The following is a 57017-nucleotide window of genomic DNA, read 5'->3' as shown; positions in this document are numbered from 1 at the left end:
CCGCGGATGTTCGAGAAGATGTACAACCGGGCCCGGCAGGAAGCCGACGACGCGCGCAAGGGATGGCTGTTCACCTTCGCCGAGCGGGTGGCGGTGGGGTACAGCCGCGCCATGGACACCCCGCGAGGCCCGGGCGCACTGCGGCGGATTGTGCACGGCGTGTGCGACGTCGTTGCGTACCGGAAGATCCGCGCCGCCCTCGGCGGACGGTGCGCGATGGCGATCGTCGGTGGCGCGCCGCTGGGGGAGCGGCTGGGGCACTTCTTCCGCGGCGCCGGGATCACGGTGCTGGAAGGGTACGGGCTGACCGAGACATCTCCGGCGGTGACGGCGAACCGGCCCTCGGCGATGCGGATCGGCACCGTCGGCCGCCCGCTGCCCGGGGTGGAGCTCCGCATCGCCGATGATGGAGAAGTCCTCGTCCGTGGAGAGGTCGTGTTCGCCGGGTACTGGAACAACCCCGACGCCACCCGCGACACGTTCGACGATGGCCGGTGGCTGCGCACCGGTGACCTGGGCAGCCTCGACGAGGACGGTTTCTTGCGCATCACCGGCCGCACGAAAGACATCATCGTGACCGCGGCGGGCACAAACCTTGCACCCGCGCCGATGGAGGAGAGGATCCGCGCGTACCCCCTGATCAGCCAATGCATGCTCCTCGGCGACGGCCGTCCCTACGTGGCGGCGCTGGTCACCATCGACCCGCAGGCGTGGCAGCGATGGCGGGCCAACCACGGCCACCCTGCGAGCGCGAAGGTCGCCGACCTGCGGGACAACCCGCAGCTGCGCGAGGAGATCCAGACCGCCATCGACCGCGCCAACCAGACGGTGTCCAAGGCAGAACAGGTCAAGACCTTTCGCATCCTGCCCCGGGACTTCACCGAACCCGACGGAGAACTCACCCCCACGCTGAAGATCAAACGCAAGGTAGTGCAGGAGCACTACGGCGCCGACATCGACGCCCTCTACCGCGGCCACTGACCGGACCAGCGCACATGCCGGCAACGAAGGGGCCACTCTCCCGGTGCCTGGTCGTTACAGCCGGCCGGGCGTCGGCGGGCCGTGACGCCGCCGCCGACGACGCGTCAGCAGCGCACCCGCCGCGACCGCGCCGGCAACCACCACCGCAGCGACGGCCGGCACCCGCATCGACCGTCCGGACGGCGGGACGTCGCTCGCCACGCCCGGCGATTCCAGCGGCGGATCGGTGGGCGTGGGCGTCGCCCCCGGGAGCAGATACGCGTTGCTGGCGATCTGGGCGCCCGTCGCGGTGGACTCCACCGAGGTGACATTGACCCGGTTGCGGACCAGCGTGCCCGGCGGCGCACCCGGGCGGAACCGGCCGGTGATCGTGATCCGCGGCACCGCTTCGGCAGTGCCCAGGCGGAGGTCACCGAGGTCGCAGACGACGGTACGAGGGGACGCAGCACACTGACCCGGCTCGGCCCGGGCGGTGACACCGTCGAGATCAGCCGTCGTGGTGAACGTGACCCGCGTCGCCGTGAGGGTGCCGCTACCGGCGATCGTGACGGTGTGAGTCACCTGCTGCCCGGGCAGCGCGCCGAACGGTGTCGACGTCAGCACCGGCGCGGCGTCCACCGGGGCGGACGGTGGCGGCGTCGGGGCAGCCGCGGCCACGGCGGCCATCAGGCCCACCACCGGCGCGGCAACAGAATCCCACATTCCCAGACTGTAAGCCGACCGGCGCACGTCCGCCCCGGTGTTGTCCTTCCTATACCTCCTGCCGGCTTCATCGACGCCGGCTTCTGCGCCCCGGGGCTCGTGAGCGATGACATCAGGATCGGCGTGCCCTGGTTGCGGCCGAGGAAGGCAGGGAGTCTCGTCGCCGATTTCCTCGGTACTGGAAGATCCTGCGCGACTAACGCCGTGCCGCCCGGACATTGACCGACACCGCTTCCGCCATCGCCCACCTCCACAACATCGCCCTCACCGGGTGAGCACCAGCGCGGCCATGGCCAACGCCTTCACCGCGTTACGAGACGTCCTTTAGGGTGGGCACGTGCGGGAGGACGAGTTGCGTGGACTGGTCCAGAAGAGCCCGTGGCTGATGCGGGCGCTCGGCGTCGTCCGAGACTCCGGACTGCCGGACGCCTGGGTCGGTGCGGGCACCCTCCGCGACCTGGTGTGGGGCGAGCGGTACGGCGACGGCTTCGACCCGTCGTCGGTGCGGGACGTCGACGTCGTTTTCGTCGACCCCGCGGACCTGAGCCGGGAGTACGACGACCAGGCCACCGGGCGGTTGGTGGCAATCTGGCCGGAACCCCCTTGGGAGGCGAAGAATCAGGCCGCCGTGCACACCTGGTATCCCGCCAAGTTCGGCGGTGGCCCGGTCCCGCCGTTGCGTACCATCGCCGAGGCGGTCGCCACCTGGCCCGAGTACGCCACCGCCGTGGCGGTGCGGCTCGACGCCAACGACCGGGTCGCTGTCTGTGCGCCGCACGGCCTCGATGACCTGCTCGACGGTGTTTGGCGGCGTAACCCCACCCGGGTCAGTCCCGAGTTCTCCCGACAACGGTTGGCCCGGCACCGCCCCGCCGAGCGCTGGCCGGGCGTCCGGGTCGTGGTCTGAGATCAAAGCGAGCACGACGGTGCGGATTCCGAGCAGCGAGCGGCCGAACGGCACGCCCTCAAGTAGGCCGCCGGGCACCGGCCGCGCTGAGGGCGACCAGCGGCTTGAACCTGGGGTCAGCAAGCAACTGCCGGTCCGCGGAGGACGTGAGAACCTCGTCAGGAAGCTCACTGTCCGGCCTTCCTGAACCAGCAGGACACCCCTACAGCCTTGGGTCCTGATCAAGGGACTTCCCTTGCTCGATGCCGTTGGTACTGTGCTGCCGTGCCTCCCCCTCTCACCGTCAGCGCGCCACCGGGCGACCGCTCGCCGACCGCCGAGTCCATGCGCTCCACCCCCCGACGAGTGCGGCTCGCACGGTTCGGCGAACCCGGTCTCGGGTGGCTGCTGCTGTTGCCTTCAGTGGCGATTTTCGCCCTGTTCGTGTTCTGGCCGCTCGGGCGGACCCTCTATCTGTCCGTGCACGGAAACGACATCTTCGGTGCCCCGTCCGCGTACGTCGGCGGGGAGCACTACCGGGAGATGCTGTCCGGGGAGTTCGGCAAGGTTCTGGCCACGACGGCGATGTTCACGCTGTTCTCGGTGGTGCCGGCCGTCCTGGGCGCGCTCTTCGTGGTGCTGCTGCTGGAGGCGCGCATACGCGGGGTGCGGGCGCTGCGCACCGCGTTCGCGCTGCCGTTCGCGTTCTCGGTGGCGACCGCGTCGGTCGTCTTCGCCGTCATCTACAACCCGGCGATCGGAGTGGCGAACGGCGTGCTCGGATCCCTCGGGATCGACCGGGTCAACTGGCTCACCGACCCGTCGATCGCGCTGCTCGCCGTCTGCGCCGCAACGGTGTGGATGAACTTCGGTTACAACATCCTCGTGCTCTCCGCCGGAATCGCGGCCATCTCGCCCGAGGTGGTCGAGGCGGCGCGGCTCGACGGTGCGACCGGCTGGCGGCTGGCGTCGCGGATAACCGTGCCGCTGCTCTCCCCGCAACTGTTCTTCCTCGTCGTGGTGTCCACGATCCACGCGCTGCAGAGCTTCGGGCAGATCCACATCCTGACCAAGGGCGGACCGGACCAGGCCACGACGACGCTGGTCTACTCGATCTACGAGAAGGCGTTCGCCTTCGGATCCTCCGACTTCGGTGCAGCCAGCGCCCAGGCCGTCGTGCTGCTGGTCATCATGCTCGGCTGTACGGCCGTCCAATTCGGCATCCTCGAACGGCGGGTCCACTACCGATGAAAAAGTTCAGCCTCGGTCAGGTCACTGTTTACGTCGTGCTCGGCCTGGCCGCGATCCCCGTTCTGTTCCCGGTCTACTACGGCTTCGTCGGCGCCGTCATGGGCCCCGGTGACCTGGCGACCTACCCGCCCGCGCTGGTGCCGCACGACCTGCACTGGCAGAACATCACCGACGTGTTCCGCTCGGTGCCGCTCGGCCGCTTCTACGTCAACTCCGCCGTCCAGGCCGGGGTCATCACGGTGGCCCAGATCATCACCAGCATCTTCGCCGCGTACGCCTTCGCGTTTCTTCGCCTGCCCGCGAAGGCGGCGACATTCAGCCTGTTCCTCGGCACCCTCATGGTGCCGTGGGAAGCGATCATCATCCCCAACTACCTGGCCATCTCCGGCTGGGGCCTGACGCGGGGTGGGCTGACCTACCTCGGCCTCGTGCTGCCCTTCCTCGCCTCGGCGTTCGGCACGTTCCTGCTGCGTCAGGCATTTCTGCAGTTCCCGACCGAGTTGCGGGACGCCGCAGTGATCGACGGGTGCGGTCACTGGCGCCTGCTGTGGCGGGTCATCGTGCCCCTGTCCAAGCCCTCGATCGCGGCGGTCGGGGTCTATGTCTTTCTCTCGGCGTGGAACCAGTATTTCTGGCCGCTGATCCTGATCCGCGACACCGAATTCCAGACGCTTCAGATCGGCATCTCCCAGCTCAACGATGCCGAGGCTGCGCAGCCGGGTCTCATCCTCGCCGGCGTCGCGCTCTCCCTGCTCCCCACGCTGGCCGTCGTGATCTTCGGTCAGCGCTACATCGTCCGCGGGCTCACCGCTGGCGCGCTGCGTTGACCCTCTGAGAAGGAGAACCAATGAGAAAACCCCGGCTCCGCCGGACTATGACGGCGTTCGTCGCCCTCGTAGCCGCCGCCGCGCTGACGGCGTGCGGCGACTCCGGGTCCGGCACCGACAGCGGCAAGGACGCCCTCGACGCGCCCGGCGCCGAGGTGCTGGAAAAGGCCACCGACAAGACCACTATCGAGTTCTGGCATGCGATGAAGGGGGGCAACGCCACCGCCGTCGACCAGCTCGTCGCCGACTTCAACGCCCAGAGCGGGGGCAAAGTCGAGGTCAAGGCGGTCTTCCAGGGAAGCTATGACGAGACGATCGCGAAGTACAAGGCCTCGGTCCAGCAGAAGAGCACGCCGGCCCTGGTCCAGATCTACGACATCGGCAGCCGCTTCATGGTCGACTCCAAGCAGGTCGTGCCGATGCACAAGTTCATCGAAAAAGACGGGTTCAACGCGGCCGACATCGAGCCGAACATCGCCAACTACTACTCGGTCGACGGCAAGATGTGGTCGATGCCGTTCAACTCCTCGACGCCCCTGCTGTACCTCAACAAGGAGGCGTTCGAGCGTGCCGGCCTCGACCCGACGAAGCCGCCGAAGGACCTCACCGAGATCGGCGAGCTGGCGAAGAAGCTGACGGTCAAGGACGCCAGCGGCAAGACGACCCAGTACGGCTTCGGCGCCGCGATCTACGGCTGGCTGCTGGAGCAGTTGCTCGCCACCGATGGCAAGGAGTACTGCGACAACAGCAACGGACGCAAGGGCCTGGCCTCGAAGGTGCAGTTCGACCAGGAGACGGCCGTACGCGTCGCGCAGTGGTGGACGGACCTGGTGAAGGGCGGCTACGCGACGAACACCGGCCGCAAGACCGACGACGCCCAGGCGGCCTTCAAAGCGGGTACGGTCGCTATGCACCTGGAGTCCACCAGCGTGCTGCGCGGGTACGTCGACGCCGCGAAGGGCAAGTTCACCGTCCTCACCGCCCCGTACCCGAAGGTGAGCAGCTCGTCCGCGGGCGGACCGATCATCGGTGGTGCTTCCTTGTGGATCGACGGCGTCGGCCACAGCGCGAAAGAGAAGCGGGCCGCGTGGGAGTTCGTGAAGTTCGCTGCCAACCCGGTCGCCCAGGCCAAGTGGCACACCGGCACCGGGTATGTGCCGATCAACAGCAAGGCGCTCGACGAGCAGATCGACAAGGACTGGATGGCGAAGTTCCCCCAGTTCCGCACCGCCGTCGACCAGCTGCACGCGCTGCCGCCGTCGGTCGCGTCGGCGGGCTGCCTGCTGGGCGTGATGCCGCAGGCACGCAAGGCGTCCGAGGACGGCTTGGAGGCGGCGATCGTCGGTAGCAAGCCGGCCGACCAGGCCATGAAGGACGCTGCGGCGAGCGTGCAGGGCGCCATCGACAGTTACAACAAGTCGGTCAGCTGACCGCTGCGTCACCACCGATCAACCGGTCACCGGGAAGGGCCAGCTCCGGCGGAGCTGGCCCTTCCCGTTGCCGGTCGCCGGCGGGATCATGGCGAGTCCCGCCGGCGCTCGCGGAGGCCTGGATTGTCGGGGTTGCCGCGGTAGCCACCGGCGGCCACGACCGTCCTCCCGGCCAGCTTCTGGTCGATGCCGCAGGTGCGGTGACGAGGGTGTTGGGCTGCGTCGCGGCTGCCACCACGAGTTGTCGGAAAAAGAGAACGGCCAGCCAGCTGTCGCTGGCGGCCGTTCACAGGCTTGCTGAAACCAGACGTCTGCAGATTGCGCGGACCGCCTCAGTGCAGCGTCGAGGTGTCGATAACGAACCTGTACCGCATGTCGGAGGCGAGGACTCGCTCGTAGGCTTCGTTGATCTTGTTGGTCGGATGATCTCGATCTCGGCACTATCGTCCGCACCGGTCGGCGGGCGAGGCGCGGGTGGGCAAGCTTGCGGAACGCGAAGGCGGCCCGCAGGTCGACCTATCCGCGGATCTGCCTGGCGGTCGCGGCGTACTGCGCCCGACGTGAGGCGGGCAGTGTGAGCGAGGCCTGACCGGAGTGTGAGCGGAGTGTGAGCGAGCCGCGTCAACCTTGGCCCTAGTCGGCAACCGTGAGTCTCCAGCTGAGAGGTCTCGGACCATGATGCGGTGGATCGCAGGGTCGAGCGTCAGGTACCAACGGCTGGTCCTTGCGATCGCCGTGACCCTGATGGCGGTCGGATTCGTTCAGCTTCGCAACACGTCGGTCGAGGCCCTGCCGGAGTTCGGGCCGGTGCGGGTGGACGTGCAGGTCGAGGCGCTCGGGCTCTCCGCCGAAGAGGTCGAGAACCTGATCACGAACCCGATGGAGAACGAGTTCTTCAACGGGATCCCGTGGCTGGCCAAGCTCGAGTCCCGCACCATCCCGGGACTGTCGTCCATGGAGATGACCTTCGAGCCGGGCACCGACCCGATCCGGGCCAGGCAGGTCGTGCAGGAGCGGCTGACCATGGTCGCGATGCTGCCCGCGGCCTCGTCGAAGCCGCCGCTGGTGGTGCAGCCCCTCTCGTCGACCGGTCGACTCATGATGATCGGCCTCTCGTCGGAGGACCGCTCACTGATCGACATGTCGCTGCTGTCCCGCTGGACGATCGTGCCCCGCCTGCTGAGCGTCCCCGGCGTCGCCAACGTGGCCATCTGGGGGTTCCGCGACCGGCAACTGCAGGTGCAGGTCGATCCGCCCAAGCTCGTGCAGCACGGTGTCACGCTCGACCAGGTGCTGCGTACGTCGGCGAACGCGTTGTGGACCTCGCCACTGACCTTTGTGGAGGCGTCGACCCCCGGACTGGGCGGCTTCATCGACACCGCCAACCAGCGGATCGAGATCCAGCACAACCAGCCGATCAAGACCGCCGACGATCTGGCCAAGGTCACCGTCCAGGGCGCGGAGGACCGGGGGGTCCTCCTCGGTGACGTCGCCCAGATCGTCGAAGATCACCAGATCCTCACCGGAGACGCCCTCGTCGAGGACACCCCGAGCCTCATGCTCGTGGTGGAGCGGTTCCCGGGCGCCAAGGTCGCGGACGTGACCCGGGACGTGGAGGCCGCACTCGACGAGATGCGATCCGCCATGCCAGGCGTGCAGATTGACACGACGGTGTACCGCCCGGCCACCTTCGTCGAGAAGATGGTCGACAACCTGGCCACCACGCTGATCCTCGGCGCCATCCTGCTGGTGCTGGTGCTCGGCGCGCTCCTGTTCAACTGGCGCGCCGCGCTGGTCAGTCTCGTGACGATCGCGGCGTCGGTAGCCGTGACGGTGCTCGTCCTGTCGTGGTTCGGCGTCGGCCTCAACATGATGTCCCTGGCGGGGCTGGTGATGGCCCTCGCCATCGTCGTGGACGACGCTGTGGTCGGCGTCGACAACGTCCGGCAGCGGCTGCGCCAGCGCCGCGACGAGTCCTCCGACGAGTCGGTGGCCGACACCATTCGTGCTGCCATCCTCGAGGTGCGCGGCCCGCTCTTCGTCGCCGCGGTGATCGTCGCGGTCTCGGTGGTGCCGCTCTTCATCCTGGACGGGGTACGCGGCGCGTTCTTCACGCCGGTCGCACAGGGCTTCCTGGTGGCCACGACGGTCTCGCTGGTGGTCGCGCTGACCATCGCGCCGGTGCTGGCGACGCTGCTGCTCTCCCGCACGTCCCTGCAGCACCGCGAGTCGCCGCTGGCCGGGCGGCTGGAACGGGCGTACGCCGGGTTGCTGCCCAACGTGCTGCGACGGCCTGTCTGGTCGTACGCGATGGTCGGCCTGCTCGTGGTGGCGGGGCTGGTCGCCCTGCCGTTCCTGGGCGGACGGCCGCTGTCGCCAACGCTGCAGGAGCGGGACCTGCTGATCAGCTGGGAGGCGGCGCCCGGTACGTCCCGGCCGGAGATGAACCGGGTCACGTCCGCGCTCACCGCCGAGTTGCGGGCCGTTCCAGGGGTGCGCAACGTCGGAGCCCACACCGGGCGGGCGATGGCGTCGGACCAGATCGTCAGCATCAACTCCGGTGAGGTGTGGCTCAGCATCGACCCAGGGGCCGACTACGGCACGACCCTGGCCGCCGTGCAGCGGGTGGTCGGTGGCTATCCCGGCGTGCAGAGCGACGTGATCACCTACTCGGACAAGCGGATCCGCGAGGTGGTGACCCGGGGTGTGGCGGAGGACCTCGTCGTACGCATCTACGGCAACGACTACAACGTCCTCAATGAAAAGGCGCAGGAGGTGCTCGGAATCATCTCCGGCATCAACGGCGTCGCCGAGCCACGGGTCCGGACGCATCAGGTCCAGCCCACGGTGGAGATCGAGGTCTCGATCACCAAGGCGGCGAAGTACGGCCTGAAGCCGGGCGATGTGCGCCGGGCGGCGGCCACCCTCGTGGCCGCGACGGTCGCGGGCAACCTCTTCGACGATCAGAAGGTGTTCGAGGTCGTCGTGTGGGGCGTCCCCGCGGTGCGGCAGAACCTGTCCACCATCCAGGATCTTCGGATCGACGCGCCGGTCGGCGGCCCGGGTGGCGGCCCGACGCAGGTGCGCCTGGGCGATGTCGCCGACGTCAGAGTCGCGGCGAAGCCCGTGGTCATCACGCACGACCAGGTCTCCCGCAGCATCGATGTCGTCGCGAACGTCCGCGGGCGTGGTCTGGGCGCGGTCACCAGCGAGGTCAAGAACCGCCTCCAACAGGTGACGTTCCCCCGTGAGCACCACCTTGAGGTGCTCGGAGAGGGTCAGGCACAGGCCAGTTCCGACTTCCGGGTGTGGACGTTCGTGGTCGGCGCCGTGATCCTGATCTTCTTCCTGCTGCAGGCCGGCTTCGGCAGCTGGCGGTTGGCGTTGCTGTACTTCCTGCTCCTGCCGACGGCGCTGGCAGGCGGGCTGCTGCTGGCGGTCGTCGCCCGGGGCGCCGTCTCGGCGGTGTCGCTGCTGGGGTTGCTCACCGTGCTGGCAATGGCCATTCGCGGCGGCGTACTGCAGATCCGGCAGTATCAGCGGCTTGAAGAGGAAGGCCACAAGCCTGGTGCCGACCTGGTCGCGCTCGGCTCACGGCAGCGGTTCATCCCCACGGTGGTGGGCCTCCTGGCGGCCGGGCTGGCCCTGGTGCCGCTGGTGTTCTACGGCAGTGTCTCCGGTCTCGAGATCGTGAGCCCGCTCGCATTGATCGTCGTCGGCGGCCTGGTCACCACGGCGCTGCTCAATCTGCTCGTCCTTCCCGGCCTCTACCTGCGCTTCGCGACGCCGACTCAACGGCCGGCCGGGGCTCAACCCCCGTCCGGGTCGCTGCCCGCGCCGCGGCCACAACCGGATCCGACGGGCCAACAAACAGGTACGAACCCAGCGTCAGCCTGACCGGGAAGCAGGAAGCTCCATGCACACACGAGGAGGCGACCACATGCGAACCAGTGGTCGATGGGCGGTGGCGATACTGATCACCTCAGGCCTGGTCCTTTCGGGATGTCAGTCGGCCCCGGGGAGCAGTCCCGACCTGGAGGCTCCCGCCGTGATCGGTGAAGCCGATGACAACGGCGTCAAGAGCGTGAAACTGACCCGGCAGGCGTCCGATCGACTCGGCATCGAGACGGTCGAGGTCCGCGAGTCGTCCATGACGCCGCCGTCTCCGGGCAACGCGCCCACGGCGGGCAGCTCCGCCACGCCGAGCAACTCGCCCACGGCGGGCAACTCGCCTACGCCGGGCAGCCAGACGGCCAACGTGATGACCGTGGTGCCGTACTCCGCGGTGCTGTACACCCCGGACGGCACGACCTGGGTCTACACGGTTCCGAAGGCCCTGACCCAGATCCGGCAGAAGGTCGTGGTCGCGACGGTGGGCGGCGCCGACGGGACCGAGGCGTTCCTGTCCGAGGGGCCGCCGGTGGGAACGACGGTCGTGACGGTGGGCGTGATGGAGCTATACGGCGCCGAACTCGGAGTCGGCAAGTAATCCGTCGGTCGGTACGAGAGCAGGGACCCTGGCCATGATGCGTTGGATCATTGGAACGAGCCTGAAGCTCCGATTCCTCGTGGTCGTCGGGGCCTCGATGATGATGTTCTTCGGCGTTGTGCAGATTCGCGACATGCCGATCGACGCCTTCCCGGAGTTCGCGCCACCCCGGGTGGAGATACAGACGGTGTGCATCGGGCTCTCCGCGAAGGATGTCGAGGAGCTCGTCTCGGTCCCGCTTGAGCAGGGGCTCAACGGGATCGAGGGCTTGGATGTGATGCGCTCCAAGTCGGTCTCCCAGCTCTCGTCAATCCTCATGATCTTCAAGCCGGGAACCGACATCATGAAGGCGCGCCTGCTGGTACAGGAGCGGATCACCGCCGTCACGCCGCGGCTTCCCCGCTGGGCCAATGCTCCCTTCATGATCCAACCGCTGTCGTCGACCAGCCGGGTCATGAAGATCGGGATTTCGCAGGCGGACAAGTCCGACGCCGCCCACGTCGAGATGGCGCTGCAGGCCTATTGGACGTTGCGCCCCCGCATCATGCGGGTCCCCGGCGTGGCGAACGTGGGCATCTGGGGCGACCGCTGGCACGTCAAGCAAGCCCTTGTCGACCCCGAGCTGATGAAGAAGCACAACGTGACGCTGGCCCAGGTCATGGAGGCCGCCGGCGACGCGGTGGACGTGGGCCAGCTGAAGTTCCGCGGCGGGTTCGAGATCGGCACCGGCGGATTCGTCGACACCCCCAATCACCGGTTCCAGGTGCAGCACCAGCTGCCCGCCCTGACCGGGCAGCAGCTAGCCGAGATTCCCATCGAGGTGCCGAAGGGCGCCAAGCCGGTCTACCTCAAGGACGTCGCCTACATCACGGACGACATCATGCCGCCGTCACTGCTCATCGGCGACGCGGTCATCAACGACGGCCTGGGCCTCATGCTCATCGTCGAGAAGCTGCCCTGGGGAAACACCCTCGAGGTGACCCGCGGGGTCGAGGCGGCACTGAAGGACTTCGCTCCGGGTATGCAGGGCCTGCAGGTCGACACCGAGATCTTCCGGCCGGCCACCTTCATCGAGACCTCAGTCGACAACCTCGGCCGCGCCATGGTCATCGGCTTTATCCTGGTGGTCCTGATTCTCGTGCTCTTCCTCTTCGAGTGGCGCGTGGCACTGATCAGCGCCATTTCGATCCCACTCTCGCTCGTCGCGGCGGGACTCGTGCTCCATTGGACCGGGGCCACCATAAATACGATGATCCTGGCCGGGCTCGTGATCGCGCTCGGCGTGCTCGTCGACGACGCCATCATCGACGTCGAGAACATCGTGCGCCGCATCCGACAGCGTCGACGGGAGGGCAGCACAGAGTCGACCGCCGCCATCGTCCTCGAGGCGTCGCTGGAGGTGCGGGGTCCGATCGTCCAGGCCACGATGATCATCCTGGTGTCCACGGTCCCGATCTTCATGCTCACGGGGCTCACCGGCTCGTTCTTCCGGCCCATGGCGTTCGCCTACGGGCTGGCGATCCTGGCCTCACTGCTGGTCGCGCTGACGGTCGTCCCGGCGCTCGCCCTGATGCTGCTGGCCAGGTCGTCGATCGAGCGACGCGAGTCACCATTGGTGCGCTGGCTCCAGCGGGGTTACACGGCGCTGCTGGCGCGCATCATCCCCCGTTCCGTCCTGGCCTACGCGACCGTCGTCCTCGTCGTAGCGGGCGGCGCCCTGGTGGTGCCGCAACTCGGGCAGAACCTGTTCCCCGCGTTCAAGGAGCGCGACTTCCTTATGCACTGGGTGCTTCAGCCCGGTGCGTCCCGGGAGGAGAGTGTCCGCATCGCCATTCAGGCCAGCAAGGAGCTCAGGGCGATCCCGGGGGTCCGCAACTTCGGCGCCCACATCGGACAGGGCACCCTCTCGGACGAGGTTGTCGGTATGAACTTCGGCGAGAACTGGATCAGCATCGACCCGAACGTTGACTACGACAAGACGGTCGCCGAGGTCCAGAAGGTGGTTGACGGCTACCCCGGGCTGCAGCGCGACGTGCAGACCTACCTGAAGGAGCGCACCAAGGAGGTGCTCACCGGCTCCAGCGACGCCATCATCATCCGTATCGCCGGCGACGACCTCGACGTCCTCCGCGAGAAGGCCAACGAAGTCAAGGACCTCATCGCCGGGGTCGACGGCATCATAGAGGAGCACGTGACGCTGCAGACCAGCATCCCTCAGGTGCACGTCGAGGTCGACCTGGCCAAGGCGGCACGGTACGGAATCAAGCCGGGCGACGTGCGCCGTACGGCCGCCACGTTCATCGCCAGCGAGGAGGCGGGCGACATCTGGCGCAACGGCAAGAACACCGAGGTGCACGTGTGGAGTGTGCCGCAGGCGCGACACAGCATCGAGAGCGTCCGCAACCTGCTCATGGACGCAGCGGACGGGCGCAAGATCCCCATCGGTGAGCTCGCCGAGGTCAAGGTGGTCCCCACGCCGAACCAGATCCTTCGGGAGAACGGTTCGCGGTACATCAACGTGGGCGCCAACGTGGCCGCGGGCAAGGCGCTGGGCGACGTCGCGGCCGAGGTCGAGCGCCGCCTGGCCACAGTGGACTTCCCGCCCGGCTACCACCCGCAACTGCTCGGTGAGTACAAGGAGGCCACGTCGGCCCAGGACCGGCTGCTGCTCTTCGCCGGCGTCGCGGTGATCGGGATCCTCTTCCTGCTGACCACCGCCTTCAACAGCTGGCGGCTGGCGTTCCTCGTCCTCCTCACGCTGCCCATGGCTCTGGTGGGCGGGATCCTCGCGGCATACCTCGGTGGCGGCATCCTTTCGCTCGGGTCGCTCGTGGGATTCTTCACCGTGCTGGGCATCGCCGCCCGCAACGGGATCCTGATGATCAATCACTTCCAGCATCTCGAAAGGGAGGAGTCTGAGCAATTCGGCCGAGGTCTCGTCCTCCGCGGCGCGAAGGAGCGGCTTTCGCCGATCCTCATGACCTCATTGGCGACCGGACTTGCCCTGGTTCCCCTGGTGATCGCCGGCAGCCGTCCCGGTCACGAGATAGAACACCCGATGGCGGTCGTGATTCTGGGTGGCCTGGTCACCTCGACGCTGCTGAACCTGTTCGTCCTCCCGTCCCTCTATCTGCGCTTCGGCCGACACGAGGATTCGTCCACCCGCCGGCGACCTCCTCTAGCAACGCTCGGTTGGCCCACGGCCTGGCGGCCCAGAAGGTCCCACGCCTGACATGACTGACGGACTCCCATCCCAGCTACGACGAATCGCCGGCGGCGACATCACCTCGCCAATATCTGCCTCGCCCCCTCCGGCGGGTGGTAGTGGTCGCCGGCGGGTCCGGCGGGATGCTGGGTCACGGCAGGTCAAGCCCAGGATCGCCGCGAAGGATCGCCCTCTCCAGCTTCTGCAGCTGCGGCGATGTGTCGAGTCCGAGCTCGTCGACCAGCCGACTCCGCGCGAGCCGGTACGCGACCAGCGCGTCGGCGGCGCGGCCGGCGCGGTACAGGGCGAGCATGAGCTGCGCGAGCAGTCGTTGCCGGTACGGATACTGCCCGGCGTACTCGGCGAGCTCGTCGAGGACGGCCTCGTGCCCGCCGAGCCGCAACTGCGCGTCCAACCATTCCTCCACAGCCGTCAACCGCGCTTCCTCCAGTCCCCGGCACAGATCTTCGACTCGCGGGGTCGCCACGTCGGCCAGCGGGGGTCCGTGCCACAGATCGAGCGCGCGCCGCAACATCGCCGCCTTCTCCAGGTCGTCCATCTCAAGACGAGCCCCGGCGAGGAGGGCGCGGAAGCGGTGGGCGTCCACGCTCATGGGGTCGGCCCGCAGGACATAGGTCCGGCCGCGCGTGGTGATCTTTATGCCTTCACCGTCCGCACCGGCCATGGCCAGGACGGTGCGCAGTTGCGAGACGCGGACGTGGATGGCATGACGTGCGGTCGGGGGCGGCGATTCAGGCCATGTCAGGTCAACGAGGCGGTCGAGCGGCACAAGCTGATTCACGTTCAGCGCGAGGATCGCCAGCATAAGCCGCTGTTGGCGGGGCCCGAGATCGACTTGTCGATCACCCGCCCATGCCTCCACTGCACCCAAGAGCCGGAACTCCACAACCCCCTCCCCCCGTGGTGCGTCTACACCTCCTCCGCCTCGCTGCGCAGGGTCTCGGATCCAGGCCGTCGATGCTTGTGATGAAACGGTTGATCGGTCGATTGGCCACGTTCTCTGTATTCGTCGACACCAACTCACAAGTGGTATGCACTCGCCAAGCCAGTCGAACGCACCTAAACCAGGATGTAACAGAATGTGCATATGAATGTCAAGGTTTAAGTGTAATTTGTGACACTAGAGGCCGATTCAGTCTGTCTTCGCGGGTAAAAGCGAGTAATCATCAGAAATTCGGGGCCACCAGCACAATTTCATTGCCTAACAAGACGCGCATTTCCGCAACAGGCAAGTGCACGTGCCCCGCCTTGCCCTCCTCACAAAGTGCGTTTGCCATAAAGGGGGATTCGCCGGGTCTTTCCCAGCAAGGCGGTCAATTAGCGCGCAGGTAGGCGGATGACGAACCGTGCACCGCGAGGCGCGTCCTCGACGTCTATCGAGCCTCCGTGTGCGTCGATGATCTCTCTCGCGATGGCCAGACCGAGACCGGTGCCGCCCGTGCGACGGCTCCGGTCGTCGTCGAGGCGCGTGAATCGCTCGAAGACGCGCTTCCGGTCCGCGGGCGGAATCCCCGGCCCGTCGTCGTGGACGATCAACGTGACCCGGCGGTCGTCGCTGCCGAGCTCGACCCTGATCAGGGACGAGGCATAGTGCTCGGCGTTGTCGAACAGATTGCGTACGGCCCGGGTCAGGTCGTCGCGACGGCCGTCGACGGCAGCCGCCGAGACCGCGCCGGTGTCGACCCGCAGGTGGCCGCTGCCACGGATCCGGGCCGCCTCGGCCAGGACGATGTCGTCGAGGTCGACGGGACGGGCTGGGGGGCGGGGAACGCCGGCGTCCGCCCGTGCGAGGAACAGCAGGTCCCGGACCAGCCGCTCCATGCGACGGTTCGCGGCGAGCAGGTCGGCCGCGGTCTCCGTCCACCTGGTGCTGTCGGGGTGGGCGAGTGCGACCTCCAGATCGGTGCGCGCCGCGGCCAGCGGGGTCTGCAACTCGTGCGAGGCGTCCGCGACGAAGCGACGTTGACGCTCGGCGGCGGCATCCAACCGGTCGAGCATCATGTTCATCGTGCCCGCGAGCCGACTGATCTCGTCGTCCGTGGCCGGCACGGACACGCGCCGGTCGAGGGAGCGTTCGGAGATGTCGGCGACCTCGGCCCGGATAGCGTCCACCGGCCGCAGGGTGCGACCCGCGACCGTCCAGGTCGTGACGGCGACGAGTGCCAGCAGCAGTGGAGCACCGGTGGCAAGGGCGCCCTGGAGAACGTCGACGACGTCATCGACCGGGGAGAGACTCGCCGCAACGTAGACGGTCACCGGTCCTTCGGGCGTAGCCGTGGGCAGCGCGATGACCCGGTAGCTGCCGGCCTCGCCGAACGGAAGGCCGTCCACTGTGCGAACCTCGGACCCCGCCCCGGGAGGGCGGAACCGGGCGAGAGACTGATCGCGCCGAAGTCCGGCGGTGGCGGCCACCACCCGGCCGGCGCCGTCCACGACCTGGGCGATGCTTCCGTCGTCACTCTCGACGGCCAGCTCCGTGGGGAGCGTGCCCTGGCGGGCCAGGGTCGCGACGTCGTGCGCACGTACCCTCGCAATGTCGTCGACGCGTTCGACCAGCGAACGACGCAGAAACACCACCAGGCTCACGGCGGTGACCACGAGGGCGACACCGACGACGATCGTGGCGGCCACGGTGGTGCGGGCGCGCACCGTCGTGAGGCGTGCCCGAGGCCGGGGGTTTTCAGCCGCCATCGGGGTCCAGTCGGTAACCGACGAGACGGACGGTCCGGATCGCGGATCGACCGAACGGCTCGTCGATCTTCCTGCGTAGGTGCCGGACGTAGACCTCGACGATGTTCGGGTCGCCGTCGAACGCGAAGTCCCAGACGTGGTCGAGGATGGTGCCCTTGGAAAGCACTTCGCCCGGACGCCGCATGAGGAACTCGAGGAGGGCGAACTGGCGCGGAGTGAGTGAGACCTCCGTTTCCCCACGCCAGACCCGGTGGGCGGCGGGGTCGAGCCGCAGGTCGCCGACATTCAGCGTGGCCGGGCGCTCCCGCGAACCCCGGCGCAGCAGCGCCCGAATTCTGGCGACCAGGACGACATAGGAGAACGGCTTGGACAGGTAGTCATCGGCTCCGGTATCGAGAGCTTCCGCCTCGTCCAGCTCGCCGTCCTTGGCCGTGAGCATGAGAATCGGGGTCCAGTTGCCGGCCTCACGCAACTCGGCGCACACCTGGAAGCCGTTCTTGCCGGGAAGCATGATGTCGAGAACGATGACGTCGAAGTCGCCGTCCGTGGCCCGCCAGAGGCCGTCGATGCCGTCGAGTGCGACCTCAGCAGCGAACCCCTCGGCCTCCAGTCCACGCTTGACTGACCGGGCGAGGTGCTTGTCGTCCTCGACCACGAGGATGCGCACTCCCCAAGTGTGCCACTCGCCGGCTTACTGCCCGCTGAAGCCGCCGACGCAGACCTCCGGCTTCGTCCGCGTTCAGCCGGTCTTCAGCCAACCCGCCGTACAGTCGCCATGACGTCCTGGTCGAACGGACCGCGGGTGGCGCGCCGCCACCTCGCACACGGCGAGAGAGGGGACGCTCATGGCCAGCGTGCAGCTCGAGGCGGTGCGGCTCACCAAGCGGTTCGGGGACCGTACGGCGGTTGACGGGTTGAGCTTGACGGCACGACAGGGCGAGGTCGTGGGACTGCTCGGGCCGAACGGATCGGGCAAGACGACCACCATCCGATTGCTCACCACGGTGCTCGCGCCGACGAGCGGGGAGTTCTCGGTGGCTGGTGTTCCCTGCACCCGGCCGGGCGAGATTCGACGGCGGATAGGGGTGCTGCCGGAAAGCAGCGGCTATCCCGGACACCAGACGGGCAAGGAGTACCTGCGCTACCACGCGCGGCTGTTCGGCCACGCCCGTCCGGACGCCGCGCGGGTCGCCGAGCGGCTACTGGCGGAGGTAGGCCTGGCCGAGCGTGGCTCGTCGCGGATCTCCACGTACAGCCGTGGCATGCGGCAGCGGCTGGGTATCGCACGGGCGCTGGTCAACGATCCCGCTGTCGTGTTCCTCGACGAGCCGACGCTCGGGCTCGACCCGGCCGGGCAACGTCAGATGCTGTCGATCGTCCGCGAGATCGCGGCGGTCAGAGGAGCGACGGTCATCCTCAGCACCCATACCCTTCCGGACGTCGAGGAGATCTGCACGAGCGTGCTGATCCTTCACAAAGGAAAGGTCCTCGTCTCCGGCACTTTCGGCGAGGTCACCCGCGCTGTCCCCACTCAGCGGTACGCGCAGATGCGCGTACCGATCGAGCTGATCGGTCGGGCCCGGGACGCCCTCGCGGGGGTTGCCGGCCTGACGATGGAGCCGGCCGATGAACGTCCCGACATCCTCAAGTTCTCCGTGAACGAACGGTCGGTCGTCACGCAGGCCGGCGCGGATCCGGGGATGAATGGACCGCTGCGGGCGGTGCTGAGCGCCGACGTGCCGGTCCTGTCCTTCGATGTCGAAGGCGCGCGGCTCAGCGACGCGTTCCTAGCTATGACCGGGGAGGGTGTCCGATGACGACGGGTCTGCGGGGGCGGGTCCGGAACGCCGAACCCAGCGCGGGCGGGGTTCGCGGCGATGGCCCGGGTTGGCGGGTCGTCGCCGAACAGGAGTGCCGCGATCTGTGGGTGAGCGGGCGCGGCCCGGCGCTGGTCTTCGCGTTCAGCGTCGTCCTGAGCGTCATGACCTACCTTGCCGGTACCAGTCAGGTGCTCAACTTCCTCGAGCAGCGGGAGGCGGTGAACCTCACCCTGCAGGTTGCGGTGGCGATCGGCGTCCTCGTCACGCTGGTGGTCAGCGCCGACGCGATCAGCGGGGAGCGGGAGCGGGGCACGCTGGAGAGCCTGCTGCTCGCACCCGTCTCCCGCCGGGCGATCGTGCTGGGGAAGATGGCCGCCGCCTTGTCGCTCTGGCTCGCGACCTTCGTCGTGAGCGTGCCGTACCTGTGGGTGCTCGGACGCGGAGTGTCCATCGTGGGGCAGGCGCTGCTGCTCGGCCTGCTCGTCGGCACGCTGCTGGCGGTCGCGCTCGCCGCGCTCGGTCTGCTGATCAGCGCCGTGTCGAGCTCCAACAAGGTCAGCCTCGCGGTGAGCCTGTTCCTGCTGCTGGCGCTCTTCGCGCCGACCCAGTTGCCCGGCGGCGCGCCAAAGGGGTGGTTCGGAGATCTCCTCGTCCGGCTCAACCCGGTCGGCGCGGCGCTGCACTACCTGACGGCTGTGCTCGTCAACGGGCACACCTGGACGCGGGATCTGTCCTACCTGACATCCCCGCTTCTCACCGCGGTGCTGGCCGGTGGCGTCCTGGTTGCCGCCGCCAGCCGGATCGTCCGCCTGGAAAGAGGGTGACCGGACAATGAACACAGGTTTCGCGCTCACCGGGCTGCTGCTGGCGCTGACGGTTCCCGTCGGCCTGTCCGCTCCGGCGGCAGCCGCTCCGCCGCCGTTGCCGGGCGCCGTCGAGGTCGTGTTGGACCAGAACCGGCTCGACACCGTCGTGGGCCAGAGGTTGACTGTCGAGTCCCGCGTGGTCAACTCGGGTGAGGAACCGACCGACCGGCTGGTGGCGCACCTCAACGTCGCGAGTCTGGACGGCGTCTACGTCGACCTGGAGGACTGGTCGGCGGACGTGACCCGCGAGGTGGTGCCGGTGGCACCAGGCGACAGTACGTCGCTGTCCTGGCAGGTCCAGGCCGTCAACACCGGCAGCTTCGACATCTACGTCGTGCTCATGCCCAACGGCGACTCCACGGCGGGCGCCGGCCCGCTGCTGGCGAGTCAACCGCTGCACGTCACGGTGGCCGGGAAGCCGACCCTGACCGCTGGGGGCTCGCTGCCGGTCGCCATCGTCGTGCCGGTCCTGCTCGGTCTGCTGGCCGCAGCCGCCCGGTACAGCGTCCGACGTACGGGCTGACGGGGGCAGGGCGCTGACGACGACCCTGACACTGACCGGCTGCTGGGCCGCGCCACCCCCGCCGCCCACCGCTCCACCGGAGCGTGGGCGTCCCCGTCGCGGTCCGCCGAGATCACCCTGGCCTTCGCGGCTGACGCGCACTTCGCCGACCGTGCGGCCAGCCTGCTGGGCGACCCGGCGACCGCCTCCGGGTCGATCTCGTCGGCGCTGTCCACCGCCGACCTCGCTCGGGGCGACAACCCTCCACCGCCGACTCATGCACGCCTGGCATCCGAGCCGACGCTGTCCTGCGCCCAACAGGACACGCGCGGACGCGGGGTCTGGGCTCCCTACCGTTGGCTGGCTCCTCGCCGCGCACCTCTGCGTCGCCACGGTGCCGCCAGGATCAGGACTGCCACGAGGGCAGCGCCGAGGCCGAGCGCGGTGGGCAACCAGAACGATGACGATTCCCCGGCCCGACCATGGAGCTCGCCTTTGACGGGGACCACGGGCTGGTCATACTTCTTTTCTTCGCCGGGTGTGACCAGGCGGCCGACGGACGCGTCGGGAGGAAGAGCGAAGCCCCAGTTGAGCAGCGCTGCCGCCTCTCCGAAACTCCCCAGCGGCGCGGTCTCCGCTCCGAGCAGGGTCACCGCGAGCCGTCGGCCGTCGCGTTCGGCCACGCCGACGTACGTCTGCCGAGCCAGGTCGGTGAAGCCCGTCTTCCCTCCGAGCGTTCCGGGGTATATGCCCAGCAGCGTGTTGTCGTGGGTGATCTCGAACCCCGGCGTTCCCGGCCGTGCCGGTATCTGTGCCACCGTGGTCGCGATGTACCGCCGAAAGTCTTCCCGGGCGAAGGTGGCCCGAGCGATCAGCGCGAGGTCGTATGCGCTGGTGTATTGACCGGGGCCGTCCAGGCCCGAGGGGGTTGCCGCGTGCGTCTGGTTCGCGCGCAGCCGGCGCGCTTCGTCGTTCATCGCCTGCACTCCACCCTGCCTACCGGCGTTGCCACCGCCGACGCGAGCCAGCACGTTCGCCGCGTCGTTCCCCGATCTAAGGAGGAGCCCCAGCCACAGGCTCTCGATCGAGTACCGGCCACCCTCGGCCACCCCCATCAGCGAACTGGCCGGATCGAGATCGTGCAGATCCGCCCTGGTCACCTCGACGACCTGGGCCGGATCGAGGCGGGGCATCAGGGCCGCCGCCAGCAGCAGCTTCTGCACGCTGGCCGGCGTTCGGTGCTCGTGAGGGCCGCACCCGCCGAGGACCTCACCACTGTTGAGGTCCGCCACGAGCCACGAGGTGGCGGTCACTGCCGGCGCCATCGGCGCACCCGCAGGAGTGGCCAATCCTGACGTCGCCAGCGCCTGCCCCCCGACTGCCCCCTCGGCGGGGTCAACCGGTGGTGTAGACGGTGCGGCGGGTGGGGGCGCCGGCGGCTTCACCGCCGGGCACGGGATGTACGGCGCGGCTGCCGCCCGCGTTGGTGGCACGACCGCGACAGCGGGCAGAACCAGGAGGGCGCTGAGCGTTACGGCGGTAACACGAAAGGTGGTCACGTTAACGTACGGTAATCCCCAGCAAGGCTGGCGCGGTCCTATTGGAGAAAGCACGCTGCGGTGCCGCGCCTGCGGACGGGCTGGCGGCGCCGAGGGGGTGGGGCCCCGGCATGAACCGAGCTTGTTTCGGCCCCGCGTGCGGGGGAAGGCGGCACGATCCGGTTCGAGAGGGGATCCGAAGGTGAACTACACGGAGTTCATCCAGTCGGTGGCGACGCGACCGAGGGTGTCACCGACGCAGGCCGAGCCCATCACCCGGGCCACGCTCCAGACGCTGGCAGAACGGATCAGTGGCGGCCAGGCACGGGACCTCGTCCCGCAGCTTCCTGAGGAGCTGCGGGCATGCGTGCGTAAGCCCAACGAGAATCCCGAGCCGTTCGGACTCGCTGAATTCTTCGAGCGGGTTCAGTCACGGGCGGCGGTGAATCTTCAGACGGCGACCGACGGCGCGCGCGCCGTGCTGGACACGTTGCGTGAGGCGGTCAGCGCGAAGGAGTACGGGGACTTCGTCTCCCAGATGCCGCAGGAGTTCTGGCAGCTGACCGGGCCGGCGGCGACCCGGCTCGAACCACGCCGGGTTGGTACGTAGGCCCCGGCCCCACTGCGCCCCTGTTGCCGGTCGCCAGCAGGCTGTGCGGTCAGTGCCACCGAGGCCCGCGGACCGTCCTGCCGATCTTGCGCGACGAGGGTTCACGACGGGGCATCCGGCGTTGATCCCTGCGCGCGGGTGTGCCGGACTACTGTTGTAGCCGGATTTCGGCTGGGTCGCGGTCGCTACGTAGCCCCTTCCAGGAGGGGTGACGCAGTCGACGGTCGGGGGTCCAGGACCGGAAGGCGACGTCCCCGACCAGGGCCGGGTCGACCCAGACGGCGTGGCGGGCGTGTTCGCGCGGCACGGGGGAGTCGAACGGCGAGTCCGGTCGGTGTAGCGGCTTCAGGCGTTGCTGCAGGTCGCGCAGCACGGTTTGGGTAAAGCCGGTGCCGACGTGCCCGATGTAGGTCAGCTTGTCTTTGCGGTCGTACATGCCGAGCAGCAGGGAGCCGATCGTGCCGGCCCGCCGGCCGGCGCCGGGTTTGTAGCCGCCCACGATGACTTCGATGGTGTCGTTGAGTGGCACCTTGACCCACGCCGACGAGCGGCGGCCAGGTTCGTACGGCGAGCGGAGCTGCTTGGCCACGACCCCTTCGAGGCCGAGGTCGGCCGCTGCCGTGGCCAGATCCCGGCCGGCGTCGCCGGTCCAGTAGGGCGGTGTGTCGGTGCTCTGCCCGCTGAGCTCCAACTTCTCCAGCGCCGTGCGGCGCTCGGTGTACGGCAGGGAGGTGATGTCCCGCCCGTCAAGGCGTAGGAGATCGAACAGGTACAGCCGTACCGGAGTGGTGCTGACCAACGCGGCGGTCGGCGCCCGAACGTGCATCCGGTGCTGCAGCGCCGAGAAGCTGGGCCGGCCTTCGGCGTCGAGTGCCACGATCTCTCCGTCGAGCACCGCCCGCCGCTCTGCCAGCAGCTGCGCCAGCTCGCCCAACTCGGGATACGCGCGGGTGACGTCGCGATCGTTGCGGCTGAACAGCCGTAACTCGTCGTCGACGTATGCGATCGCGCGGACGCCGTCCCACTTGAACTCGTATCCCCAGCCGGCCCCGCTGGGCAACGCACCACTGGAGGCGAGCATCGGCGGCACAAGCCTCGGCATCCTGGCACTCACGCCTCGATCATGACCAACTCCGCCAACGGAAATACCATTTTTCGGTCATCCCGGCCTTTTTTAGGTGACTCGGCCGCGGGATCGCGTGAGGGCCTGCATGTCGACCTGCGCCATCTCACGAGCAGGAGTACGAACGCCGTTCGTTTGTAGCCGGCGGCTGCGGGTAGCCACGCGTTCTCCGGTACGGGAAGGACGAGCATGGCTGAGCTGGAGTTCTACGAAAAGGTGTCCGCGCGGGCGGGCGTCCCGCCGGAGACGGCGCAATCCCTCACCGAGGCCACCCTGCGCACCCTCGCCGAGCGGATCAGCGGCGGCCAGGCGGCGGACCTGGCCGACCACGTGGCGCACCAGCTACGCCCGTTCGTGGCCAAGGCCCGCACGGAGGAGCCGGAGGTGTTCGCGTACGACGAGTTCCTGCGGCGAGTGGCGGAGCGCGCAGGGGTGGACGACGGCCTCGCCGCACGAGGCGTGCAGGCCGTCCTGCAGACCTTGCACCGGGTGGTCGGGCACAGGGAGTTCGAGAACGCGATGTCGGAACTGCCGAAGGAAGTCTGTTCGCTGGCCCAGCCCGTGCCTCGCGGACGCTGACTGGGCCGGCTGGCCCGCGGGGAGATCAGTCACGGCCCAGGCCGAACCGGTCGCTCGCGTCCTGACGACCGCCCGGCGCCGACCCATCGCCCGGACCAGAGCATGCCAGAAGCTCGAAGAGTTGATCAGCGACACCGAGGAGCCGGCGATCAGCCCGCAGAGCGCCACGTCGCCGAGGTCAGCGAATGGCTCACCGCCTGGACAGCAGCGGGAGTAACACGTCGACAAGGATCGTCGCTCCATCAGATGGATCGTCCGTGTCCGGGCATCGTGTCGAAGAGCGGGCCCGCGGCCGGAAGGCCAGGGTCCCGGGACGACATGAGCCGGGGGAGCGCGTACCAGGGGGAGACCATGAAGAACACCGCCTCCGGTGGGGTGGACGAGGTGCCACCGCCGGCGCCTGAGCAGCGAAGTGCTGCGACGTGCCAGCACTGTGGACAGCCACTGTTCCACGAGTCGTTGTGGGGATGGATGCACGAGGGTGATCGCTACCTGTGCCAGGATCCGGTCACAGGTGAGTTGCTGTGCCAACCGGCTACGGCCGCCTGATCCTGTCTGCGGGGCTCGCAGGGGTCTGGTCCAGTCGACCGCCCTGGTTGTCGACAGCACTGCATAGGCATAGATCTATGTAACGGCGGCCGGCGTCGTAACGCCTGCGTTAGTGGCACGGATGGCCACCCGTAGGACGACGGGTGGTCGGCCATCCGGCCGACAACACCTGGATCGCAGAGACCACTGCCGGTGTTCACGGGGGCTGCTGCCGGGCCAGTTCGGGCTGGAGGGCCTTATGGTGTTTGAGCTGTCCGCGATCTCACGCGAGCGTGTGGTGCTGGCGACCGTTGCTGACGTCATCGTGGCGGCGGCGGTCGGCAAGGGCCTACGGGTGGCCGTAGCCTGCCCCGACTCGCACCTGACCGTCGTTGGCCACCTGGCCCGCGCGCTGCATGCCCGTGGCCGGGCCTGCCGCTGCCTGGTCCCCACACCGACCCTCCCAAGCGTCGCCCGCCTGCCTCTAGCTGATCCCGAAGCGAGCGACCTGACGGTCACGGTCATCACTGGGGAGACCCGCGCGCCGAGCAACGACGAGAGTTGCCGCATCACCATTCACGTGACGACGCATGCCCCGACCGCACCCACAACGGGCGCCCTCCACCAACAGGCGAGCGACGGGCGCCCCGACATTGACCCTCACCCGGACATCGTTCTCGACTATCACGACCAAAGCGGCCCGACGATCCGGCATATCGTGGCCCAGCTGTCGCCGCCCCCCGCCCCGCAGTAGCCGCCATCGCAGCCGTGCTGGCTCGGGCGGGGGCGTTTGTCAGCGAGAAGCAATGACCGAGGTTCAACCGCGAGGCCGACGGGCCGGCCGCGGGGACACAAGCCGGTGGCAACGGAGGTGCACCGCGTAACGCGGGTGGTCGAATGGCGGGCAGCGCCGACAGACGTGGGCCGGAGCTTCCCAGCGCTCCGGCCCACGTCCGCGGCCGCAGGGTTCCGGCTACGGGATCGGGTACTCCTCGATGTAGACGGGTGCGCCGATCCGGGTGGTGTCGGCCGGCTCGCCCACGCCGTTGACCACGTGGTCGATCGTGCCGGCGCTGAGGTTCACGGTCATGATGTGGTGCAGCCTGACGCCCGGCGTCACCGGTACTTCGAAGCCGTTCTCGGTGTGGATCGACGGGTTGTTCTGATTGAAGACGTACACACCGCCGCCGTAGAGGGTGTGGTGCTTCACCCGGTCGCCGACCTTGTAGCCGGCCCAGCCCTCGACGCCGCCGTTCATCCAGGCGGCCTGCGTCGGCGGGTCGTACGGCAGTTCGTTCTGGTACAGAATCGTCGTGCCGTGCTCACCGTTCCACACCGTGTTGTACCGCTGGAAGTGCTCGACGAACAGGCCGGTCGCCGTCACGTGGTCGCCGTTGATGACGGCGCCGTAACGACCGGTGTTGGTGTTCCAGCGGTCGGTGTCGCCGTTGACGCCTTCGGCGAATCCCTCGACGCCGTGGTCACCGCGCCACACCCAGGTGTGGTCGATCAGGACGTGGTCGCTGTTGACCTCAAGCGCGATGTTCGTCCTGCCGACGTGTGGCCCGCCGACACGGAAGTACACGTCGGACAGGGTAGTCGGGTTGTGCGGGGTGCTGAAGTTCCGGCCGTGCTTGCTGCCCACGCGCAGCAGGACTGGCGACTCCGTGAGGCCGGCGTCGATCGTGACGCCGGCCACCACCACGCCGGGGACGCCGGCGACGTCCAGCGGGATGGAGCCGTTCACGGCGGTGAGCGTGGCGTGCCCGATGCCGAGGACCACCGTGTCCGGGCGCCTGACCTCGATGCTGCGCGCGACGTCGTACATGCCGGGCGTGAGCAGCAGGTGCTTGCCGCGCGCGAGCTGGCTGTTGATGACGTGCACCGGGTCGGACGGCTTGGCGATGAAGAAGTCGTGGATCGGGATGGTCCGGCCCGGCGTCATGCCCTCGCCCCAGGAGATGCCCCGGCTGTCGCTCTGCACGGCAGGCACGCGGATGTTGTACTCACCCTTCGCGTCGACGAACAGGTACGGCTTCTCCCGGCTGAGGGGGGTGCTGCCGAGCGTGGTGTACGGCGGGTTGGGGAAGGCGGCGTCGTCCGGAGCGCCTACGACGCCCGCGAAGACCTGGTTCCACACGCCGTTGGACCAGCCGTCGACCTCGCTGTTGCGGGTCAACCACTGCTGCTGGGAGCCGTTGATGGTGGAGGGCAGCCGCGAGTCGGCGATGAAGCCGCCGCTGGCGTACTGCGGACCCGCGGTGCAGTAGTCCATCAGCGACAGCCCGCCGCCGCTGATGTCGAGGCGGCGCATCGACACCGCCTGGGACACACCCCAGAAGTTCGCCGAGGACCGGCAGCCGTCCTGGCCCGCTGCGTTGATGTTGATCGACAGGTTGGACAGGGTGCGCCAGAAGTTGACCAGCGCGAGGCAGTTGCTCGTGCCGCCGCCGGCGAGGCAACGGTTGTAGACCTCGACCTTGCCGTTGATGGTGACGTCGGTGGGCGCGGCGCCCAGCCCGGTGATTTCGGTGTAGTAGCCGACCTTGATCTGCAGCGGCTGCGCGGTGGTGCCGTAGGTGCCCGGCTTGAAGAGGTAGGCGTACCGCTCGGTGCCCATTTCGTTGTCGACCTGCTTGGCGTGCGTCGCGTCGAGCGTCGCCTGGATCTCGCTCACCGGCATGCTCGGGTCGAAGATCGTGACGTTAGGCCCGAAATCCGGCGTGCCGTGCTGCGGGCGGCCCGCGTTGGCGGCCGTGCTCGTCGCGGTGGCGGCGATCGTCAGCACGAGACCGAGTACGAGCGCCGGGCCGAGCCGCCGCCGTGCGCCGGGGGACTGGTTCGTCATACGGATCGTCCTCTCCGCTGGCCGGAACGTGCTCCGAACGCAGCGACGTGGGGGTGTCGGAAGGTGCTTCGACGGCGTACGAGCGTGTATGCCGGGGTGGCTCACGATCGTCATCGACCTGCCTCTTGGGACGGTGGTGTAATCCACAGTGAGAGCGCTCTCCCACCTGTCGGACTTCTATCACGCCGTGTAAGAAGGGGATGTGAATGTTTCTACCCTGTAAATCGGCCGCACGCTATGGCCGCGCCCCTCGACTTTTCGTACGACCGCGAGCGCTTGATGGCGGCGGTGGAGGCCGGACCAGGATTGCGCTCCGGCTCGGCGCTTTTCGGCTCGCCCTGCACGCTCTGCCTGGGTGGGCGATCTCTCCGGTGGCCACCACCGGGCCGGCCGGCCGCGCAGCCCGGGACCGCCGGGAACGTGCCGATGAGCGGATCAGCGGGGGGTCATGCTGAGCCGTGCCGTCTGGTCTTCCTGTACCTCACGAGCGGTCTGCAGGAAGTCGAGACGCTGCCCAAGCGACGCCTGTCCCGGCAGACACTGGTCGCGGTACGCACCGATCGCGGCTGGCGGTTCACCGCACTGCACAACGGACGGGTGCGTCCGGTGCAGATTCCGGCCCCGGATTCGCTGCCCTCTCGCATGGCTCAGACCATGGGCCGCGCTGCACGCCGCCTCGGTGTGGGCCGGGCTACTGCCAGAACCTGACCGCCCCAGCAGAAGCCCGCGTCTACCGCAACGCCCTCACGCGCTGCTCGGCGGAGCCGTCCGGAAGGCAATCACATACCGCTGTCCGGCAAGAGGAGATGTCGACCTGTGGGAGTCCCTCCCTAACTCAGCGAGTTGGCGGTCTCGATCGCCTCGAGCTTGGTGAGGTCGCCTTCAAGCCGGTAGCTCACGCCAGCCTCCTCCCAGATCAGGGTCGAAGCGGCGAGCCGCGCGGTCTCCACGCGGACCGCGCCCGTGCGATCCACATAGGCCAGTGAGTGCGGGCCACCGACCCAGACGGCGAAGCCCCCGTTGACCTGAACCCACTCCGCTCCAGGCCCGCTGGCCTCCTTCTGGAAGACCGGGTCGAGACGACCGTCGAACGCATCGATGCGCAGCGCGCCCCCGCGATAGAGCAGCGTCGCCACTCGATAGGTGCCCGTGCCATCGGGGTCGGCGACCAGCACCTGCTCGGGCGGGCCCAGCTTCGCCGGTAGGCGGATCGGGAAGAGCACCTCCCGCTGTGCCTCATCCAGGGTGGCGGGCCGCTGCGACGGCAACGGCGACGGAGTGCTGGTGGGCAGTGCCGGGGCGGGCGACGTAGCGATGGTGATTCCGGCGAAGCGCAGCAGCCCCGACACGGCGTCGGCGAGGGCGGCCCGCCCCGGCGGCAGCATCGCGACGAGCAGGGCGACGAGCGCGGCGGCGAGGTAGTAGCGCCACCGGCGTCGCCTGGGCACGGGCGCGGTGAGCTGTGCGCGTACGCGGGCGGTCACGTCGGGCGCGTCGGGTGTCTCCAGCCAGGCGGAGAGGTCGCGCAGCTCCCTTTCGAGGTCATCCATGGCGGACCCCCTCGAGGTCGAGCAGGCCGCGGAGCTTCGCCAGCGCCCGGGACGTCCGCGACTTCACCGTGCCTCGGGGCCATCCCAGCATCGTCACGGTCTCGTCCTCGCTGAGATCGAGGAGGAATCGGCAGACGATCACCTCACGGTCCTTCACCGGCAGCAGGCGCAGGGCCTGTACCAGCGTGGCGCGGCGCTCCCCGGCGAGGACGGCACCGACCGCGACATCCTCGGCGATCTCCGACTCCGGGTTCGCCGCCGCGGCCCGCAGGACGAGTCCGTCCCGCCGGTTGCGCGACCTGTGCAGGTTGCGGGTCTCGTTGGCGACGATCGCGAGGAGCCATGAACGGAAGGACGACTCTCCCCGATAGCGGGAGAGCTTGCGGTATCCCTTCACAAACGCCTCCTGGATCACGTCCTCCGCATCCGAGCCCGCGCCGAGCAGCACCGCCGTCCGGTACGCGGACGCGGTGTGCCGGGCGACCAGGAGTTCATACGCCTCCAGCTCACCTGCCCGAGCGCGGGTGACGAGTTCTTCGTCGTCCAGTGGAAACCTCCGGTTGGCTCACACTCATGACACCGCCCGCGCCGTGCGGGTTCCATGCGCCGAAAATGGAACCCCCGGTGGGTCTGGCGGTGTCAACCGGACATGATGCCAACGGCAATGATCTCGCGTCGCACCATTCTGACCGTGCTCGCCGGTACCGGCGCCGCCGCGCTGGTGGGCTGCGATCCAACTCGGAACCCGAACTCCGCCCCCGGCGTCACGATCCCCGACGCACTGCTCGTCGAGGTCGACGATGGGCTCGGCGTACTGCGTGGTGCCGACCGGCAGACGATCCCGCACTCCGTCGCCACCGCCGACGGACTGGCCATCTACGCGACCGCATCCGAGGGCGCCGACACCGCATTCTGGCGGATCGACACCGCCACGGGCCGCCCCTCCACTCGGGTCAAGCTGCCCGGACACTGGATGCCGCAGGCCGTCTCGGCCAGTGGCACGAAGGTGGCGCTCACGTCGAACGAGGTGAATGTCACCAAGGGGCGCCCGGACGGGCGGGACGTGACCCCAGTGCTGATCGCCGACGTCACCGGGGCCCAGCACCGGCTGGAGCTGCGGGGCAACTTCGTACCCGAAACGTTCACCGAGGATCTCACCGGACTCTTCGTCCTCGAGTGGCTCCCAGCGAGGACACCGGACCGCTACCGGGTCCGCGTCGTTGATCTCGCCACCAAGACACCCGGCTCGCTCCACACCCGCACCAAGGCGCCGATCCCGCCCGGCACCGAAGAGGAGATGCGCGGTGACGGACGCCAGGCCGTGCTCGCGCCGAATCGCACGACCCTCTTCACGCTCTACACCCATCAGCCCGACCACCAGCACACCCGCAACCTGATCAGCGGACGGCCGGGCAACATGCACGCGTTCGTGCACACACTGGACCTCACCGCGCGATGGGCGTACTGCATCGACCTTCCGCACCCGTTCGGGGAGGCGGCCGCGAGCGGTCACGCCATGGCGATCAGCCCCGACGGAGGCCGGCTCTTCGTCACCGACGTCACGTCGGGCACTGTCGCGGAGATATCCACCGAGGAACTGACGGTACGCCAGACGGCCACGCTGGCCACGGGCACCGGCACCGGACACGCCGCCGCCGACCGCGACCGACTCTTCATCGGCGCCGGCACGATGGTGCGCACGGTGGACCTCGCGCGCCTCGGCCTCGCCACCGAATGGCCGGTCCGCGAGCCCGTCACCGGCCTCGTGCTGAGTCTCGACGGTAAACGCCTCTACGTGGGCCAGACCGATGCCGTGAGCTGGCACGATTCCGCCACTGGTACCGAACTCGGCCGCGCCGCTGTACCCGGCCTGGTAGTCCTACATGGTCTGGCCGGACGGGTCTGATTCTCCTCCCCAACCAGTGTTCTGTTCCGGATGCCGCAGCGGGGCCGTTACCTGGATTGCCGCCAGCGCTATGACGGGCGTTGCCGCGTCACGGTTCCCGCTGTGCCACCGTCACATGGACCGTTGTCGCCCGTCGTTTTCCGACATCGAGGATCGCCACTTCGGGTGACTGCGCCACCCGCAGTGGCGATGAGAACCGCGGCGGGGCTGTTCAGGCGGGCAGCCAGGGCTGGCGATTATCGCCGCGCCTCAGAGTTGCTTCGCAGCGCGTTCGCCCAGTGCGTAGCACCGACCCCGGCCGGCTGCGGTCCGGCGTCGTTCTCCGTGGTCGAGTTGGGCTGCGGGGTCCGGCCTGCCGTCGTAAGGCCGAGCCCTTCGGCACCGAGCGGGCCATCATGTGCCCGAGCGGCAGGCGAAGAAAAGCTCTCCAGAGCCTCCATTTCGGGTGCCTCGGCGGCTGGTCGTGGCCAGCGCCGCCAGCGCTGAACGCTGAGCACGGCGACCAGCAACGCTGCACCGATCAGCAGCGTGGTGCCGGTCCGCACCGGGGTGGCCAGGTCGGCGTGCTGGCCGGCCACGGTCACCTTGTGGCCGAGCAGGCGCAGCAGCCATGTCGGGCGGGCCAGCATGGCGAGATAACTGGCCGCGTACACGACCCCGGTCAACACGGCGCCGAGCGGGGAGAATCGTAGTGTGGCGATGAGCCCGAGCAGGATTCCAGCCGCTGCCAATAGCAGCGCGGTCCGAACGAAGTCACCCGTGTTGAAGGCACCGCTGCTCTGCGCCGTGGCGAAGGCCTGGACCGAGCGGCCCTGTCCGATGGCGAGAAGGACCCAGGCCAACGGACCGATGATGATCGCGGCGATCATGGTTCCGAGATGTCGCATCCGGGCACCGTACCGGTGTGACACAACGATGAAAACCCCCGGCACAGACCGTCGTCTCTCGGTCACGGAAGGGGTCAAGCAGCCGGAATCCTGTCCGCGCTCGATGCGACAGCGACCGCCCGCGTGCCCGCAACCCGTACGCCTGCATGCAGGCAACGCTGAAGCCTGGCTGACCGAGGGGAGCAGATTGGGAGCAGCCGGGTGTGCTGAACAGCTTTCAACTGCGCCCACCTGGCGTTGAACTACGGTGAACGGCACTGGCCCGGCCCGCGGCTCTGCTGTCTCCGCTGTCCAGAGGTGTTCGCCGGTCAGAGCCATGAACTCGGTCGGCCGTACGCGCGCCGACACCGTGCAGGAGAGCCTCGATGGAGCCACTGCGGTCTGACGATCGGACTCGGCACCGGACAGGTCGATGCGGCCGGCCGCAAGGAAACAAGGCCCGCGACGCCGAAGCGCCGCGGGCCTTGTTGTCGACTAGACCGGAAATCAGATCTTCGCGGCCTCGCTGCCCGGGGCAACCGGAGACGGACCGGCAGCCGGCTCCGTCTCGGCCAGGTTGGCGAGCACGCCTTCCCGGACCTTCTTGCCCAGCTCGGCGTCGACGTTGGTCCAGTAGTCGAAGACCCGGGACCGGACGGGCTCGACCACGCCGTTGGAGACATGTCCGATGATGTTGGCCGCCAGCCGCTCCTTGGCGTCTTCGGTCATCACCTCGCGGTAGAGGATGCCGGCCTGGACGAAGTCGCCGTCCTCGGCGTGCTTGACGTAGGCCGACCGGATCTGGTCACCCGAGGTATCCCAGCCGGCCGGGTTGCCGTAGCGCTCCTCGTCGGCGTGCGGGCCGCCGAATGAGTTGGGAGCGTAGACCGGGGTGTCCGGGGAGTTGTAGTGGTGCCGCATCGCCCCCTCCTTGGAGTAGGAGCTCAGCTGGCTCTTCGGGGCGTTCACCGGCAGCTCGGCGTAGTTGGTGCCGATCCGGTACCGGTGGGCGTCGGCGTAGCTGAAGACCCGGCCCAGCAGCATCTTGTCCGGCGAGGCTTCGATGCCGGGAACCAGGTTCGACGGCGCGAACGCGGCGAGCTCGATCTCGGAGTGGAAGTTGCGCGGGTTGCGGTTCAGCGTCATGGTGCCGACCTTGATCCGCGGGTAGTCCTTCTGCGACCAGACCTTGGTCAGATCGAACGGGTTGAACCGGTAATTTTCGGCGTCCGCGTAGGGCATGATCTGGACCTCGAGCGACCAGGACGGGAAGTCGCCATTTGCGATGGCGCCGAACAGGTCCTGCCGGTGGTGGTCCGGCGCCGAACCGGCCAGCTCGTCGGCCTCGGCCTGGGTCAGGAACTCGATGCCCTGGTTGGTCTTGAAGTGGTACTTGACCCAGAAGCGCTCACCCTCGGCGTTGACCCACAGGTAGGTGTGCGAGCCGAATCCGTCCATGTGCCGGAACGACTTGGGGATGCCGCGGTCGCCCATCAGCCAGGTGACCTGGTGCGCGGTCTCCGGCCGCAGGGTCCAGAAGTCCCACTGCATGTTGTGGTCGCGCAGGCCCGAATCCGGCAGCCGCTTCTGCGACCGGATGAAGTCGGGGAACTTGATCGGGTCCTGGATGAAGAAGACGGGGGTGTTGTTGCCGACGAGGTCGTAGTTGCCGTCCTCGGTGTAGAACTTCAGCGCGAAGCCACGCGGGTCACGCCACGTGTCCGGGCTGCCCTGCTCGCCGGCGACGGTCGAGAAGCGGGCGAGGACCTCGGTCTTCTTGCCCTTCTGCAGGAACTCGGCGTGGGTGTAGCGGCTGATGTCCTCGGTGATCTCCAGCACGCCGAACGCGCCCGAGCCCTTGGCGTGCACCACCCGCTCCGGCACCCGCTCACGGTTGAACTGCGCCAGCTTCTCGATGAGGTAGTGGTCGTGCAGCAGGACGGGACCCTGCGGCCCCTGGGTCAGCGATTGGTTGTCGCTGCCGGCCGGGATGCCGTGGTTGTTCGTGGTGATCGGGCCTGGGTTCAACTCAGCCATGCTTGCGCTCCAGAGTTGCGTCGTTGGTTTCTCGAGTGATGCGGCAGGTGGGGCATAGTCCCCAGAAAATGATCTCGGCCTCGTCGACGACGAAGCCGAGGTGATCGGGGGGGCTCAAACAGGGCGCGGCTTGCACCGCGCAGTCGATGTCGGCGATGACCCCGCACGAGCGGCAGACCAGGTGATGGTGGTTGTCTCCGGCGCGGGTCTCGAACACGGCGGGTGAACCGGCCGGTTCGATCCGCCGGACCAGGCCTGCGGCGTCCAACGCCCACAGCACGTCGTAGACGGCCTGCTTCGAGACCGAGCCGAGCGCAGCGCGCACCCGAGCGGCGACGGCATCGGCGGTCGAGTGCGGGTGGGCCGCCAGTTCCTCCAGGACGGCGACCCGCTGGCTCGTCACGCGCAGCCCCGCGGAGCGCAGCAACGCTCGCGGGTCCCTGTGCTGCATCGCCTCGGCCATGGCCCCAGCTTCGTGCCCAATCTGGAAGGAGTCCAGTTTTAGGAGTGTGACAAATCAGACCACCCGGCCGGAGGCCACTTGTGGCCTTTTGTCCGTTTGATCATCGTACGAGAGGCTGCCGCAGCCGTCGCCGGCCGAGCCGGGAAGGTCGCCGGGTCAGGCGCTGCAGAGGGAAACGTCCGATACCACCTCAATGGCGCTGGAGCCGATGCCGCCGGGTACGAGGTTCCTCATAATCCTGAGGCCGCAGGTTCGAGTCCCTAGCGGCGCCTCGCCGCCGTCGGACAGTTCGAGGAGTTTCGAGATGAACTCGTCGTACTCGAAGTCTTCCCGGGTTTCGACGCCCTCGTGGTAGGCCCTACGTCCTGATGTGAGTCGCACAAGGATCGTCCTGATCTTGACGCGACGGGCGCCCAGCGCGGCCAGGTACTCGCCCGCGCTCGATTTTCCCGCCTCGCTGGTGCCGCGAGGAGCAGCATCGGAGGTGAGCTTGGCTGTCGCATCAGCTTGCGCCCGCTATCCGGCGGATCACCGAAGTGACGCTCGTGGTCAGATCGTGTGGCTTGCCGATGCCGACGCGGATGATCGGAACAGCGGCCTACGCGTCGAGCATCCTCTCGCCCCGGCTGGCTCCGGGGAGATTCCTGCTGATGCTGACATCGTCGGCCGAGGAGAAGATCGAGACGTGGTCCAGCGTCGGGTTGCGTAGCTTTGCTTCGTGGTCGTTCACGGCGGCGCGCAGCAGGTCTCGGCCTGCGAGATCTGCTCCGGGGGAAGTCACCGACATCTCCCACCACGCTGTCGCCGACAGACACGGCCCGGCATCTGGCCTGACGAAGACGAGAGGCCGGTGGGCCGGCGTCTTGCGGCGAAGGCTCCGGGAGGGGCAGACATCGGCTTGCCCCTGCAAGAACAGCCAAGTGCAGGCGCGCAGGCGGTGCAAAGTCGCAAGCCTCCGCGGACGCGGTCCTACAACTGGGTCACGAGATCGCATGCGGACCGGTCGTGCCCGTCACCCGCCATCCGGTGCCACGTTGGTTCTGCACAACATAGGTCAGCCAGGTGGCGCCGAGGCAGGCGACAAAGCCGTTGATGGCGACCTGCACCTCATGGTCGTCGCCCATCGCCGTGCCGAGGGTGATCAAGATGCCGCCGTCCCTGACTTGCGGGCAGCCGTCCTTCTTCTCGATCGCGGTTTCCCGGTCGGCGATGAACGCCACGCGTCCCACCCCCGCCAGTGCGGCCGTGATGTGGTGTTGGGTGTTCGACGCTATGGGAGTGCCTCGCTCCTGGCTTCCGAGAGGTTTTCCAGCGTCCAGATAGGCCTGGTCGAGCACGTAGATCGTCTTAAAGGTTTGGCCGGGGAAGGAGTTGTCGGCGGGCGTGCTGAGGTATCTGCGCAGTACCTGTACGTAGACTTCGGCCTCCTTCACCCCGGTCGACCAATCTCCAGCCGGCGCTGCTCCGACCGGCGCTCCTCCGGCCAGCGTGGGGCTGGCTAGGGTGTTGCGGGCGCAGCCCGCGGTGCTCGCCGCAGTGCCCGCGAGCAATCCGGCGACAATCGCGATGACAAGCATGCGTCGCACCGAGCACCCTCCCGAGCCGTCACCTGGGTTGCCGTCAGCGCTATGACGGGCGTTGCCGCATCACGGTTCCCGCTATGCCACCGCCACGTGGACCGTTGTCGCCCGTCGTTCTCCGACACCGAGGACCGCCACTTCGGGTGGGTGCGCCACCCGCAGTGGCGATGAGAACCGCGGCGGGGCTGTTCATATGGGAAGCCGGCGTGGCTGCGCGATTATCGCCGATTTCAGCGACGGCTGAAATCGGATCCCTTGGCCTCAACGTAACGGGTCAAGGCCATCCATGGTCTGTGCCGGCGTGCACGCCGGCAAGCGGTCAGACTTGGGGTCCAAGTCAGGCTTCACCGGCGCCGGGCGCGGCGCCAGAGGGCAGAGCGGTTGCGGCCGCGACAGAGACGAGCCCGGGCCATCGCAAACTGGCCCGGGCTCGCCGCTGCCCGCTTAGAGGAGGGCGTTGCCGTGGGCGTCCTCGCTCTTGCCGGCGCCGTGCGACTTACCGGGCGAGCGCGGCACGCCGTTCACGGCCTCCGTGTCGTACGCGAACGTGATCACCGCGGTGGCGACGGCGTCGGCGTTGACGTCGAGCGCGAATGTGTTGACGTTGCCGTAGAGGTCGTACTGCGCGTCGAGTTGGGCGTAGAGGGCGGCGTTGCCGCCGTCTGCGACCGGGTTCAGGCTGTCGCACGGATCGTGGTAGCAGGGGTCGTACTGGGCACCTTGCACCCCGCCGTACTTGGCGACGTCCTCGGCGGTCTTGAGCCCCTCGGCGCCGGTGAACAGCCCACCGGCCGGGATGCCGACGCCGATGAACGGGCCGTAGTCGGAGCGGCCGGTGAAGTCGGCCGCGTTGGTGGGCAGCCCGCGGCTGGCGAAGAACTCCTCGAACACGTCCTCGACCTGCGCGGAGCCGGCGGGGCCGGGGCCGGAGCCGTCCTGTGCGGAATCGTCGCCGTCGTAGACGCCGAACACGTAGTTAGGCGAGCCGACCATGTCGAAGTTGAGGTAGAGCCCGATGTCCGTGAGCTGCTCCTCGCTGAGGCTGTTGACGTAGAACGTCGACCCGACCAGGTTGGACTCCTCGGCGCCCCACCACGCGAACCGGACCTGGTTGTTGGGCTTGACCTCTGCCATCTGCAGGGCGACCTCGAGGAGCGCGGCGCTGCCGCTGCCGTTGTCGTTGATGCCCGCGGTGTCCGGCTCAGAGTCCAGGTGCGCTCCGGCCATCACCACGTTGTCGCCGCGGCCGTGGTTGGTCTCCGCGATGATGTTCTCCGTCGACCGAACCTCGGAGGTCGTGTCGGCGGTGATCCGCACAGTGAGGCCCGGCGTGTTGGCGAACTGCTCCCCGAGGTAGTAGGAGACCGACACCGCGGGGATGCCCACCGGCGCGCCGAGCGTGCCGCCGAACAGCTCGTAGCGGTCGGCGTTGGCGACCGGGTCGCCATTGCCCTGGTTCATGACGATCGCGCCGATCGCGCCGGCGGCCTCGGCGTTGGCCACCTTCTGCCCAAACGGGCAGGTGCCGCGCTGCAGGAGTGCGATCTTGCCGGCCACGGCCGCAGCGAAGTCCGATGCCTCGCATCCCGACGTGGACGCGCGCGGCGGGGTGAGGTTGAGGTCGACCGGTACGACAAGACCCGTCACGTCGCCGGCGCCGGAGTAGTCCATCAGGTCGTAGTGGGTGCCGTCCACGAAATTGGTCACCGGCGGCGGGGCCACCCGGGTGAAGGTCGACCCGAACTCCTCGAAGAAGTTGAAATCGAACGGCTGGCGGGTCACCTTGTAGCCGGCGTCCTCCACCAGCCCTGCGACGTAGTCGGCGCTCGCGTCGTACCCCGGCAGGCCGGAACCGCGGTTGCCGCCGTTGGCGTCGGCGATCGACTGGAACGCGTCGAGGTGGCGGAGCACCCCCTGCAGGGTCACCGCCTTCGTGAGCTTCTTGACGGAATTGTTGTTGGGATCGGCTTGAGCCGGGTTGGCCAGCGTCAGCGATCCCACCAGGGTTGCCGCCGCCGTTGCGGCCAGCGCCCGTCTGACTGTTCGAGACACCACGGTGTGCCACTCTCCTCACCGCTGGATCGTCCAGCCCCCGCGCCCCCGCGCTGGACGGACCTCGACCGTCGCATAGACGGCAGATGATCGCGACGGTCGTTCGGCCCGAGCCTCACGCCAACCGGAAGCCGGCGCAGCCCAAGGCGGAGACGAAGAGCCACCAACGGGCCGACGGGCAGCCCGCACCCACCTGACCTCGCCGGCGACGTGCTTGTTCCCAGCGCCAGGCCGAGCGGCGTCGAGCGTACTGGCGGGTACGACAGGATCGGGCGGACGACCGGCCGGCCCGCGATCTGGCGGGCATCGCGATCATGCGGACAATGGCGACAACGGCCGGCTCGCTGCCGACGGCGTCCGACAGCTCCGACTGTCCCCACAGGCGTCCCTTTCAGACGAGCGACCGGGCGCCAGGTCGAGGCGGACGCTCCGATAGGCCCAGCCGTCCCGATTCGAAGACGGCGATCGCATTGGAATGTCCGGGGGAGCAGGGTGGGAGCAGCGGGGGTGCGCTCAACGGCGCTCAACCGCATTGAACTGTACTCAACAGCATCGGCCCCTACCTGCGGTCTTCCGCAACGATGCGACGATCTCATGGCCCTTGACCTCCCAGCGAAGACCGAAGTGGTCACTCTGCTGCGGCGCCGCGATCGACCCGCGTCCTCCGTGGCCATCCAGTCGGGAGCGCGGTCCATGCGCTCGGCCATGTTGGGGATTCCTTCAGCGGCGCGCTGTTCGTAGGGCAGCCTGACAGCAGCCGGTCGATTACCAGGCGCCGAGCGAGGGCGAGATCCTCACAATCGCTGACTGTGAGGATGGGATGACGTGGAACGGCCCAGGGCGGCGGGGTGCGCGCCCTGGGCCGTTGGGTGCGGTCGGTGGTTCGGGTGCGACAGGGCGTCCGTCGGGTTCGGCGATGCCGGTGCCCTTGCGAGGACGTGTAGCGAAGTCGCCCGGCGGTGCGCTCGCAGAACGCGAAGTACTCGACCGGGTCGCTGCGGTGGCATGGGCGTCGAAGAGCCCCGGCGAGGCGCGCCCTTCGGGGCGGAGCCAGACGCCGCACCCAGTCAGCCGATGAAGGACTCGGGGCCGAAGCGGCCCCACGCCACGAAGCCGGCCAGGGCGAGATAGACCAGGTCCACCACCATGAACGTGAACTCGTGACGCCGTATGCGGGTGATCGCCGCACCAACCATGATGATCACCAGACCGAGGGCAGCCAGCGGCACCAGAACCGGCGCGATGTCGAGCGCGGCGGGCAGAATCAGACCCACTGCGGCCAGGACCTCGAGGGCTCCGATGGCCTTCACGGTGCCGGGACTGAAGTCTTCGACCCATTTCGCACTAGGCCCAAAGGTGGCCATCTTCTCCTTCGGCATGATCAGCTTGCCGCCACCGCTGAACAGGTAGGCGGCGGCGAGCAGTCCGGCAACGATCCATAAAGTGAGGTTCATGCGGGTTTCTCCCTGAAGTTTTAGGCGACTCTCGTCTTGAAGCGCGAGTGGCGCTGGGGTCCCAAACCGCTTCGGGCTTACCGTTCGGCCATGAGATGCCGACGACGCGACGCTTGTGACAGCAGAGCCGCGTGACGTGCGCCACGAACCGGCGCTGTCGCAAATCGGTGGGGCCCGGCGTCTTGTGGTTGGGACAGGCCACCCAACGAGACAGGAGCCACACGTGAGCGAGGACGACGGGCCGGGCCCTGCCACTGAGGTGTTCGTCGCCCACCGCAACCTGCTCTTCACGGTCGCCTACGAGATGCTCGGCTCGGCGGCGGACGCGGAGGACGTCCTCCAGGAGACCTGGCTGCGGTGGGCGGACGTCGAATTCGACGCGGTGCGGGATCCGCGTGCGTACCTGGTCAGGATCACCACTCGGCAGGCGCTCACCCGGCTGCGTACACTCAGCCGGCGCAAGGAGTCCTACCTCGGCCCCTGGCTGCCCGAGCCGCTGCTGACCGCGCCCGACGTGGCCGAGGATGTCGAGCTCGCCGACAGCGTTTCGATGGCGATGCTGCTGGTACTGGAGACGCTCGGGCCGACCGAGCGGGCGGTGTTCGTGCTGCGCGAGGTGTTCGATCTGGGGTACGACGAGATCGCGGAAGCCGTCGACAAGAGCCCGGCCGCGGTCCGCCAGATCGCCCACCGTGCGCGGGCACACGTCGCCGCACGTCGACCGCGCGACGTCGTCTCCCCGGCCGAGACCCGAGCTGCGCTCGAGGCCTTCCAACGGGCGGTCGAAACGGGCGACATGCAGGGCCTGCTCGACCTCCTCGCCCCGGACGTCGTCGCCTTGAGCGACGGTGGCGGACTCAAGAAGGCCGTGCCGCGGCCCATCGTGGGGGCTGACAAGGTCGCTCGCTTGCTGGCCGCCCGCTGGAACATCGTCGGCGCCCAGACGTCGCTCGAGCCAGTGCAGGTCAATGGCTGCCCGGCTCTGATCATGCGGCTCAACGCAGAGATCGACGCTGTCGTGGCGGCGCGGGTCGAGGGCGGCTTCGTCACCGGGCTCTACTTCGTGCGCAATCCCGAGAAGCTGTCGCGTGTGGAGCGGGAGACCACCTTGAGCCGCTGAGTCCCGGAAGAGCTCCGTCGGCCGCCGATCTGCCCGGACGGGTCGCGGCGCGGCGGATCGGCCGTGGACAGGCCGTCGGCGTCTGACGATGCACGTCCCACGGCGGCCGCGTCCTCGACACGCTAGCCGGCGAGGTCGCCTCCGCCCTCTGCCTCGCCGGCCTGTCCCGGCTGATCGACGGCCTCGCACCTATTCCCGGTTTGCGCAGTTTATGTAGTGCGTAGTCCGTGTATCTCGCGTGATGATCGAGTGTCGCCTGGATGAGGCCGTCGCGGACATCGCCTACCGGTCCGGCCTCGCCACATCGTTCCGTCGAATCGCGGTGCGCCCACGGCACCTCTGAACTGAGTTCAGGCCAAGATCACGCGTACTCCTTTGCCGCGATGCGCTCGCTCAGCCCCGCTCCCGCAACGTCCGACTTTGCCGAATAGCGGATAGGGGCCTTGACTATGCGCTTGCTGATCACCTGGTTGACCGTGCTTCCTCGTAGGCTGAATCTCACACGTGATGGGCAGGAGGCTGAGGTGGCCGAGACGGCGGTGGCCGAGGTGATGGCCGAGCTGGCCGCGATCGAGGACCCGAAGACACGCGAGGTGAACGAGAAACACGGTGACGATCACGGTGTGAACCTCAGCAAACTGCGCGCGATCGCGAAGCGGCTGAAGACGCAGCAGGAACTCGCGCGCCAGCTCTGGGAGACGGATGACACTGCGGCGAGACTGCTGGCGATCTTGATCTGCCGCCCGAAAGCGTTCGAGCGTGACGAGTTGGACGTCATGTTGCGCGAGGCGCGCACCCCCAAGGTGCACGACTGGCTCGTGAACTACGTGGTCAAGAAGAACCCGCACTCCGAAGAGCTGCGCATGACCTGGTCCGCCGATCCGGATCCAGTGGTCGCGAGTGCCGGCTGGGCGCTGACCACCGAACGCGTGGCGAAGAAGCCCGAGGGCCTCGACCTCGCAGGACTGCTCGACGTCATCGAGGCGGCGATGAGAGATGCCCCGGATCGCCTGCAGTGGGCGATGAACCACTGCCTGGCTCAGATCGGGATCGAGCACGCCGAGCACCGCGCCCGCGCAGTCGACATCGGTGAGCGCCTGGAGGTGCTCAAGGACTACCCGACTCCCCCGAACTGCACGTCTCCGTTCGCGCCCATCTGGATCACCGAGATGGTGCGCAGACAGCACGATAAATAGAAGGGTTCGCGCTCACGCTCGCGCCGCTACCCCTAGAACGCGGCAACACGATCGACAGAAGTTGGCTACGTATCGAGGCGAAGCGCAACGCACACGGAGACGTACCCATGCAAACATCGCGCGGGTCGGCCTCGCCGGGCGAAAGAACGACCGGCCGGGCCAGCTCTCTCGCGGCCGACGCCAGCGGGTCGCGCTGGCGCGGGTCCTCGCGGCCGCTCGGAAGTGATCTTCGCGGACGAACCCACCGGCCCGCTCGGCCTGTCCAGCGGGCGCGAGGTGCTCGACCTGCCTGCGCGATCGCAACCACTACCGTCGACTGTGTCGCGCATCACATGGACGTCATGTCACGGGCGGTCGGGCAGCTTGCATCTCGTGGTCGTCAGCAACGTGTGGAGGAAGGCGAAACGATGAGTGCACAGCATGAAGCCGGTGTGGCGGCCACACACCGCGTGGTGATCCTGGGTGCGGGTTACGCGGGTATGTCCGCCGCGATGCAGCTCGCGGCTCGGGTCAAGGGGCGCAAAGATGTGCAGGTGACCCTGGTGAATGCGCAGGAGCGGTTCACCGAGCGGCTGCGGCTGCACATGACGGCTACCGGGCAGCAGGTCGCCGAGCTGAGCGTCCCGCAGCTGCTGGAGGGTACGGGTGCGCGGTTCGTGCGCGGCTGGGTGACGGCGGTGGACGCGGACGCGAAGATCGTGCGGATCGACGACAACCGGGTCCTGCACTACGACACGCTGGTGTATGGGCTGGGCAGCCTGGCCGACACGGCGGCGGTGCCGGGTGTCGAGGACTACGCGTACACCCTGAACAGCGCCCAGGACGCCAAGTTCCTGGCCGATCGGCTGGCGCGGCGGGATGGCGGCACGGTGGTGGTCGGTGGCAGCGGGTTGACCGGTATCGAGTCGGCCGCGGAGATCGCCGAGCGGCACCCCGAGCTGAACGTCGTGTTGCTCGGCCGGGGTGAACCCGGTGCGGCCATGAACCCGAAAGCCAAGGCGTACCTGCAGTCCGCGCTGGAGCGCTTGGGCGTCCAGGTGCGCAGCGGGGTCGAGGTGGTGAAGGTGCTGCCCGATGCGGTCGAGCTGGCGGGCGGGGAGAGCATCGCCGCCGACGTGTTCTTGTGGACGAGCGGCACGCGGGTGTCGCCGCTGGCGGCTGCCGCCGGATTCACTGTCGACGAGCGCGGCCGCATCGTCACCGACGCCGCGCTGCGGTCGGTGTCGCATCCGCAGGTGTACGCCGTGGGCGACGCGGCCGCGATCCGCCAGGGCTACGGCGTCATGCACGGCACCTGCCAGAGTGGTATGCCGACCGGTGTGCACGCCGCGGTGTCGATCGTACGTGCGTTGAAGGGCAAGCAGCCCAAGCCGTTCCGCTTCGGCTACTACCACACGGTCGTGAGCCTCGGCCGGCACGACGCGGTGGTGCAATTCACCCACCCGGACGACAGTCCTCGGCGGATGTGTCTGACCGGCCGCCTGGCGGTCCGGTACAAGGAGACGGTGACTGCTTCGCCCTGGCCGACGTACGGCCGCATGAAGAAGATGCCCGCCTCGGGCGTGTTCTGGCCCCGCGGCGGTCGCTTCACCAGGGTCCGGGAGGCGCGGTGACCCACCCGCCTCCCGACCTCGACCAGCAGGTGTTCAACCAGCATCGCAATCTGCTGTTCTCGGTGGCGTACCGCATCCTCGGCACCGCGGCCGATGCCGAGGATGCGGTCCAGGACGCCTGGATCAAGTGGTCGGCCTCCGACCGGGCGCAGGTGGCCGACCCCAAGGCGTACCTGGCGCGGATCGTGTCAAATCTGGCGCTGGAACGCCTGCGCTCGACCCGGCACAAGCGTGAAATGTATGTGGGGCCGTGGCTTCCGGAGCCCATTCTTACCAGCGGCGACGCCGCCGAGGCGGTCATGGACGCTGAGTCGGTGTCGATGGCGATGCTTATGGTGCTGGAGACGCTGAGCCCGCTGGAGCGTGCGGTGTTCGTGCTGAAGGAGGTGTTCGGCTTCAGCCATGCCGAAATCGCGGAGGCGGTAGAGCGTTCAGAAGCCGCGGTGCGGCAGGCCGCGCATCGTGCCCGTGAGCATGTGCGGGCCCGGCGGCCGCGCTTCACCGCGGACCGGTCGCGGCACCGCGAGGTCACCGAGCGGTTCTTCGCCGCTGCGATCGGTGGCGACATCAACGCCCTGATGGAGTTGCTCTCCCCGGACGTCACGCTCTGGACGGACGGCGGCGGCAAGGTCCGCCAGGCCATACGTCCGGTCGTGGGTGCGCCCACCGTGGCCGCCTGGTTCGCAGCCATCGGCACCGTCACCTACCAGGGCGTCGAGCCCGCCGACATGAACGCCGAACTCGTCGAGATCAACGGCGGGCTCGGGATGGTGTTCAGCGCAGTGGGCCGCGTGATCGCCACGGTCACCTTCGATTTCGACACCGACGGCCGCATTACCGCCATCCACAACGTGGCCAACCCCGAAAAACTCCGGGCCATCGCCGATGGCACCGCATACGACGTCGGGACGCAATGAGCCCTGTGCGATCGGCGCCGGCGCTCCGGCCACCACCGACGCGGCAGTCCGCCATGGGTTTGGGCCACCATAACCGGGCGGCCACACGCCGCCATGGGTGGCGATCATCGTTGGCAGCACCCGCCCGGGCCGCAAGGGCGACTACAGTCGCCCGGGTCCTCGACATCGCCGTTCGACGTGATGACGCGACCTTCGAAGTCGTGGACATCGCCGACCATGCACTGTCCCACCTCGACGAACCCATCCCGATCCAGCTAGTGCGGTGTCCACTAACGTTCGCCGGGTTGTCGCCCCTGGGAATTGTCGTACGGGTGGTGTTGGCTTGGGTTCGTGCCTCGTCGTCGGGATCCGTCCGCGCCGCAGGTGGTGCATCGCACCGCGCGTGTCGGTCTGCGGGTGACACCGGGGCAGCGGCGGCGGTGCATGGGACTGCTGCGCTCCGCTGGTGACGCGTGGGCGTGCTGGAGGTCAACGCGTGGCGGCGCCGCCGTGGGGACGCGCCTTTGGTCGGTTATCAGCGGTTGTGCGGGGAGTTGGCGGCGTCGGGGCCGGGTACGTTCGCCGAGTTGGGCTCCACGGGTGCGCGGTCGGTGTTGCGCCGGTTTTCGGAGGCGTGGTTCGCGGCGGCGAAGCGCCGCAAAGCAGGTGACCTGTCGGCGCGGTTCCCGCGTCGCCGGCGTGGGTTGGTGCCTGCGCTGGTATCACGGCACGTTCACCCTCGACGGGCGCCGGGTGCGGATCCCCACCGCCAGAGGCACCTCACCCTTGGCGTTGCGCGACGCGGGCGGCGACGCCTTCGATGCTGCGGTCGCCGTGTAGCTCGAGGTCAAGTTGGCCCTTGAGCGTGTCATTGACCGATTCGATGAGTTGCCGGATCGGTTTGAGCAGATGCTCGTCGGGGCGTGGGGTGCGGTTGCGGTAGGAGGGTCGCGGCAGCCGCACCCCACGCTCGGCCAGCCAGCGGTCCAGCTCACCGGACACGTAGCCCTTGTCCGCGATGATCAACAGGCCTGGGCGTCCGGCCAAAGGTCCGGGTCGTGTTCGAGGACTGCGGTCAACACCTGCCGTTCGTCGATCTTGGGGTTGGCCAGGGCCCAGGCGACCGGCAGGCCGGCCGGGGTGCAGATCAGGTATAGCCGCAGGCCCCAGAACCAGCGCGAGTGGGACGGGCAGTAGCCGTAGCTGGCCCACCACGCTAACCGTGAGCGGCGCGCGGTGGGCCGGGACCGGCCGCACTCGACCGGGGTGGAGTCGACCACCCAGGCCGAGTCGGTCCACAGGTCGGTGTCCTCCGCCACCGCTCGGATCGCCCGCTTCAGTAGCGGCAAGGCGGCTCGTAGGCGCTTGTTGTAGCCCGACTGGCCCGACAGATAGGGAAACGCTCCGGGCAGATGCGCGGGGACGAACCGCAGCCAGCGGGCCTCGGACCGGATCCCGAGCAGCACCTGGGCCACCGCGAGGGTCAGCAGCTCGGCATCTGACAGCTTCGGTGGCCGACCGGACCTGCGGGACCGCCCCAGCCAGTCGTCGATCTTCACGTACAGTGCGGTGAGAAGGGTGTCGATGTCTGTCGTCACAAACGGATCATCAACACCCTTCGCTGCGTTCGCAGCCCCGGACCGACTTAGGAATTACTCGCTAGGGGCGGCAGGTTGGCCGCTGCGAAACGTCCTGTCATGCCGAAGAGCGTGCGGTTCCCCTGGGTGACGAAGCCGTGATCCGCGGAGGCGTGGGACCCGCCCGCCCTCGGCGTGCCGCCCTTCGGCACCGAGCAGTCCCGTCGGTGGCTCGTGGTCTAGTACGGGGTACGCCGCTCCCGTCACCTCAGCGAGGTAGGAGCGGGAACGCCAGTCGATGGATCCGTGGTTGAGGAGGACTGCATGGGCACCCCGTCAGCAGACGTCGAGCAGTACTTGACCGACCTGCAGCACCCCCTCAAGGAGGGCGTACTGCAGCTCAGAGCCGCGATCCTGGCCTCCGACCTGGCCATCACTGAACATGTGAAGTGGAACGCTCCGAGCTTCTGCTACGGCGGGCAGGACCGGGTCACGTTCCGCCTGCAACCTCGTGGGCGGCTGCAGCTGATTTTCCATCGAGGAGCGAAGGTCCGCGCGGACACCGCCGGCTTCGTCTTCGAGGATCCCTCCGGGCTGATGACGTGGCTGGCACCCGATCGCGCCGTCATCGACTTCCCCGACCTCGGGGTTGTCACCACGCACCAGGCGCAGGTCATCGCGCTGGTCGACCGTTGGGTGCTGGCCTGATGGCGGGCGACGGTGCGGGCAAGCCCCGGCAAGACCGCCCGCTAGTGCTCATGCCGCCGATTGTGCACGCGGCGCTCAGCCGACGCGGTCACGCCGGGTAGTCGTGTTGGCTAAGAGTGAGGTCGCCGTGGGGGTTCGCTGATCCTCTGGAGAGCAGATCGGGGTTGCTGTACCGTGCCGCCCGTAGGGGCCGCTGACCGGCGTGACAGCACGCCGACGGATAGAGATCGGGCCGTCCGTGGGTATGGTGTTGATCGGGCGCCGGTTGTCGGCCGAGGAGTTGGCAGCGGTGCTCGCCGACCCGACGGCGGTCGACACGCTGCTGTACGGCGACCTCGACGACGATGAGGCCGAGATGCCCGAACCCGAGCTGGACCTGGACAAGTCGTGGCACGGCATCCACTACCTGCTCACCGGCACTGCCTGGAAAATCGGCGAGGGTGCCGGCGCGGCAATCCTCGGCGGCGACGAGATCGGTCAGGATGGTGGCTACGGTCCGGCCCGGCTGCTCGACCCGGACACCGTATGCGCGATCGCCACCGCGCTGGATGCGCTGGATGTGGAGACGCTGCGCGCTCGCTTCGACCCGGAAGCCATGGCAGCCACCGATATCTACCCGGGCATCTGGGCCAACGGCACCGAGGAGTTCGACGGCTACCTTGCGCCGAACTTCACCGAACTGCGCCGGTTCTACCACGCCGCAGCCGTGAACGGGCAGGCCGTGCTGTTGGCCATCACCTGACGCCGCCGCCCGGCTGTCTTCGGGTGCCGCTGTCCGCGGGGATCAGGTGCCCGCTGCGGCCGCGATGCGGGCGGTGCGCACCGTTAGAACGGCGGGGCCGCCGGCCGATTTGTGAGCGTGCAGCTCGCACGTGCGGACCGGCGCGGTCACCAGCACAGAGAACCTTACGTACCCAGGCCCATCCCTACCAAGATCAGGTGCACGGATCTGCCGCGATGCGCTCGCTCAGCCCCGCTCCCGCAACGTCCGACTTTGCCGATGACAGTGCGCTTCCCGATTGCCTCATACTGCTTCGGAATGTGTAGTGGGGCAAGCTATGTCCAGCGTGTTCAGCGCTCGGTCAGAGCAGCCACGGCTTCCTGGGGCAGCTGCCGATCGCTGTAGAGCAGTCGAACGGCCGAGGCGTCGGGATTCCCCGCGTCCGCGCCGCGCCAGGCCAGCCTGAGCCCGGTACGCTCGACAACCCGCCGAGACCGTTCGTTGCCCTCCAACAGGTAAGCGGTCATTGGCAGGTCGGCGCGCAGAACTCGCGCCGCCGTCGTCGCTGCTGCGCTGATCTCTTGCGCATAGCCCTGTCCCCAGAACCCTGGAAGAAGGCGGAAGCCGAGATTCCACGCGACGCCGTAGCGGACGAAGCAGCCCCCAATGCCGACGAAGGTGTTGTCCGCACCGTAAGCAGTCCACATTCCCAGGCCATCACGGCGCCAAGCCGCACACCAGTTATCGACCATCCTGTCGGTCTGCTCGATCGTATCGTGGCGACTCAGCGGGTCGGGCCCCCACACTCGTGGGTCGGCGTACAGCACGAACAGCTCCGGTACGTCCGCCCGCCTCGGCTTTCGAAGGATCAAGCGGTCAGTCGCGACGGCATCAGCCGCACCCTCGGGATCAGACACGCGCTCATCCTGAGCCAAGCGAGGAGGCATTCCAAGCCATATACCGGGCCCCGTCCGGCCACTGCGTCCTCACTTACCCGGCTGCGACCAAACTCTCCTGTCGCCGTCCGGCGTTACTTGGGCGTCCCCTATGTGGCCTGTTTTCGTGTAGACGTGTTCCGCGGCTGAACTCGGCCAGGGCAGCGAAGACGTGGAACACCAACCGCCCGCTCGGGGTGGCGGTGTCCAAGTTCTCGTGCAGCGAGGTGAACCCGACGTCGCGGCGGCGCAGCTCCCCGACAGTGGTGATCAGGTCCGCCAGAGACCGCGACAGGCGGTCCAGGCTCGGCACCACCAGGGTGTCGCCCGGAGCGAGGAACGCCAGGCACGCGGTCAGCTCCGGCCGGTCGGTGTCGCGGCCGGACTGCTTCTCCGCGAAGATCCGCCGGCACCCCGCTGCGGTGAGGGCGCCGAGTTGCCGCTCGAGCTTCTGTCCGCCGGTGGACACCCGCGCGTAGCCGATGCGGATCTCGGTCGGGTGCGCCGGTGCCGGCGCGAGCAGGTCGGAGTCGATCGTCGTCACGCCGGGATGCTCTCAGAAAACGGTGGTGAAGCTGTTGTTGAACACCGCGGTTCTTGAAGGAGTTTTTGACGGCACACGGGGCCGATTCGAGGTCGCGTAAGTGATCTTCAGAAAACGTTGGTTTCTTGAAGATTTACAGGGCCGGTCGACGTCGGCCGTTCATCTCTATGAGCGGACCGCTGTTATTGGCATCTTCACCGTTTGCCGCAGGGGATGGAGCGTGGCATTGGTGGTCGGTGGCGCTGTCCTGGTCGAGGAGGTCCTCATACACCCCGACCTTGAACCTGATCAGGTCCAGGCACTCGGTGAGCCTGCCGATCTGGGTGGTGACGTGCGCTTGGTGCTCGCGCAGGAGCGTGAGTCGTCCTTCTTCGTTGCCGGCTCCTTCTCTGACGAGGTCGGCGTATCGGCGGAGCGCGGGCAGGGGCATGCCGGAGGCACGGAGAATGATGCAGACGGTCAGCCAGTCCACGTCATCCTGGCTGTAGACGCGACGCCCACCAGGCCCGCGTCGCACGGGGTTGACGAAGAGGCCCTCGTGCTCGTAGAAGCGCAGCGCGTGAACGCTCAAGCCGGTGCGTTCGGCGACCTGTCCGATGCTCAGACTTGTTGTGACCCCAGCCATACCGTTCAGGCTAGCGGGTTGACCTAGAGCCGACTCTAGATCCTAGGGTGCCCCGTGTGATCGACGCTTCTGTCGCTCTGTGTAATCACGGCTGAACCAGTAAGGGAGCATCACCATGCGCTATCGCACCCTCGGCGGAACCGGTATCGAGGTGAGTGTCTACTGCCTCGGGACCATGATGTTCCAGGCTGTCGGCAACCCCGACCACGACGATTGTGTCCGTATCCTCCACGCGGCCCTGGACCAGGGGATCAACTTCGTCGACACCGCCGACATGTACGGACAGGGTGAGTCCGAGGAAATCGTGGGGAAGGCGCTGCGGGGGCGCCGTGACGACGTCGTACTCGCCACCAAGGTGCACTTTCAGATGGGCGAGGGCCGCAACCGCGGTGGCAACTCGCGGCGTTGGATCCTCAAGGCGGTCGAGGACAGCCTCAGGCGCCTGAACACCGACTGGATCGACCTCTACCAGGTCCACCGCCCCGACCACTCGACCGACATCGAGGAGACGCTCTCGGTGCTCAGCGACCTCGTGCGCCAGGGGAAGATCCGCGCCTTCGGCTGCTCGACGTTCCCCGCCGAGGAGATCGTCGAGGCGCATCACGTCTCCGAGCGTCGCGGCCTCGGACGCTTCCGCACCGAGCAGCCGCCGTATTCGATCCTGGCCCGCGGGATCGAGGCCTCGGTCCTGCCCGTCTGCCAGCGCTACGGGATGGGGGTACTGGTCTGGAGCCCACTGGCCTTCGGGTTCCTCACCGGCAAGTACCGCAAGGACCAGCCCATTGACCTGTCAACCGGCCGCGCCTCAATCCGGCCGGCGCAATTCGATCCCGCGATCGCGGAAAACGCCGCCAAGCTCGACATCGTCGAACAGCTCGTCGAACTCGCGACAAGCATCGGCTGCACCCTTCCGCAGCTGGCCGTAGCGTTCACTGTGGCCCACCCCGCCGTCACCTCGGCGATCATCGGACCGCGGACCATGCAGCAGCTGGAGGATCTACTCAAGGGTGCCGCGCTCACCCTGGATGATGCGACCCTCGACCGGATCGACGAGATCGTGCCGCCCGGGACCAACCGGTACAACCCCAACGCTCCCTTGCCCCCGCGTTCACTGACCGACACCGCATTGCGTCGCCACCCACTCGCCGACCGCGCCGCAGCCTGAGTGAGCTGATCTTGTATGGGTTCGCTGGGCCATCGCCCGCCCCGGCGGGAAGGGCGACGACTGGATCGTGATCGAGCCCTTCCAGGAGAGCCCGGCGCTGCCATCGACGCGGAGGTTTCGGCGTAGCGCGTCGATCACCGGCCGATGAGGCGTCCATGGCCAACGGCATGAGGCCCACGGCTGGCTGGCCATGAGCCTCATGCCGTACCGGATTACGCCGGCTGGCTCAGAATGAGTCGCCGCTGCGCCACCGGATACCCGGCTCGGGCGAACGTGGCGGCCATCGGTGTGTTCGTCAGGTCGGTGTCGGCAGTGATAACCTCTGCGCCCTGCTCGACCAGGATGTGGGTGCCCTCGGCGAGCAGGTCGTACGCGTAGCCGTGCCCCCGCGCCTCCGGCAGCACCCCGACGTAGGCGATGATCGGCGAGGCGTGGTTGCGTGCGGGTATCACGATGCCGGTGAGGTTGCCGGCCGTGTCGCGAGCCAGGCGCCACCAGTCGCGTGGACTCGGCAGCCAGGTCAGGAACTCCAGGTCGTCGGCGAGGGCCGCCTCGACGCCGTCCCGCTCGATCGCCTGATGCTGGTGGAAGTCGAGGCTGCCGGTCAGGATGCGGCGCAGCACGTCGTGGAGTACCGCGTCGTCGGAGACGGGGTGGTGCGTCAGCCGCGCCGGGCGCTCTGGCAGGCCGTCGGCCGGCGTCCACCGGTACCGCAGCCGCTCCAGGACCGGGATGAATCCGGCGGCGCCGGCGGCGGTGATGCGCGACTGGGCCGCGCGGTGCGTCTCGGGGACGTCGCGCCAGTCGGGCGGCAGCATGAGGTGGTAGTCGACGGTGAAACTGGCGGCGCGGAGCAACTCCGCACCCACCATCGGGTCGGTGCCGGGATCGAACCAGTCCAGCGCCACCGGGGCGCTGTCGTCGGGCCCGCCCCACCAGGCGGCCCGCGCGATGACCGTGTCGCCGTCGAGGGCTACCCAGGTCCACTCGGGACGGTACTGGCGGGCGGCCATGGTCTCGGCGAAGTCGCGGCCGAGCAGGGCCATGCCGACGGTGGGCGACTCGGGCATGGACTGGAACAGCGTGTGCTCGCCCGCGCGCAGCGGGCGGATGACCAGGTCGGTCACGGGAACATCCTCTACGGGAGAAGCGGTGTGCTCCCGTGATTCAGCGGTCGCCCGGACGGGTCGGGAGCACGGACGGACAGAACACCATCGCGCTCACCTCCTTCGTCGCTACGGGCGCGGTGACGAACCTATCACGCCGTCGGGTATCGCTTCGACACATGAGAAAGCCAGTTCCGTCCGACGCCATGGGTCCAGCGGTGGGACTTTCTCCCACTCAACATTTCAGTAGGCACACCGTGCTGAAGGCGCCGTGTTGGCGGGACGTGCGAGAGCGGCCCGCGGGGGCAGCGGGGCGTTGTCGCTAGAGCCGGTCAGTACCCTGCGGGCCTTCCACGCCGACCAGGGTGGGGGCCAGCATGCCTGAACGCACGTACATGCCGATGAGCGAGCACGGAGGCTCGCCGACTCAGCTCACCCTTCGGTTGCGATTGCCGCGATGGCGGCGTGCGGCCGATGATTGCCTTCGCTGGGTCGCTGCAGGCGCTCGACTTCCGTGAAGCCGGCTCGCGTCAGTCGCTCGGAGAACTCGTCGACGGGCCAGCGATAGGCGGTCACGACTTTGTGGTCGAAGGCGGCGACCTCGTCAGCGTCGAAGAGACCGAGCACTAACGTTCCGCCTGGGACCATTGCTCGCCGGAACTCCGCGAGCATGCCGTCGAGATTTTGCGGCGGTAGATGGATCAACGAGTACCAGGCCAGGATGCCGGCGATGGAGTGGTTGGCAACGGCGAGATCTTCTATCGACCCGAGTTGGTACCTACCGCTCGGGTGGGCCGCCTGCGCATGGGCGATGAACTCGGGGACCATGTCGATTCCCGTTGCGTCGACGCCCAGCGAGCGAAGGTAGCCGGTGATATGGCCAGGCCCGCAGCCCAGATCGAGCACCGTGCCAGGTCGGCCCGCCAGATGTCGCCCGATGAAGGCGAGGTCGTCGGCGTGTACCTGCTGGCTTGTACCGAACAGCCCGATGTAGAGCTCTGCGACGGACGCATATGCCTGCCGGACCTGCTCCATGTTCACCGCGTGACTATATGAGCTCTTGGATTGGCAGAGCAGGCCCGGGACCAGCGCAGGGAAGCACGTCGATTCTTGCGGTGCCCGCTTCCGGCAATCCGAGCGCAAGGTCAGATGCGCGCTTCTGCCGCGAACGGTGCTGGAACGGGCTGGCTCCACGTGTCGGTCAGCCGGCGAGCTGGTCGCGGCGGCGGGTGAGGTAGGCCCGCTCCGCGGGGTTGCCGGCGAGACCGATGGCCCGGTCGTACGCCGCCCGCGACTCGCCGCCGCGCCCGAGTCGCCGCAGCAGGTCGGCGCGCGCGGCGTGAAAGGCGTGGTAGCCGTCAAGGACCTCGCCGAGCCGGTCGACCTCGGCCAGCCCGACCCCGGGGCCGTCGACCTCGGCGACCGCGACCGCCCAATTGAGCCGCACGATCGGCGAGGGATCGAGCAGCACCATCTGGCCGTAGAGGGCGACGATCGTGGACCAGTCGGTGTCTCGGGCGGACGGGGCATCCGTGTGGACCGCGTTGATCGCGGCCTGCAGCTGGTAGCGCCCAGGTGGGTCACCGCCGGCCGCCACCGCCTCGAGCCGCTCGCGGACCAGGGCCCTGCCCTCGGCGATGAGGGTGCGGGCCCACGCGCCGCGGTCCTGCTCGTCGAGGGTCACCAGCTCCCCGGTGCGGGACACGCGCGCCAGCCGCCGGGCGTCGGTGAGGAGCATCAGGGCAAGCAGACCGGCCACCTCGCCGTCGTCCGGGAGGAGAGCTCGGAGCAGGCGGCCGAGGCGGATCGCCTCGTCGGTGAGGTCGCCGCGCAACGGGTCGTCCCCCTCACCGGCGAGATAGCCCTCGTTGAAGACGAGATAGACGACCGCGAGCACGCCGGCGAGCCGCTCGCGGATGTCGTCGGCCGAGGGCACCCGGTAGGGAATGTGCGCCGCCTTGATCTTTGCCTTGGCGCGAGTGATCCGCCGCGCCATCGTGGTCTTCTGCACCAGAAAGGCGCGGGCGATCTCGGGGACGGTGAGGCCGCCGAGCAGGCGCAGGGTGAGCGCCACCCGGGCCTCCATCGCGAGCGCAGGGTGGCAGCAGGTGAAGACCAGTCTGAGCCGGTCGTCCTCGACCGGGCCGGTCGGCTCAGGAGGGGTGTCGTCGTACACGATCCGGGCCGCCTGGTGCTTGGCGTCGCGCTGCGACTCGCGACGGAGCCGGTCGATCCCCTTGCGGGTCGCGGTGGTGGCGAGCCAACCGCCGGGATTGGACGGTACGCCCTCGCGCGGCCACCGCTCTGCAGCCGCTACGAACGCCTCGGCCGTCGCTTCCTCGGCGACGTCGAGGTCGCCGAAACGGCGCGCGAGGCCGGCGACCACCCGCGCCCACTCCTCGTGGTGGACACGGGTGATCGCCTGCTCGACGGTGGGACCAGTCACGGCGCCAGCAGCGCTCGGACGGATTCCTCGGTTCGGAAGGGACGCACCTCGACCGTGCCGCGGCACGCTTTCGACCCCTCGGCGGCAAGCGCCAGGGCCACGTCGAGGTCGGCCGCCTCGATGACCCAGAAGCCGCCGAGGTATTCCTTTGTCCCCACGTAGGGCCCGTCGGTGAAGGCCGGCTTCTCGCCCTGCCCGTCGACGGTGGTGGCGGTCGTCGCGGGCTCCAGGCCGTCGGCGAAGACGAAGTGACCGTCCCTCTGGAGCCTCTCGGTGAAGGCACCGGTGTCGGCGAACGCCTGCAGCATGGCCTCCTGGGAGGGGTAGGTGCCGAACTCGGTGCGCTCGGCCGGTCCGTAGACGGACAGCAGGTACCTGGGCACCGCGCTCACTTCTCCCCAGAGCCGTTACGCCGGGCCTGCCCGGGACCTCGGAACCGGTGCACCTCCTGCGGCCAGTCGAGCACGGTCGCGAGCCTGCCGGCCCAGTATCGCGCCGCCGCGTCGTCGGGCACGTCCACGACGGCAAAGCCGCCGAGGTGCTCCTTGGTCTCGACGTACGGGCCGTCGGTGAAGACGGGCTTGCCGTCAACCGGCTCGACACTGCACACCGCGGTGGACCGGTCGAGGCCGCCGTTGGAGAAGATCAGGACACCGTCGGCCTGCATCTCCTCGATCACGGCCCGGGCGGCCGTGCCCTTCTCGCGCACCTCCTCCGCCGTGTGGTCGGGCACCCACTCATCGTTGAAGGTGATCAGGTACTCCGTCATGGTCGTCTCCTCTCAGTCCCGGACGAGGGCCTTTCCCGACTCCTCGTGTCCGGCGGCCCAGCCGGCCGCCGCACACTGGCTCCACGAACGGCTACGCCTTGATACGACACCATCCCGGAAACTCCTTTCAAGGCAGCCCCGGCGTAGTGACTGAGGAAAGGATCGACCTCCGTCCTTCGAAACGCACACTCGCCCGCTTGACTCCCCGGCAAACCGCGAGCAGTTGGGGAGGTCGAGCAGGTCTGAGTGTCGCGGATGTTCGCCCCTCGTCTGCAGACACGGCACAGCGTGACTGCTCATGCCGCCGACCGCGCGCCCACCAGCCGCTACCGCCCGACTCTGTCGAGATGAGTGCGTTGTCAATCGCCCCGGTCCCTGGCACACCCGAAACTCGTGCCCTTTGCCACCCGCCAGCTGGCTACCATCACCGGTGATGGCGGAGTTCGTGCACATCACCGAGGCGAGGTGGGCTCGGCGCATCCAGCGTTCGGGGATCGCCGCACGGCACCTGCGGAGGACCATCCGCGTTTCCTGCGCACGATTGGGCCGGACGCGCGTGTTTGGCACGCAAGCGATGCGGCAGGCCTGTCACACCGATGGGCGGGTCGTCGACGTCGCCGTCATGGGGTGGACCTTCTCGGTCAGACATAGCTGAACAACGGAGGGAAGAGGAGGACCACGATCCAGGCCCACACGGCGTACACGGGTAGGTAGCCGGTCTGCCAGCGTTCGAGCGCCGCGAACGGTGTGCGCCGCCGGATGAACCTCAGCAACAGCCACGCCGAGTAGGCGAGGTTGGCCAGCAGGATGACGTTCTCGCCGAGCGCGGCAGCCCTGTTGGGTGTGGTGCCGTACTCGTCGGTGATGCGTCCGGTGATCGCGAGCAGTACCAGTACGTCGATGGCCAACGCGCTGACCACGAGAGCGAGCTGAAGTTTGTCGAACAGGCCGGTCGGGGCCAGCGGATCGCGGGCTGAGATCGAGTAGAGCAGTAGCCCCAGCACCACGACCAGCAGGAGGTCGAACAGGATCAGCGCTTCGCGCTCCACGTTGATGCCATGGCTGGTCCAGACGACGGCGACGAGGAAGGCCAGCAGTGCGGCCGTGAACAGCGGAGTGAATAGCCGCGTGAGCACCGGGGCGATATTTTCGACCACGCTCTGCTTGGCCTCGACCAGCCACCCGGCCACGACAGCCCCGGCCACGGCGCCGCAGGGAAGGAGCCACTGCGAGATGAACTCCTGCGGGATGATCCCGATGGCATTGAAGGTGTGGAACAGGAACAGGCTGAGCACACCGCCGCCGAGGGCGATGAGAAGAAGTAGATGAGCCACTCGCCGGTGAAGCGGATGAAGTCCATGCGTCGGCGCGAGGAGCGCCAGTCGTCGGCAACGTAGGCCAGACCCACCACAAGCCACAGGGCGATGGGGAGGTGGATGCTGGTGAGGACCAGCGACTTTGACTCCTCGGCCAGGGGGTAGGCGTTGGCCGCCACCGCACCGAGCCCGAACAGCGCCACCAGTGTCCCGATCAGCGGGCGTCGGGCCTGTCGGCGCCAGGCCAGGAAGACCGCCAGCCAGGGCAGGGCGAACAGGGTGAGGTTCCGCGCGTAGAACGCGCCGTCGTCCGCCAACCTCAACCCGAACAGCTCCGGCACCTTGATGGACGCCGCCGCGCCCGCCGCGCAGATGACCATCGCCCACAGGTCCCACCGCGACCGCGTGTCCGCCATCGGGCTGCCGGCCTCGCCGGTCAGCACCAGCTGCTTCCACAGCCGTTCCGAATGCTCACGCGCGAACTCGCGGGACAGTTCGTCGAGGCTACCCATCCGCTTGACCGCGACCAGGAACGCTTCATCCGCGCTCAGGCCGACCGCGACGAGTTCGTCGACGGAACCGCGGAGATGGTCTTCGAGCTCGTCGGCGTCGGACGGCTGCAATTCCCGGCGGCGCTGTACGTACTGACGCCACTGCCCGAACTGCGCCTCCAACTCCTCCTGACCCTCCCGCGCCGTCATGCCCGGCACCCCAGCGGGATCGCCGTCAGCGGCCTGCGGTCGCCGAGGCCGAGCCAGATCTCCTTGAGCGCGTCGGTGACCGTGTCCCACTGGCGGCGTTGCTCGGCCAACTCAGCCAGGCCCTTGTCAGTGATGCGGTAGTACTTGCGCCGCCGCTCGCCGGCTACCGACTGCCAGCTCGACTCCGAATAGCCGAGGCGCTCAAGCCGGTGCAGCAACGGGTAGAGCAGCCCCTCGGTCCAGTCCAGCTCGCCACCGGACAGCTCGTTGATCCGCCTGAGGATGGCGTAGCCGTAGCTCTCCCCCTCGGCCAGGATGCCGAGCACCATCGGTGTCGCCGAGGCGGCCACCAGATCCTTGGCGACCTTCACGAGAACTCACCCCGTTCCATACCCTAGAAGTATTGTGCATAGTACTGCTAGGTATTGTGTGGCCCGGCCGGCTCACTCCCGCCCGGGTCCGTCGAGGGTTTCGGAACCTACGCGCGAAAAGCGCCCTGCCCGCTGGTGCGCCGAAACCCGCAAGACCAGGCCCCGGACGCCCGCCCGGATCCACCAACCGCAGGCCAGCACCCCGCCACGACGTCGGGAAAACCGTCAAGCGTGACCTGAGCATCACCGCTCGTAAAGAGCGCACAGGTTAAAGAACAAGCCTAGGGCCTGTTTCGAAGTCCGCTGTGTGACGGTCGTGATCTCTAAGAGCCTGGTAAATAAGGGTTTCAGGTGTGTTGGTGACGGGCGAGGCGGCGGGTCATGACGATGATCATGGCCCATT

At 68.2% G+C, this 57017-nt stretch carries 52 protein-coding genes and 3 pseudogenes (1 of these 55 running past the window's edge); 26 read left to right on the top strand and 29 right to left on the bottom strand.

The genetic code is table 11. The annotated features are described in order from the left end of the window. Positions 1 to 981, top strand: the 3' portion of a protein-coding gene (locus tag ACLQ2U_RS19485) for an AMP-dependent synthetase/ligase (protein WP_425752223.1). The gene continues 903 nt to the left of window position 1, outside the view; 981 of the gene's 1884 nt are visible here — the last part of the coding sequence; its start codon lies beyond the left edge, outside the window; the stop codon is at positions 979 to 981. A 54-nt stretch (positions 982 to 1035) separates the two neighbouring features. Here ACLQ2U_RS19485 and ACLQ2U_RS19480 read toward each other — a convergent pair whose 3' ends face one another. Then, a complete protein-coding gene (locus ACLQ2U_RS19480; RefSeq protein ID WP_425752114.1) occupies positions 1036 to 1683 on the bottom strand; it encodes a hypothetical protein in 648 nt (215 codons plus the stop codon). Between the two features lie 179 nt (positions 1684 to 1862). Here ACLQ2U_RS19480 and ACLQ2U_RS19475 point away from each other — a divergent pair. The 8 genes and pseudogenes from ACLQ2U_RS19475 to ACLQ2U_RS19440 all read left to right on the top strand — a co-directional run. Then, positions 1863 to 1958, top strand: a pseudogene (locus ACLQ2U_RS19475) (IS5/IS1182 family transposase); the annotation flags it as partial. A 62-nt stretch (positions 1959 to 2020) separates the two neighbouring features. Beyond that, positions 2021 to 2590, top strand: a complete 570-nt coding sequence (locus ACLQ2U_RS19470) for a nucleotidyltransferase family protein (protein ID WP_425752113.1) — start codon at positions 2021 to 2023, stop codon at positions 2588 to 2590. Positions 2591 to 2854: 264 nt separating this feature from the next. Continuing rightward, positions 2855 to 3820, top strand: a complete 966-nt coding sequence (locus ACLQ2U_RS19465; RefSeq protein ID WP_425752112.1) for a carbohydrate ABC transporter permease — start codon at positions 2855 to 2857, stop codon at positions 3818 to 3820. A 35-nt stretch (positions 3821 to 3855) separates the two neighbouring features. Further along, positions 3856 to 4647: a carbohydrate ABC transporter permease gene (locus tag ACLQ2U_RS19460; protein ID WP_425752111.1), complete on the top strand. Its 792-nt coding sequence runs from the start codon at positions 3856 to 3858 to the stop codon at positions 4645 to 4647. Positions 4648 to 4667: 20 nt separating this feature from the next. Next, positions 4668 to 6077: an ABC transporter substrate-binding protein gene (locus ACLQ2U_RS19455; RefSeq protein ID WP_425752110.1), complete on the top strand. Its 1410-nt coding sequence runs from the start codon at positions 4668 to 4670 to the stop codon at positions 6075 to 6077. A gap of 675 nt (positions 6078 to 6752) precedes the next feature. Continuing rightward, positions 6753 to 9974, top strand: coding sequence for an efflux RND transporter permease subunit (locus ACLQ2U_RS19450; RefSeq protein WP_425752109.1), 3222 nt, complete (start codon positions 6753 to 6755; stop codon positions 9972 to 9974). Between the two features lie 151 nt (positions 9975 to 10125). Continuing rightward, entirely contained in the window at positions 10126 to 10566 is a 441-nt protein-coding gene (locus ACLQ2U_RS19445; RefSeq protein WP_425752108.1) for a hypothetical protein, read from the top strand. A gap of 34 nt (positions 10567 to 10600) precedes the next feature. Then, positions 10601 to 13798, top strand: a complete 3198-nt coding sequence (locus ACLQ2U_RS19440; RefSeq protein WP_425752107.1) for an efflux RND transporter permease subunit — start codon at positions 10601 to 10603, stop codon at positions 13796 to 13798. A gap of 124 nt (positions 13799 to 13922) precedes the next feature. Here the strand turns inward: ACLQ2U_RS19440 and ACLQ2U_RS19435 are convergent, their stop codons facing one another. From ACLQ2U_RS19435 to ACLQ2U_RS19425, 3 genes are all read right to left on the bottom strand, one after another. Continuing rightward, positions 13923 to 14678 (bottom strand): AfsR/SARP family transcriptional regulator, encoded by a 756-nt coding sequence (locus ACLQ2U_RS19435; protein WP_425752106.1) that lies wholly within the window; start codon positions 14676 to 14678, stop codon positions 13923 to 13925. Between the two features lie 431 nt (positions 14679 to 15109). After that, on the bottom strand, positions 15110 to 16441 hold the full coding sequence (locus tag ACLQ2U_RS19430) for a sensor histidine kinase (RefSeq protein WP_425752105.1): 1332 nt from the start codon (positions 16439 to 16441) through the stop codon (positions 15110 to 15112). A 31-nt stretch (positions 16442 to 16472) separates the two neighbouring features. Next, on the bottom strand, positions 16473 to 17150 hold the full coding sequence (locus ACLQ2U_RS19425) for a response regulator transcription factor (protein WP_425752104.1): 678 nt from the start codon (positions 17148 to 17150) through the stop codon (positions 16473 to 16475). A 178-nt stretch (positions 17151 to 17328) separates the two neighbouring features. Between ACLQ2U_RS19425 and ACLQ2U_RS19420 the strand changes: the two genes are divergently transcribed. From ACLQ2U_RS19420 to ACLQ2U_RS19410, 3 genes are read left to right on the top strand one after another with little or no spacing between them, the layout of a single operon-like run. Next, positions 17329 to 18300 carry an ABC transporter ATP-binding protein gene (locus ACLQ2U_RS19420; protein WP_425752103.1) on the top strand — a complete coding sequence of 324 codons (972 nt, stop codon included), beginning with the start codon at positions 17329 to 17331 and terminating at the stop codon, positions 18298 to 18300. Continuing rightward, positions 18297 to 19127: an ABC transporter permease gene (locus ACLQ2U_RS19415; protein WP_425752102.1), complete on the top strand. Its 831-nt coding sequence runs from the start codon at positions 18297 to 18299 to the stop codon at positions 19125 to 19127. The genes ACLQ2U_RS19420 and ACLQ2U_RS19415 overlap by 4 nt, the downstream gene beginning before the upstream one ends. Positions 19128 to 19134: 7 nt before the next feature. Beyond that, on the top strand, positions 19135 to 19692 hold the full coding sequence (locus ACLQ2U_RS19410; RefSeq protein ID WP_425752101.1) for a hypothetical protein: 558 nt from the start codon (positions 19135 to 19137) through the stop codon (positions 19690 to 19692). 329 nt (positions 19693 to 20021) lie between these two features. Here ACLQ2U_RS19410 and ACLQ2U_RS19405 read toward each other — a convergent pair whose 3' ends face one another. After that, entirely contained in the window at positions 20022 to 21230 is a 1209-nt protein-coding gene (locus ACLQ2U_RS19405) for a D-alanyl-D-alanine carboxypeptidase family protein (RefSeq protein WP_425752100.1), read from the bottom strand. 181 nt (positions 21231 to 21411) lie between these two features. Between ACLQ2U_RS19405 and ACLQ2U_RS19400 the strand changes: the two genes are divergently transcribed. Then, positions 21412 to 21819 carry a DUF2267 domain-containing protein gene (locus tag ACLQ2U_RS19400; protein ID WP_425752099.1) on the top strand — a complete coding sequence of 136 codons (408 nt, stop codon included), beginning with the start codon at positions 21412 to 21414 and terminating at the stop codon, positions 21817 to 21819. A 148-nt stretch (positions 21820 to 21967) separates the two neighbouring features. Here the strand turns inward: ACLQ2U_RS19400 and ligD are convergent, their stop codons facing one another. Further along, entirely contained in the window at positions 21968 to 22900 is a 933-nt protein-coding gene (gene ligD, locus ACLQ2U_RS19395; protein WP_425752222.1) for a non-homologous end-joining DNA ligase, read from the bottom strand. Positions 22901 to 23131: 231 nt separating this feature from the next. Here ligD and ACLQ2U_RS19390 point away from each other — a divergent pair, with 231 nt between their 5' ends. Together ACLQ2U_RS19390 and ACLQ2U_RS19385 are read left to right on the top strand one after the other, a co-directional pair. Further along, positions 23132 to 23521, top strand: coding sequence for a DUF2267 domain-containing protein (locus ACLQ2U_RS19390; RefSeq protein WP_425752098.1), 390 nt, complete (start codon positions 23132 to 23134; stop codon positions 23519 to 23521). A 787-nt stretch (positions 23522 to 24308) separates the two neighbouring features. After that, on the top strand, positions 24309 to 24803 hold the full coding sequence (locus ACLQ2U_RS19385; RefSeq protein ID WP_425752097.1) for a hypothetical protein: 495 nt from the start codon (positions 24309 to 24311) through the stop codon (positions 24801 to 24803). Between the two features lie 219 nt (positions 24804 to 25022). On the opposite strand, the gene ACLQ2U_RS19380 is transcribed toward ACLQ2U_RS19385, so the two are convergent. The 3 genes from ACLQ2U_RS19380 to ACLQ2U_RS19370 form a co-directional block, all read right to left on the bottom strand. Then, the gene (locus ACLQ2U_RS19380) at positions 25023 to 26897 is read right to left on the bottom strand and encodes an adenylyl cyclase (protein ID WP_425752096.1); all 1875 of its coding nucleotides are present in this window, start codon (positions 26895 to 26897) and stop codon (positions 25023 to 25025) included. 830 nt (positions 26898 to 27727) lie between these two features. Beyond that, positions 27728 to 28447 carry a hypothetical protein gene (locus ACLQ2U_RS19375; RefSeq protein ID WP_425752095.1) on the bottom strand — a complete coding sequence of 240 codons (720 nt, stop codon included), beginning with the start codon at positions 28445 to 28447 and terminating at the stop codon, positions 27728 to 27730. Next, a complete protein-coding gene (locus ACLQ2U_RS19370; RefSeq protein ID WP_425752094.1) occupies positions 28440 to 28895 on the bottom strand; it encodes an RNA polymerase sigma factor in 456 nt (151 codons plus the stop codon). The genes ACLQ2U_RS19375 and ACLQ2U_RS19370 overlap by 8 nt, the downstream gene beginning before the upstream one ends. 243 nt (positions 28896 to 29138) lie before the next feature. Between ACLQ2U_RS19370 and ACLQ2U_RS19365 the strand changes: the two genes are divergently transcribed. Further along, a complete protein-coding gene (locus tag ACLQ2U_RS19365; RefSeq protein ID WP_425752093.1) occupies positions 29139 to 30353 on the top strand; it encodes a YncE family protein in 1215 nt (404 codons plus the stop codon). 236 nt (positions 30354 to 30589) lie between these two features. On the opposite strand, the gene ACLQ2U_RS19360 is transcribed toward ACLQ2U_RS19365, so the two are convergent. The 8 genes from ACLQ2U_RS19360 to ACLQ2U_RS19325 form a co-directional block, all read right to left on the bottom strand. Beyond that, positions 30590 to 31240, bottom strand: coding sequence for a hypothetical protein (locus ACLQ2U_RS19360; protein ID WP_425752092.1), 651 nt, complete (start codon positions 31238 to 31240; stop codon positions 30590 to 30592). 486 nt (positions 31241 to 31726) lie between these two features. Further along, positions 31727 to 33256, bottom strand: a complete 1530-nt coding sequence (locus ACLQ2U_RS19355) for a catalase (RefSeq protein WP_425752091.1) — start codon at positions 33254 to 33256, stop codon at positions 31727 to 31729. Further along, positions 33249 to 33719, bottom strand: a complete 471-nt coding sequence (locus ACLQ2U_RS19350; RefSeq protein WP_425752090.1) for a Fur family transcriptional regulator — start codon at positions 33717 to 33719, stop codon at positions 33249 to 33251. Before ACLQ2U_RS19350 ends, ACLQ2U_RS19355 begins: the two co-directional genes overlap by 8 nt. A gap of 156 nt (positions 33720 to 33875) precedes the next feature. After that, positions 33876 to 34100: a hypothetical protein gene (locus ACLQ2U_RS19345; protein ID WP_425752089.1), complete on the bottom strand. Its 225-nt coding sequence runs from the start codon at positions 34098 to 34100 to the stop codon at positions 33876 to 33878. A gap of 217 nt (positions 34101 to 34317) precedes the next feature. Continuing rightward, positions 34318 to 34506, bottom strand: a complete 189-nt coding sequence (locus ACLQ2U_RS19340) for a hypothetical protein (RefSeq protein ID WP_425752088.1) — start codon at positions 34504 to 34506, stop codon at positions 34318 to 34320. Positions 34507 to 34699: 193 nt separating this feature from the next. Further along, on the bottom strand, positions 34700 to 35296 hold the full coding sequence (locus ACLQ2U_RS19335; RefSeq protein ID WP_425752087.1) for a hypothetical protein: 597 nt from the start codon (positions 35294 to 35296) through the stop codon (positions 34700 to 34702). 447 nt (positions 35297 to 35743) lie between these two features. Further along, positions 35744 to 37354: a M28 family peptidase gene (locus ACLQ2U_RS19330; RefSeq protein ID WP_425752085.1), complete on the bottom strand. Its 1611-nt coding sequence runs from the start codon at positions 37352 to 37354 to the stop codon at positions 35744 to 35746. A 1064-nt stretch (positions 37355 to 38418) separates the two neighbouring features. Then, entirely contained in the window at positions 38419 to 38805 is a 387-nt protein-coding gene (locus ACLQ2U_RS19325) for a DoxX family protein (RefSeq protein ID WP_425752084.1), read from the bottom strand. A gap of 223 nt (positions 38806 to 39028) precedes the next feature. On the opposite strand from ACLQ2U_RS19325, the gene ACLQ2U_RS19320 reads away from it, so the two are divergent. From ACLQ2U_RS19320 to ACLQ2U_RS19300, 5 genes are all read left to right on the top strand, one after another. Continuing rightward, positions 39029 to 39925, top strand: a complete 897-nt coding sequence (locus tag ACLQ2U_RS19320) for an RNA polymerase sigma-70 factor (protein WP_425752083.1) — start codon at positions 39029 to 39031, stop codon at positions 39923 to 39925. A 524-nt stretch (positions 39926 to 40449) separates the two neighbouring features. Then, positions 40450 to 41121, top strand: coding sequence for a DNA alkylation repair protein (locus tag ACLQ2U_RS19315; protein WP_425752082.1), 672 nt, complete (start codon positions 40450 to 40452; stop codon positions 41119 to 41121). Beyond that, positions 41015 to 41347, top strand: a complete 333-nt coding sequence (locus ACLQ2U_RS19310; RefSeq protein ID WP_425752081.1) for an ATP-binding cassette domain-containing protein — start codon at positions 41015 to 41017, stop codon at positions 41345 to 41347. Before ACLQ2U_RS19315 ends, ACLQ2U_RS19310 begins: the two co-directional genes overlap by 107 nt. Positions 41348 to 41462: 115 nt before the next feature. Next, the gene (locus ACLQ2U_RS19305) at positions 41463 to 42734 is read left to right on the top strand and encodes an NAD(P)/FAD-dependent oxidoreductase (RefSeq protein ID WP_425752080.1); all 1272 of its coding nucleotides are present in this window, start codon (positions 41463 to 41465) and stop codon (positions 42732 to 42734) included. Continuing rightward, the gene (locus tag ACLQ2U_RS19300; RefSeq protein WP_425752079.1) at positions 42731 to 43651 is read left to right on the top strand and encodes an RNA polymerase sigma-70 factor; all 921 of its coding nucleotides are present in this window, start codon (positions 42731 to 42733) and stop codon (positions 43649 to 43651) included. The genes ACLQ2U_RS19305 and ACLQ2U_RS19300 overlap by 4 nt, the downstream gene beginning before the upstream one ends. A 768-nt stretch (positions 43652 to 44419) precedes the next feature. On the opposite strand, the pseudogene ACLQ2U_RS19295 reads toward ACLQ2U_RS19300, so the two are convergent. Continuing rightward, positions 44420 to 45228, bottom strand: a pseudogene (locus ACLQ2U_RS19295) (IS982 family transposase); the annotation flags it as partial. A gap of 303 nt (positions 45229 to 45531) precedes the next feature. Between ACLQ2U_RS19295 and ACLQ2U_RS19290 the strand changes: the two are divergent. Both ACLQ2U_RS19290 and ACLQ2U_RS19285 read left to right on the top strand, forming a co-directional pair. Beyond that, the gene (locus ACLQ2U_RS19290) at positions 45532 to 45915 is read left to right on the top strand and encodes a DUF1801 domain-containing protein (RefSeq protein WP_280840107.1); all 384 of its coding nucleotides are present in this window, start codon (positions 45532 to 45534) and stop codon (positions 45913 to 45915) included. A 244-nt stretch (positions 45916 to 46159) separates the two neighbouring features. Continuing rightward, positions 46160 to 46657 (top strand): YfbM family protein, encoded by a 498-nt coding sequence (locus ACLQ2U_RS19285; protein WP_425752221.1) that lies wholly within the window; start codon positions 46160 to 46162, stop codon positions 46655 to 46657. A 329-nt stretch (positions 46658 to 46986) separates the two neighbouring features. Here ACLQ2U_RS19285 and ACLQ2U_RS19280 read toward each other — a convergent pair whose 3' ends face one another. From ACLQ2U_RS19280 to ACLQ2U_RS19270, 3 genes are all read right to left on the bottom strand, one after another. Continuing rightward, on the bottom strand, positions 46987 to 47553 hold the full coding sequence (locus ACLQ2U_RS19280; RefSeq protein ID WP_425752078.1) for a GNAT family N-acetyltransferase: 567 nt from the start codon (positions 47551 to 47553) through the stop codon (positions 46987 to 46989). Between the two features lie 73 nt (positions 47554 to 47626). Beyond that, a complete protein-coding gene (locus ACLQ2U_RS19275; RefSeq protein WP_425752077.1) occupies positions 47627 to 48115 on the bottom strand; it encodes a recombinase family protein in 489 nt (162 codons plus the stop codon). A gap of 133 nt (positions 48116 to 48248) precedes the next feature. Continuing rightward, positions 48249 to 48740 (bottom strand): MerR family transcriptional regulator, encoded by a 492-nt coding sequence (locus ACLQ2U_RS19270; RefSeq protein ID WP_425752076.1) that lies wholly within the window; start codon positions 48738 to 48740, stop codon positions 48249 to 48251. Between the two features lie 115 nt (positions 48741 to 48855). Here ACLQ2U_RS19270 and ACLQ2U_RS19265 point away from each other — a divergent pair, with 115 nt between their 5' ends. Next, on the top strand, positions 48856 to 49905 hold the full coding sequence (locus ACLQ2U_RS19265) for an aldo/keto reductase (protein WP_425752075.1): 1050 nt from the start codon (positions 48856 to 48858) through the stop codon (positions 49903 to 49905). Positions 49906 to 50117: 212 nt separating this feature from the next. Here ACLQ2U_RS19265 and ACLQ2U_RS19260 read toward each other — a convergent pair whose 3' ends face one another. From ACLQ2U_RS19260 to ACLQ2U_RS19240, 5 genes are all read right to left on the bottom strand, one after another. Further along, positions 50118 to 51032: a GNAT family N-acetyltransferase gene (locus tag ACLQ2U_RS19260; protein ID WP_425752074.1), complete on the bottom strand. Its 915-nt coding sequence runs from the start codon at positions 51030 to 51032 to the stop codon at positions 50118 to 50120. A gap of 411 nt (positions 51033 to 51443) precedes the next feature. After that, positions 51444 to 52052 (bottom strand): class I SAM-dependent methyltransferase, encoded by a 609-nt coding sequence (locus ACLQ2U_RS19255; RefSeq protein WP_425752073.1) that lies wholly within the window; start codon positions 52050 to 52052, stop codon positions 51444 to 51446. A 160-nt stretch (positions 52053 to 52212) separates the two neighbouring features. Then, on the bottom strand, positions 52213 to 53457 hold the full coding sequence (locus ACLQ2U_RS19250; RefSeq protein ID WP_425752072.1) for an RNA polymerase sigma factor: 1245 nt from the start codon (positions 53455 to 53457) through the stop codon (positions 52213 to 52215). Beyond that, a complete protein-coding gene (locus ACLQ2U_RS19245; protein ID WP_425752071.1) occupies positions 53454 to 53840 on the bottom strand; it encodes a YciI family protein in 387 nt (128 codons plus the stop codon). Before ACLQ2U_RS19245 ends, ACLQ2U_RS19250 begins: the two co-directional genes overlap by 4 nt. Before the next feature lie 5 nt (positions 53841 to 53845). Beyond that, the gene (locus ACLQ2U_RS19240) at positions 53846 to 54226 is read right to left on the bottom strand and encodes a YciI family protein (RefSeq protein ID WP_425752070.1); all 381 of its coding nucleotides are present in this window, start codon (positions 54224 to 54226) and stop codon (positions 53846 to 53848) included. Between the two features lie 433 nt (positions 54227 to 54659). On the opposite strand from ACLQ2U_RS19240, the gene ACLQ2U_RS19235 reads away from it, so the two are divergent. Next, the gene (locus ACLQ2U_RS19235) at positions 54660 to 54881 is read left to right on the top strand and encodes a hypothetical protein (RefSeq protein WP_425752069.1); all 222 of its coding nucleotides are present in this window, start codon (positions 54660 to 54662) and stop codon (positions 54879 to 54881) included. Here the strand turns inward: ACLQ2U_RS19235 and ACLQ2U_RS19230 are convergent. The 3 genes from ACLQ2U_RS19230 to ACLQ2U_RS19220 are packed head-to-tail and all read right to left on the bottom strand — an operon-like array spanning position 54868 to position 56614. Beyond that, positions 54868 to 55275, bottom strand: a complete 408-nt coding sequence (locus ACLQ2U_RS19230) for a hypothetical protein (protein WP_425752068.1) — start codon at positions 55273 to 55275, stop codon at positions 54868 to 54870. The two genes, ACLQ2U_RS19235 and ACLQ2U_RS19230, sit on opposite strands and share 14 nt — an antisense overlap. Continuing rightward, positions 55257 to 56243 (bottom strand): permease prefix domain 1-containing protein, encoded by a 987-nt coding sequence (locus ACLQ2U_RS19225; RefSeq protein WP_425752067.1) that lies wholly within the window; start codon positions 56241 to 56243, stop codon positions 55257 to 55259. The genes ACLQ2U_RS19230 and ACLQ2U_RS19225 overlap by 19 nt, the downstream gene beginning before the upstream one ends. Continuing rightward, a complete protein-coding gene (locus ACLQ2U_RS19220) occupies positions 56240 to 56614 on the bottom strand; it encodes a PadR family transcriptional regulator (protein ID WP_109801855.1) in 375 nt (124 codons plus the stop codon). The genes ACLQ2U_RS19225 and ACLQ2U_RS19220 overlap by 4 nt, the downstream gene beginning before the upstream one ends. 62 nt (positions 56615 to 56676) lie before the next feature. On the opposite strand from ACLQ2U_RS19220, the pseudogene ACLQ2U_RS19215 reads away from it, so the two are divergent. After that, positions 56677 to 56886 (top strand): annotated as a pseudogene (locus ACLQ2U_RS19215) (NF041680 family putative transposase); the annotation flags it as partial. Between the last annotated feature and the right edge of the window lie 131 nt (positions 56887 to 57017).

This window comes from Micromonospora sp. DT47, assembly GCF_049844475.1.
In the GTDB taxonomy this organism is placed as follows: domain Bacteria; phylum Actinomycetota; class Actinomycetes; order Mycobacteriales; family Micromonosporaceae; genus Micromonospora.
Note: the sequence above shows the minus strand (reverse complement) of the source record. Positions and strands in the feature narration are given on the sequence as shown.

What these genes read in the sequence shown, in the direction of transcription:
- ACLQ2U_RS19480 (WP_425752114.1), bottom strand. Translation starts at nt 1,683, where the DNA reads ATGTGGGATTCTGTTGCCGCGCCGGTGGTGGGCCTGATGGCCGCCGTG.
- ACLQ2U_RS19455 (WP_425752110.1), top strand. Translation starts at nt 4,668, where the DNA reads ATGAGAAAACCCCGGCTCCGCCGGACTATGACGGCGTTCGTCGCCCTC.
- ACLQ2U_RS19450 (WP_425752109.1), top strand. Translation starts at nt 6,753, where the DNA reads ATGATGCGGTGGATCGCAGGGTCGAGCGTCAGGTACCAACGGCTGGTC.
- ACLQ2U_RS19440 (WP_425752107.1), top strand. Translation starts at nt 10,601, where the DNA reads ATGATGCGTTGGATCATTGGAACGAGCCTGAAGCTCCGATTCCTCGTG.
- ACLQ2U_RS19420 (WP_425752103.1), top strand. Translation starts at nt 17,329, where the DNA reads ATGGCCAGCGTGCAGCTCGAGGCGGTGCGGCTCACCAAGCGGTTCGGG.
- ACLQ2U_RS19415 (WP_425752102.1), top strand. Translation starts at nt 18,297, where the DNA reads ATGACGACGGGTCTGCGGGGGCGGGTCCGGAACGCCGAACCCAGCGCG.
- ACLQ2U_RS19410 (WP_425752101.1), top strand. Translation starts at nt 19,135, where the DNA reads ATGAACACAGGTTTCGCGCTCACCGGGCTGCTGCTGGCGCTGACGGTT.
- ligD (WP_425752222.1), bottom strand. Translation starts at nt 22,900, where the DNA reads ATGCTCGCCTCCAGTGGTGCGTTGCCCAGCGGGGCCGGCTGGGGATAC.
- ACLQ2U_RS19390 (WP_425752098.1), top strand. Translation starts at nt 23,132, where the DNA reads ATGGCTGAGCTGGAGTTCTACGAAAAGGTGTCCGCGCGGGCGGGCGTC.
- ACLQ2U_RS19385 (WP_425752097.1), top strand. Translation starts at nt 24,309, where the DNA reads ATGGTGTTTGAGCTGTCCGCGATCTCACGCGAGCGTGTGGTGCTGGCG.
- ACLQ2U_RS19380 (WP_425752096.1), bottom strand. Translation starts at nt 26,897, where the DNA reads ATGACGAACCAGTCCCCCGGCGCACGGCGGCGGCTCGGCCCGGCGCTC.
- ACLQ2U_RS19375 (WP_425752095.1), bottom strand. Translation starts at nt 28,447, where the DNA reads ATGGATGACCTCGAAAGGGAGCTGCGCGACCTCTCCGCCTGGCTGGAG.
- ACLQ2U_RS19360 (WP_425752092.1), bottom strand. Translation starts at nt 31,240, where the DNA reads ATGCGACATCTCGGAACCATGATCGCCGCGATCATCATCGGTCCGTTG.
- ACLQ2U_RS19355 (WP_425752091.1), bottom strand. Translation starts at nt 33,256, where the DNA reads ATGGCTGAGTTGAACCCAGGCCCGATCACCACGAACAACCACGGCATC.
- ACLQ2U_RS19350 (WP_425752090.1), bottom strand. Translation starts at nt 33,719, where the DNA reads ATGGCCGAGGCGATGCAGCACAGGGACCCGCGAGCGTTGCTGCGCTCC.
- ACLQ2U_RS19340 (WP_425752088.1), bottom strand. Translation starts at nt 34,506, where the DNA reads ATGTCGGTGACTTCCCCCGGAGCAGATCTCGCAGGCCGAGACCTGCTG.
- ACLQ2U_RS19335 (WP_425752087.1), bottom strand. Translation starts at nt 35,296, where the DNA reads ATGCTTGTCATCGCGATTGTCGCCGGATTGCTCGCGGGCACTGCGGCG.
- ACLQ2U_RS19325 (WP_425752084.1), bottom strand. Translation starts at nt 38,805, where the DNA reads ATGAACCTCACTTTATGGATCGTTGCCGGACTGCTCGCCGCCGCCTAC.
- ACLQ2U_RS19305 (WP_425752080.1), top strand. Translation starts at nt 41,463, where the DNA reads ATGTCACGGGCGGTCGGGCAGCTTGCATCTCGTGGTCGTCAGCAACGT.
- ACLQ2U_RS19290 (WP_280840107.1), top strand. Translation starts at nt 45,532, where the DNA reads ATGGGCACCCCGTCAGCAGACGTCGAGCAGTACTTGACCGACCTGCAG.
- ACLQ2U_RS19285 (WP_425752221.1), top strand. Translation starts at nt 46,160, where the DNA reads ATGGTGTTGATCGGGCGCCGGTTGTCGGCCGAGGAGTTGGCAGCGGTG.
- ACLQ2U_RS19270 (WP_425752076.1), bottom strand. Translation starts at nt 48,740, where the DNA reads ATGGCTGGGGTCACAACAAGTCTGAGCATCGGACAGGTCGCCGAACGC.
- ACLQ2U_RS19265 (WP_425752075.1), top strand. Translation starts at nt 48,856, where the DNA reads ATGCGCTATCGCACCCTCGGCGGAACCGGTATCGAGGTGAGTGTCTAC.
- ACLQ2U_RS19240 (WP_425752070.1), bottom strand. Translation starts at nt 54,226, where the DNA reads ATGACGGAGTACCTGATCACCTTCAACGATGAGTGGGTGCCCGACCAC.
- ACLQ2U_RS19235 (WP_425752069.1), top strand. Translation starts at nt 54,660, where the DNA reads ATGGCGGAGTTCGTGCACATCACCGAGGCGAGGTGGGCTCGGCGCATC.
- ACLQ2U_RS19225 (WP_425752067.1), bottom strand. Translation starts at nt 56,243, where the DNA reads ATGACGGCGCGGGAGGGTCAGGAGGAGTTGGAGGCGCAGTTCGGGCAG.